This window comes from Marinoscillum sp., assembly GCF_040222955.1.
Taxonomy (GTDB): domain Bacteria; phylum Bacteroidota; class Bacteroidia; order Cytophagales; family Cyclobacteriaceae; genus Marinoscillum.
On sequence record NZ_JAVKCA010000004.1, the window covers coordinates 1 to 57,671 of the forward strand.

The 57,671-nt window shown below is 44.0% G+C and carries 57 protein-coding genes (1 of these 57 running past the window's edge); 24 read left to right on the top strand and 33 right to left on the bottom strand.

Going from position 1 to position 57,671, the window contains the following annotated elements; genetic code table 11:
* On the bottom strand, positions 1–690 hold a 690-nt coding region (locus RIH33_RS00850; RefSeq protein WP_406658688.1), incomplete at its 3' end, for a hypothetical protein.
* A 117-nt stretch (positions 691–807) separates the two neighbouring features.
* Between RIH33_RS00850 and RIH33_RS00855 the strand changes: the two genes are divergently transcribed.
* From RIH33_RS00855 to RIH33_RS00920, 14 genes are all read left to right on the top strand, one after another.
* The gene (locus tag RIH33_RS00855) at positions 808–1,659 is read left to right on the top strand and encodes an ABC transporter permease (RefSeq protein ID WP_406649865.1); all 852 of its coding nucleotides are present in this window, start codon (positions 808–810) and stop codon (positions 1,657–1,659) included.
* A gap of 116 nt (positions 1,660–1,775) precedes the next feature.
* Positions 1,776–3,014 (top strand): polysaccharide ABC transporter ATP-binding protein, encoded by a 1,239-nt coding sequence (locus RIH33_RS00860; RefSeq protein WP_406649867.1) that lies wholly within the window; start codon positions 1,776–1,778, stop codon positions 3,012–3,014.
* A complete protein-coding gene (locus tag RIH33_RS00865; RefSeq protein ID WP_406649868.1) occupies positions 3,007–3,942 on the top strand; it encodes a sulfotransferase domain-containing protein in 936 nt (311 codons plus the stop codon). Before RIH33_RS00860 ends, RIH33_RS00865 begins: the two co-directional genes overlap by 8 nt.
* Positions 3,943–3,954: 12 nt before the next feature.
* Positions 3,955–4,785 (top strand): methyltransferase domain-containing protein, encoded by an 831-nt coding sequence (locus RIH33_RS00870; protein WP_406649870.1) that lies wholly within the window; start codon positions 3,955–3,957, stop codon positions 4,783–4,785.
* Positions 4,766–6,532, top strand: coding sequence for an HAD-IIIC family phosphatase (locus RIH33_RS00875; protein ID WP_406649871.1), 1,767 nt, complete (start codon positions 4,766–4,768; stop codon positions 6,530–6,532). The genes RIH33_RS00870 and RIH33_RS00875 overlap by 20 nt, the downstream gene beginning before the upstream one ends.
* A complete protein-coding gene (locus tag RIH33_RS00880) occupies positions 6,529–7,398 on the top strand; it encodes a TylF/MycF/NovP-related O-methyltransferase (RefSeq protein ID WP_406649873.1) in 870 nt (289 codons plus the stop codon). Before RIH33_RS00875 ends, RIH33_RS00880 begins: the two co-directional genes overlap by 4 nt.
* A gap of 26 nt (positions 7,399–7,424) precedes the next feature.
* Positions 7,425–7,625 carry a hypothetical protein gene (locus tag RIH33_RS00885; protein WP_406649874.1) on the top strand — a complete coding sequence of 67 codons (201 nt, stop codon included), beginning with the start codon at positions 7,425–7,427 and terminating at the stop codon, positions 7,623–7,625.
* 444 nt (positions 7,626–8,069) lie between these two features.
* Positions 8,070–8,927, top strand: a complete 858-nt coding sequence (locus RIH33_RS00890) for a hypothetical protein (protein ID WP_406649876.1) — start codon at positions 8,070–8,072, stop codon at positions 8,925–8,927.
* Positions 8,928–9,142: 215 nt separating this feature from the next.
* Positions 9,143–10,519: a hypothetical protein gene (locus RIH33_RS00895; protein WP_406649878.1), complete on the top strand. Its 1,377-nt coding sequence runs from the start codon at positions 9,143–9,145 to the stop codon at positions 10,517–10,519.
* Positions 10,516–11,760 (top strand): glycosyltransferase, encoded by a 1,245-nt coding sequence (locus RIH33_RS00900; protein ID WP_406649880.1) that lies wholly within the window; start codon positions 10,516–10,518, stop codon positions 11,758–11,760. The genes RIH33_RS00895 and RIH33_RS00900 overlap by 4 nt, the downstream gene beginning before the upstream one ends.
* A gap of 61 nt (positions 11,761–11,821) precedes the next feature.
* Positions 11,822–12,553, top strand: coding sequence for a glycosyltransferase family 2 protein (locus RIH33_RS00905; protein ID WP_406649881.1), 732 nt, complete (start codon positions 11,822–11,824; stop codon positions 12,551–12,553).
* The gene (locus RIH33_RS00910; protein WP_406649883.1) at positions 12,550–13,539 is read left to right on the top strand and encodes a glycosyltransferase; all 990 of its coding nucleotides are present in this window, start codon (positions 12,550–12,552) and stop codon (positions 13,537–13,539) included. The genes RIH33_RS00905 and RIH33_RS00910 overlap by 4 nt, the downstream gene beginning before the upstream one ends.
* Positions 13,536–14,441 (top strand): hypothetical protein, encoded by a 906-nt coding sequence (locus tag RIH33_RS00915; RefSeq protein ID WP_406649884.1) that lies wholly within the window; start codon positions 13,536–13,538, stop codon positions 14,439–14,441. The genes RIH33_RS00910 and RIH33_RS00915 overlap by 4 nt, the downstream gene beginning before the upstream one ends.
* Before the next feature lie 73 nt (positions 14,442–14,514).
* On the top strand, positions 14,515–15,441 hold the full coding sequence (locus RIH33_RS00920) for an FkbM family methyltransferase (RefSeq protein ID WP_406649885.1): 927 nt from the start codon (positions 14,515–14,517) through the stop codon (positions 15,439–15,441).
* Here the strand turns inward: RIH33_RS00920 and RIH33_RS00925 are convergent.
* The 12 genes from RIH33_RS00925 to galE form a co-directional block, all read right to left on the bottom strand.
* Entirely contained in the window at positions 15,418–16,620 is a 1,203-nt protein-coding gene (locus RIH33_RS00925) for a glycosyltransferase (protein WP_406649887.1), read from the bottom strand. The two genes, RIH33_RS00920 and RIH33_RS00925, sit on opposite strands and share 24 nt — an antisense overlap.
* A complete protein-coding gene (locus tag RIH33_RS00930; protein ID WP_406649889.1) occupies positions 16,617–17,429 on the bottom strand; it encodes a glycosyltransferase family 2 protein in 813 nt (270 codons plus the stop codon). Before RIH33_RS00930 ends, RIH33_RS00925 begins: the two co-directional genes overlap by 4 nt.
* On the bottom strand, positions 17,426–18,379 hold the full coding sequence (locus RIH33_RS00935) for a hypothetical protein (protein WP_406649891.1): 954 nt from the start codon (positions 18,377–18,379) through the stop codon (positions 17,426–17,428). Before RIH33_RS00935 ends, RIH33_RS00930 begins: the two co-directional genes overlap by 4 nt.
* A 130-nt stretch (positions 18,380–18,509) precedes the next feature.
* The gene (locus RIH33_RS00940) at positions 18,510–19,658 is read right to left on the bottom strand and encodes a glycosyltransferase family 61 protein (RefSeq protein ID WP_406649892.1); all 1,149 of its coding nucleotides are present in this window, start codon (positions 19,656–19,658) and stop codon (positions 18,510–18,512) included.
* Positions 19,648–19,923, bottom strand: a complete 276-nt coding sequence (locus RIH33_RS00945) for a hypothetical protein (RefSeq protein ID WP_406649894.1) — start codon at positions 19,921–19,923, stop codon at positions 19,648–19,650. The genes RIH33_RS00940 and RIH33_RS00945 overlap by 11 nt, the downstream gene beginning before the upstream one ends.
* A gap of 27 nt (positions 19,924–19,950) precedes the next feature.
* The gene (locus RIH33_RS00950; protein WP_406649895.1) at positions 19,951–20,778 is read right to left on the bottom strand and encodes a hypothetical protein; all 828 of its coding nucleotides are present in this window, start codon (positions 20,776–20,778) and stop codon (positions 19,951–19,953) included.
* A gap of 13 nt (positions 20,779–20,791) precedes the next feature.
* Positions 20,792–21,901, bottom strand: coding sequence for a glycosyltransferase (locus RIH33_RS00955; protein ID WP_406649897.1), 1,110 nt, complete (start codon positions 21,899–21,901; stop codon positions 20,792–20,794).
* A complete protein-coding gene (locus tag RIH33_RS00960; RefSeq protein ID WP_406649898.1) occupies positions 21,898–22,851 on the bottom strand; it encodes a glycosyltransferase family 2 protein in 954 nt (317 codons plus the stop codon). Before RIH33_RS00960 ends, RIH33_RS00955 begins: the two co-directional genes overlap by 4 nt.
* On the bottom strand, positions 22,848–23,612 hold the full coding sequence (locus RIH33_RS00965) for a sulfotransferase (protein WP_406649900.1): 765 nt from the start codon (positions 23,610–23,612) through the stop codon (positions 22,848–22,850). The genes RIH33_RS00960 and RIH33_RS00965 overlap by 4 nt, the downstream gene beginning before the upstream one ends.
* Positions 23,605–24,561, bottom strand: a complete 957-nt coding sequence (locus RIH33_RS00970) for a glycosyltransferase family 2 protein (protein ID WP_406649902.1) — start codon at positions 24,559–24,561, stop codon at positions 23,605–23,607. Before RIH33_RS00970 ends, RIH33_RS00965 begins: the two co-directional genes overlap by 8 nt.
* A gap of 7 nt (positions 24,562–24,568) precedes the next feature.
* On the bottom strand, positions 24,569–25,885 hold the full coding sequence (locus RIH33_RS00975) for a hypothetical protein (protein ID WP_406649903.1): 1,317 nt from the start codon (positions 25,883–25,885) through the stop codon (positions 24,569–24,571).
* A 72-nt stretch (positions 25,886–25,957) separates the two neighbouring features.
* Positions 25,958–26,995, bottom strand: coding sequence for a UDP-glucose 4-epimerase GalE (gene galE / locus RIH33_RS00980; RefSeq protein ID WP_406649905.1), 1,038 nt, complete (start codon positions 26,993–26,995; stop codon positions 25,958–25,960).
* Positions 26,996–27,207: 212 nt separating this feature from the next.
* Here galE and RIH33_RS00985 point away from each other — a divergent pair, with 212 nt between their 5' ends.
* Complete coding sequence (locus tag RIH33_RS00985; protein WP_406658485.1) at positions 27,208–28,194, top strand: glycosyltransferase; 987 nt, start codon at positions 27,208–27,210, stop codon at positions 28,192–28,194.
* Here RIH33_RS00985 and RIH33_RS00990 read toward each other — a convergent pair.
* Both RIH33_RS00990 and RIH33_RS00995 read right to left on the bottom strand, forming a co-directional pair.
* On the bottom strand, positions 28,172–29,134 hold the full coding sequence (locus RIH33_RS00990; RefSeq protein ID WP_406649908.1) for an SDR family NAD(P)-dependent oxidoreductase: 963 nt from the start codon (positions 29,132–29,134) through the stop codon (positions 28,172–28,174). The genes RIH33_RS00985 and RIH33_RS00990 overlap by 23 nt on opposite strands.
* 3 nt (positions 29,135–29,137) lie before the next feature.
* The gene (locus RIH33_RS00995; RefSeq protein ID WP_406649910.1) at positions 29,138–30,310 is read right to left on the bottom strand and encodes a tetratricopeptide repeat protein; all 1,173 of its coding nucleotides are present in this window, start codon (positions 30,308–30,310) and stop codon (positions 29,138–29,140) included.
* 86 nt (positions 30,311–30,396) lie between these two features.
* On the opposite strand from RIH33_RS00995, the gene RIH33_RS01000 reads away from it, so the two are divergent.
* Together RIH33_RS01000 and RIH33_RS01005 are read left to right on the top strand one after the other, a co-directional pair.
* Complete coding sequence (locus tag RIH33_RS01000; RefSeq protein ID WP_406649912.1) at positions 30,397–31,044, top strand: hypothetical protein; 648 nt, start codon at positions 30,397–30,399, stop codon at positions 31,042–31,044.
* Between the two features lie 181 nt (positions 31,045–31,225).
* Positions 31,226–34,192: a DUF2723 domain-containing protein gene (locus RIH33_RS01005; RefSeq protein WP_406649913.1), complete on the top strand. Its 2,967-nt coding sequence runs from the start codon at positions 31,226–31,228 to the stop codon at positions 34,190–34,192.
* Between the two features lie 324 nt (positions 34,193–34,516).
* Here RIH33_RS01005 and RIH33_RS01010 read toward each other — a convergent pair whose 3' ends face one another.
* The 10 genes from RIH33_RS01010 to RIH33_RS01055 all read right to left on the bottom strand — a co-directional run bounded on the left by RIH33_RS01010 (position 34,517) and on the right by RIH33_RS01055 (position 43,067).
* Positions 34,517–34,891 (bottom strand): T9SS type A sorting domain-containing protein, encoded by a 375-nt coding sequence (locus RIH33_RS01010; RefSeq protein WP_406649915.1) that lies wholly within the window; start codon positions 34,889–34,891, stop codon positions 34,517–34,519.
* A 121-nt stretch (positions 34,892–35,012) separates the two neighbouring features.
* Positions 35,013–36,509 carry an NAD(P)H-hydrate dehydratase gene (locus RIH33_RS01015; protein WP_406649917.1) on the bottom strand — a complete coding sequence of 499 codons (1,497 nt, stop codon included), beginning with the start codon at positions 36,507–36,509 and terminating at the stop codon, positions 35,013–35,015.
* Between the two features lie 28 nt (positions 36,510–36,537).
* Positions 36,538–37,719, bottom strand: coding sequence for a hypothetical protein (locus RIH33_RS01020; protein ID WP_406649918.1), 1,182 nt, complete (start codon positions 37,717–37,719; stop codon positions 36,538–36,540).
* Positions 37,703–38,269 carry an RNA polymerase sigma factor gene (locus RIH33_RS01025; RefSeq protein ID WP_406649920.1) on the bottom strand — a complete coding sequence of 189 codons (567 nt, stop codon included), beginning with the start codon at positions 38,267–38,269 and terminating at the stop codon, positions 37,703–37,705. Before RIH33_RS01025 ends, RIH33_RS01020 begins: the two co-directional genes overlap by 17 nt.
* A gap of 42 nt (positions 38,270–38,311) precedes the next feature.
* Positions 38,312–39,574, bottom strand: coding sequence for a hypothetical protein (locus RIH33_RS01030; protein WP_406649922.1), 1,263 nt, complete (start codon positions 39,572–39,574; stop codon positions 38,312–38,314).
* 67 nt (positions 39,575–39,641) lie between these two features.
* Positions 39,642–40,859, bottom strand: a complete 1,218-nt coding sequence (locus tag RIH33_RS01035; RefSeq protein ID WP_406649998.1) for an NADH-quinone oxidoreductase subunit D — start codon at positions 40,857–40,859, stop codon at positions 39,642–39,644.
* Between the two features lie 40 nt (positions 40,860–40,899).
* Positions 40,900–41,403 (bottom strand): NADH-quinone oxidoreductase subunit C, encoded by a 504-nt coding sequence (locus RIH33_RS01040; RefSeq protein ID WP_406649923.1) that lies wholly within the window; start codon positions 41,401–41,403, stop codon positions 40,900–40,902.
* Complete coding sequence (gene nuoB, locus RIH33_RS01045) at positions 41,400–41,933, bottom strand: NADH-quinone oxidoreductase subunit NuoB (protein WP_406649925.1); 534 nt, start codon at positions 41,931–41,933, stop codon at positions 41,400–41,402. Before nuoB ends, RIH33_RS01040 begins: the two co-directional genes overlap by 4 nt.
* Positions 41,920–42,417, bottom strand: coding sequence for an NADH-quinone oxidoreductase subunit A (locus RIH33_RS01050; RefSeq protein ID WP_406649926.1), 498 nt, complete (start codon positions 42,415–42,417; stop codon positions 41,920–41,922). The genes nuoB and RIH33_RS01050 overlap by 14 nt, the downstream gene beginning before the upstream one ends.
* 20 nt (positions 42,418–42,437) lie before the next feature.
* Positions 42,438–43,067, bottom strand: coding sequence for an LON peptidase substrate-binding domain-containing protein (locus RIH33_RS01055; RefSeq protein WP_406649927.1), 630 nt, complete (start codon positions 43,065–43,067; stop codon positions 42,438–42,440).
* Between the two features lie 87 nt (positions 43,068–43,154).
* Between RIH33_RS01055 and RIH33_RS01060 the strand changes: the two genes are divergently transcribed.
* Positions 43,155–43,649 carry a hypothetical protein gene (locus tag RIH33_RS01060; RefSeq protein WP_406649928.1) on the top strand — a complete coding sequence of 165 codons (495 nt, stop codon included), beginning with the start codon at positions 43,155–43,157 and terminating at the stop codon, positions 43,647–43,649.
* Positions 43,650–43,682: 33 nt separating this feature from the next.
* On the opposite strand, the gene RIH33_RS01065 is transcribed toward RIH33_RS01060, so the two are convergent.
* On the bottom strand, positions 43,683–44,264 hold the full coding sequence (locus RIH33_RS01065) for a gluconate 2-dehydrogenase subunit 3 family protein (protein ID WP_406649930.1): 582 nt from the start codon (positions 44,262–44,264) through the stop codon (positions 43,683–43,685).
* 2 nt (positions 44,265–44,266) lie between these two features.
* Entirely contained in the window at positions 44,267–45,967 is a 1,701-nt protein-coding gene (locus RIH33_RS01070; RefSeq protein WP_406649931.1) for a GMC oxidoreductase, read from the bottom strand.
* Between the two features lie 137 nt (positions 45,968–46,104).
* Here RIH33_RS01070 and RIH33_RS01075 point away from each other — a divergent pair, with 137 nt between their 5' ends.
* Positions 46,105–46,971 carry a hydroxypyruvate isomerase family protein gene (locus RIH33_RS01075; protein WP_406649932.1) on the top strand — a complete coding sequence of 289 codons (867 nt, stop codon included), beginning with the start codon at positions 46,105–46,107 and terminating at the stop codon, positions 46,969–46,971.
* On the opposite strand, the gene RIH33_RS01080 is transcribed toward RIH33_RS01075, so the two are convergent.
* From RIH33_RS01080 to RIH33_RS01095, 4 genes are all read right to left on the bottom strand, one after another.
* Positions 46,968–47,822, bottom strand: coding sequence for a sulfurtransferase (locus RIH33_RS01080; RefSeq protein WP_406649934.1), 855 nt, complete (start codon positions 47,820–47,822; stop codon positions 46,968–46,970). The two genes, RIH33_RS01075 and RIH33_RS01080, sit on opposite strands and share 4 nt — an antisense overlap.
* 15 nt (positions 47,823–47,837) lie before the next feature.
* Entirely contained in the window at positions 47,838–50,066 is a 2,229-nt protein-coding gene (locus tag RIH33_RS01085; protein WP_406649935.1) for an NADP-dependent isocitrate dehydrogenase, read from the bottom strand.
* 63 nt (positions 50,067–50,129) lie between these two features.
* Positions 50,130–50,948 (bottom strand): 3-methyl-2-oxobutanoate hydroxymethyltransferase, encoded by an 819-nt coding sequence (gene panB / locus RIH33_RS01090; protein WP_159583949.1) that lies wholly within the window; start codon positions 50,946–50,948, stop codon positions 50,130–50,132.
* Positions 50,949–51,041: 93 nt separating this feature from the next.
* A complete protein-coding gene (locus tag RIH33_RS01095) occupies positions 51,042–51,596 on the bottom strand; it encodes a thioredoxin family protein (protein ID WP_406649936.1) in 555 nt (184 codons plus the stop codon).
* A gap of 236 nt (positions 51,597–51,832) precedes the next feature.
* Between RIH33_RS01095 and RIH33_RS01100 the strand changes: the two genes are divergently transcribed.
* Positions 51,833–52,816, top strand: a complete 984-nt coding sequence (locus tag RIH33_RS01100) for a tetratricopeptide repeat protein (protein WP_406649938.1) — start codon at positions 51,833–51,835, stop codon at positions 52,814–52,816.
* Here the strand turns inward: RIH33_RS01100 and RIH33_RS01105 are convergent.
* Both RIH33_RS01105 and aspS read right to left on the bottom strand, forming a co-directional pair.
* Positions 52,813–53,715, bottom strand: coding sequence for a glycerophosphodiester phosphodiesterase (locus RIH33_RS01105; RefSeq protein WP_406649939.1), 903 nt, complete (start codon positions 53,713–53,715; stop codon positions 52,813–52,815). The two genes, RIH33_RS01100 and RIH33_RS01105, sit on opposite strands and share 4 nt — an antisense overlap.
* A gap of 57 nt (positions 53,716–53,772) precedes the next feature.
* A complete protein-coding gene (aspS, locus tag RIH33_RS01110; RefSeq protein WP_406649941.1) occupies positions 53,773–55,536 on the bottom strand; it encodes an aspartate--tRNA ligase in 1,764 nt (587 codons plus the stop codon).
* Between the two features lie 92 nt (positions 55,537–55,628).
* On the opposite strand from aspS, the gene RIH33_RS01115 reads away from it, so the two are divergent.
* The 4 genes from RIH33_RS01115 to RIH33_RS01130 all read left to right on the top strand — a co-directional run.
* A complete protein-coding gene (locus RIH33_RS01115; protein ID WP_406649943.1) occupies positions 55,629–56,198 on the top strand; it encodes a hypothetical protein in 570 nt (189 codons plus the stop codon).
* Positions 56,195–56,656, top strand: a complete 462-nt coding sequence (locus RIH33_RS01120) for a nucleoside deaminase (RefSeq protein WP_406649945.1) — start codon at positions 56,195–56,197, stop codon at positions 56,654–56,656. Before RIH33_RS01115 ends, RIH33_RS01120 begins: the two co-directional genes overlap by 4 nt.
* Before the next feature lie 59 nt (positions 56,657–56,715).
* Positions 56,716–57,321, top strand: coding sequence for a superoxide dismutase (locus RIH33_RS01125; RefSeq protein ID WP_406649946.1), 606 nt, complete (start codon positions 56,716–56,718; stop codon positions 57,319–57,321).
* A gap of 123 nt (positions 57,322–57,444) precedes the next feature.
* Positions 57,445–57,671, top strand: the start of a protein-coding gene (locus RIH33_RS01130; protein WP_406649948.1) for a DinB family protein. 229 nt of this gene lie beyond the right edge of the window; only the first 227 of its 456 coding nucleotides appear in the window; its start codon is at positions 57,445–57,447; its stop codon lies beyond the right edge, outside the window.

A 57,671-nucleotide genomic window follows, 5' to 3' on the forward strand; every position in this document is an offset into this window, starting at 1 on the left:
TATCACTCCACTCTCCAGATAGGTGATCGAGCCTAAAGCGCTCGATATGCTGCTGCCAAAATTTAGCATCGCAACCGTACGACTCCCAAAATTGGTAACCCCTACTATGACATCACCATCATCTTCCCGGATAGCTATGCCACGTGGACGATTCAACTTGCCGCCAAAGTTCCCCAGGTTCTCGGCTGTGGGAGTTCCGGTCAAACTACTGCCAAAACTCAAACGAATCAGGTTGTTAGACCCCTGATCGTTCACCACCAACCCATACCACTGATTACCCTCTCTGTATAATTCAATCTGATCTACCAACTCAAACAAGCCTCCCGGATTACCCAGGTTCACAACCGAGGGAGTATTCGAAAGTGAACTACCAAAACTCAAGCGCAGAAGATTTTTGTTGTTCCTCACCGTGACAAACCCATACCAGTCACTACCAGACTGTACAAAGGCAGCCCCTCGGGGAGAACCACCACCGGTACTTATTGAATTCTCAGATACATAGCTTTTCGACAAATCCATCGCACAAAAATCCCAAAGGTTCTCCGTCCCTCCGGCACTCAGGTTTTGTAAAATAAGGTTCTGCTGAGCGCAAACGGTATCCTCCACAGCTATTATGGCCGTGGGGCATTGGGAAGACGCTTTTAAAAGAAATGCTATCAAGAAATAAAAAAGAAATACCTTTTTATTCATATACAAAGATCAAATATTTTCATTCCTTTTTTTTATTTCTTTCTTTATAAATGATCTTACTTCGTTCATACTTTGTATTTTGAAGATCAAAGCCCCTAAATTCAGGATTAACACCAAATGAATCAGAATAGTCATTTTAACATAGTCATAAAGCCAAAAAATAATAATTTCGGCCTGCGCATTTCTGAGGTTTGGTCATACAGAGATTTACTCAGAATGTTTATACGTCGTGATTTCATCACGTACTACAAACAGACAATTTTGGGGCCACTTTGGTTCTTCATACAACCAATCTTTACAACGATCATTTTCATGTTCGTATTTGGCAATTTGGCCGGCATCCCTACAGATGGAATACCAAAGCCGTTATTTTACATGGCGGGTATCACCCTGTGGAACTACTTCTCAGATTGTCTTAACAAAACCTCCACCGTTTTTAAGGCCAATCAGCAGATTTTTAGTAAGGTCTATTTCCCAAGATTAATTACTCCATTGTCTATAGTTATCTCCAGTTTAATAAAGCTTGGGATTCAAATGATTCTGCTCTTTTTCCTTTGGGGATACTTCAAATACACAATGCCGCAATCTGTATCCCCAAATCTCACTATTTTCCTGGCTCCAATTTTGATTATTATGTTAGCTGCCCTTGGCTTGGGGTTGGGAATGATCATTTCCTCGTTGACCACTAAATATCGAGATCTTGTTTTTTTACTTCAATTTGGCATACAGCTACTAATGTACGCCACTCCAGTCATCTATCCACTCTCGGAGACACCCCCCAAGTACCGGTGGCTCATTGAGCTGAACCCTGTAACTCCCATTATTGAGACTTTTCGACATGGACTTCTTGGGCAAGGTAATCTCAGTTGGTTGTCACTATTCTATAGTCTAGGAATTATCATAATTTCACTTCTCTTTGGGGCTTATATATTTAATAAAACCGAGAAGACCTTTGTTGATACCGTTTAAAAGGTAGAATTTAAAGAAGTTATTGATTAAAGAACACCGAATTGAATCCAGACGAGCGTATAGGGCCCAGTACCAATGAAGTCATCATCATCGAAAAGATCGCCAAACAATATCGGTTGGGTCAGATTGGTACCGGAACTCTCAGTCATGACATAAATCGTTGGTGGCACCAAATAAGAGGAAAAGCAGATCCTTATGCCAAAATAGGAGAAGAGAATGATCGCACGAAAAAAGGTATAAGTGCTTATGTATGGGCTCTCTCTGATATATCATTTCAAGTGAAACAAGGTGAAGTGGTAGGGATCATTGGAAAGAATGGAGCTGGAAAATCAACCCTCCTTAAAATCCTTTCAAGGGTCACGTCTCCTTCGAGCGGTATCATCAAAGCCAAAGGAAGGATAGCATCTCTACTGGAGGTGGGCACCGGGTTTCATCCAGAAATGACAGGTAAAGAAAACATCTACATGAATGGAACCATCATGGGAATGACCCGTCGTGAGATTGACTCGAAATTGGAAGAAATCGTAAGTTTCGCAGGGGTGGAGCGATATTTGGATACTCCTGTTAAACGCTACTCTTCCGGAATGAAGGTCCGGTTAGGTTTCGCTGTTGCGGCCCATTTAGATCCTGAGATCCTGGTAATTGATGAAGTTTTAGCCGTTGGTGATGCTGAATTTCAAAAAAAAGCCATTGGAAAAATCCAGGATATTAGTACAGAGATGGGAAGAACCATCCTTTTTGTTAGTCATAACATGGCCTCAGTACGAAACCTCTGTGACCGGGTAATTTTATTAGAGAATGGAAAGGTAGCCTATGACGGAGAGGTAGAAGGGGGTATCGACTTGTATTTGCACTCTTCTAATATTCAGGAGACTTTTGAGAAAACATGGTCAATGACAAACACCGGTGAAAATGAGGTGTTTGTAAAAAAAATATTCATTCACGATTACAACGGTATATTCATTGAAAATACCAGCGAAATAAAAATTGGTTTTCATTTATCCATCTTGAGGCAATGCTACAAGCTTTTTCTGGGTATCAAGATAGAAGACTCACAGGGTAACATACTCATCATGTCGTCTTCGGATGAATGTGAAATGAACGTTATTGAAGAATTAGGCATAGGCCAAAATCATGAGATCATTGTTAAAGTACCGGGGAAAATAATCAAGCCTGGAAAATACTATATCGGATTTGTTCTGAGGGAATCTGTCAGCAATACCATTTACCACAAAGAAGAACGTGTCATTTCGTTCAATGCCGACGACACAATAACTTATAAAGGCGTTAACAAAAGATACAGGTCTAAGGCAATGATCTCCCCAGAGGTTAAATTCGAGATTCATCATGGATAAAAAGGCTAAACCCACGATTGTTTTTCACATCGGGTATCCGAAAACCGGAACCACCTGGTTACAAACACATTTCTTACCATCCCTACCTGATACCAATTTTATAGGGATGGATATCACCAATAGTAAGAGAAAAAAGCCCGGTATAATTGAAAAAACTTTTAGCAAAAAAGGAGTAGTATGGCCTCCATACTACAAATACTTGCACCAAATTAGTTTGTTCGAAGATTCCGACTATTCACCTTCAAAATTTGTCAGAAAATTGAAAGAAGATGTTGATACTGAAAGAATAAACATCGTGACAAGTGAAGGCCTTATCAGGCCCTACTCATTCGAAAAAACGGCTTTTAGAATTTCAAAACTGGCAGAAACCTTCAGGATCAAAATACTAATATCTATCAGAAATCAGCAGGACATTGTTCTCTCACGATACTTTCACGACCATCATATATTTCAGCAAAAAAAATTTCCTAAGTATACTTTAAAGCAAGCGCTCTTCGAAAACCCATTTTCCTGCTATCATCCCACATGTAGCCATGGGTTTTACGAATGTCTCTGTGATAAGAAACAAATGAAGTCAATCACATTGGATCAATACGACTATTTTAGGCTAGCGAATATCTACGAGTCTTTGCTTGGTGAAGGGAGTGTCAGTTTTTTTGTCTACGAACACTTTGTGTCAGCACGATTCGATGAACTCTGCAACCTAAGCAATTCACTCACATCAAGCAGAAACGAGGATTTCGTACAATCGATTATTGGTGAAGAACCTAAAGGAGCCAGAGACCAGGAGTCAAAGAAAATGCTCATTGATTTCAATGGAGAAGAGCTCAACGAAATGCAAGCCTATATCTTATCGAGGTTCTCCTACTCCAACAAACTTCTTTCAGAAAAGTATAACCTTTCACTAAATGACAAAGGATATTTCTAACCCAAATCGAATATGAAAGATTCTTTCATAAACCAGGTACTGGAAGTTCACAGGTTAATCAAGTATGAGTATAACCGTGTATGCAAACGGTTTGGAAGCGAGACATTAATACATCAAACCACAGAAGGATTTCTCTCTGCCTATGCCCACTATTTTAAACTCAGCCCTCACCAAGTGGGCAATCAGTACCTCGAGTTCCTATCAGATTATTCAAAAGACCTCATTACTTTCAATCAAACAGGAAAATACCCACATGAAATTGCCGGAATAAAAAATATACCAAGGACAAAGTATGATCTGGCATTGATACTTTCTATTCTTTGCTCTCCGATCAGGTACCAGATTATCAATTTATTGATCTCTCAAACCTCCAGTCTCACAAGGTCTGTTGCGGTGATAGGCATTGGGTCCGGGATAGACCTGGAAATGCTTCTCTTATCGCTGAAATCTTCAAATATCATTGCTTACGATATTTCCTTAAGTGATTTTACGAAATTCCATTTTGAAAAGAAGGTGGAATTACGGGAGGCCGCATTTGAGAATGAGTCCTCCCTTAACTTTGGGGCCGTTGTGGCTATTGAGCTCCTTGAGCATCTGCATAATCCCTACAAGCTCATCAAGGAAGTTGCTGATTCCTTGAGCCCTGGTGGTCATTTTATATTCACCACGGCCACCAATATGCCTCAATTTGATCATTTATATAACTTTACAAATGATGACGTCCTGGACAACTATCTGAAGGAGGTCGGACTCCGAATAACCTTCAAAGAAGAGCTATTTCATCATTACATGAAAGAGCAGGCACCCTCAAAAAACACCTTTTATGTTACCACAAAATTCTGAAGAATTTCATCAACTGTCCTATCAAAAGATATTGGAAGTCACCAATGAGCTCAAGAATAGGGTATATGATCAGGAAGTGAACATAAAAATTCTTGCCAACACTACAGTCAATCAGTGCAAAGAGATATTTGAATATCAATTTCTAAGCGCCGGGATAAAACCTAACATACACCTCGGCAATTATGACAACATCGTTCAGGAAAGCGTCGGTATTTCACAAACCGACATTGTCATGATTTTTTGGGATGTCATGAACATGGTAGAAGGGCTCCAGTATAAAATAGAGTTGTACAATAGCGCTCAAATCGATGAGTTACTTCGTAAAACCCGCTCAGAAATGGATCTGGTTTTTGAGTCGCTCAAAAACAATCGGATGGTAGTTTTCAACCAATTCAATGTGTCTCCATTCACCTATAATTCGATTAAGAAAACCAAGCTTGAGGCATTCTGCCAATCCCTAAATGAATCTCTGGTTACCGGTGTTCCTTCTAATTTCATCCTGGTCAATATCGACAAAATCTATCTTCAGCATTCGGTGGAACGCTGCATTGATTACAGGTTTTTCAACAGCACAAAGGCCTTTTATAATGTCACATTTTTCAAAGAATATGCCTCTCTGGTGATGCCGGCGATTCTTTCAACTTTGGGAAGGACCAAAAAGGTGCTGGTGTTAGATTGTGACAACACCTTATGGAAAGGAGTCATTGGCGAGGACGGCATAGAGGGTATTAACCTTTCAGCCTCCAGTCCTACAGGGAAAGTATTTCAGGAAATACAATCACTCGCCAAGGCTGCCAAAGAAGAAGGCGTGCTTTTAGCCATTTGTAGCAAAAACAACGCTGCCGAAGTTATGGAAGTCTTCCATCATCCGGAAATGATCCTTACCCAAGAAGACATTATAATCAGTAAAATTAATTGGAAAGATAAGGCCAGCAACATCAGAAGCATTGCCGAAGAATTGAACGTCGGGTTAGACAGTATCGTATTCGTTGACGATGCTGATTATGAAATCAATTTAATCCAAACCAACTTGACCTCTGTACAGACCTTTCGTGTTCCGGATAAGATTTACAAATACCCGTTTAAGTTCCGAGAACTTCTAACCGCCTTCTATAGTGCATCCAAAACATCCGAAGACCTCCAACGCTCCAAACTTTATGAAGTGGAAAAACAAAGGTATTCTGAGAAAAATAAGCACCAGAATCTCGAGGATTACATACGCTCCTTAAACCTGCACGTAGAGCTGAGACTAAATGATCAGGAGAATTCCGAGCGGCTGACACAACTCACACAAAAAACCAATCAGTTTAATCTAACCACGAAAAGATATACCCTCAATGAGATGAACCAAATGATGAGGGATTCACAATTTGAGGTTTTTTCCATGTCAGCTAAGGACAGGTTTGGTAACTACGGCATTATCGGATTAGCAATTATAAAAAGGCACAGCACTCATTCTGTAGAAATTGACTCCTTCTTATTAAGCTGCAGAGTCATTGGACGGGACCTTGAGAGGGTTTTGTTCAGTTCGATAGTGAGCTATTTCCCTGATCATGAAATAAAAGCCACTTACGTCAAAACACCCAAAAACAGTCAGGTAATTAGCTTCTTTGAAAATCAGGGAATGACATTAAGTGCTAACGAATCCAATGAACTTAAACGATACGTTCTATCTCCTGATTTCCATCCTCGTATTATAGATTACATTGAATGTACCCACCATTTCCAAAAACAAAATTCAAAATGAGCATTGAAGATATAGTTGATCAAGCCTGGAAAAAGAGTTTCATCCCCATACTCAGAAAGAAAAGTCTGGATCAACTGGTTGAAGCAGACAATGTTCTTTTTTCAAAAAAACACAATGATTTCCTCAAAAGAAATTGGGCCTCCATAACTCCGTATACTCTAATTGATCCATTCAGAATCGGTGTCCTTTTGGATCTGCTGGATCAAACACTGGATCTGGATGGGGACATAGTGGAATGCGGTGCATACAAAGGAGGAACGGGGTTACTTTTGGCGATGTTGCTTCGGGACCTTTCAATTCACAAAAAAATCCACCTATTTGATAGCTTCGAAGGTCTACCGGCTCCCCATCTCACTAAGGATATGGGATACAAAGTGGGAGAATTCAGAAGTGATTATGAACAACTCAAATCCCTAATAGATGCCTTTGGTCTTAATGGTTATATCACCATTCACAAAGGCTGGTTTAAGGACACAATTCCACAGTATACCTCCAGGGAAAATAAAATTTGCTTCCTCCATATAGACTGTGACCTTTACCAAAGCACCATCGATTCATTTGGTAACCTGATAGGCTATTTAGATCCCAAATCCATTGTGGTCTTTGATGATTTTAATGATGGAAGTGGCGGTGAAAGGCAGGCGGTTTTGGACATACTACGCGACAATAAAAAAGTCTTTCACCTGGGTCCTGCCCCACAGACGTACTATTTTTCTTCTCCAAGCCACCAAAATACCTCCCATAGAATTTCCGATGGAAATCTCACATTCGATTATTCTGCCATTGTCGAAAATAAGGGGTACCTTAATTGGTTATCGAAAGTCGGAAAAATTAACTTCGAGCAAATTTTAAAATCCTTTAAGTAAGTATGGATCAAAAAATCAAGCAAGTAATGGCTGTAGCTTTAGAAACGGACATTGCATTAATATCAGAAAACTCTACATCTGAGAATGTGGCCAACTGGGATTCACTGCGACACATGAACCTCATTGTAGCCCTTGAAGAAGAGTTCTCCATTGAATTTGAAGAGGAAGAGTTTATTGACTTAATGTCATTCTCAAAAATAAAGGAAAGGATCAATAGTAAATTGTGAATGTCGTTTGGTAAAAAAATAATCGTTATAGGGGATAGTCACGTCCGAGCATTCTCTTATAGCAAGCATTTCATCCCCTTATTTATTGGCCCGGCAGTCTTCAATAACTTTTTGACTGACAAAAGTGCCACCCATATAAATTTTAAGGTAACTGAACTCCTATCCAGATTAAATCAAAAAAAAGCTACGGTTCTATTTCTTTTTTCCGGGGATGTTGAACACATCATTCGAAACAGTAAAGGGCAAAACCCAGAAGAAATTGACACCCTTGAAAGTGCTTCACGCAGATATGTATCGTTCATTTCTGATATCGCAGGCAAATTTCAAAATATTCAATTCCTGGTCAGTGCAGTATTACCTGGTTCCAGCAAGCTTTATAAGACCTATCAGGATCTCTACAACAACCACATAAGCGCCTTCTGCAAAGAAAAACGTATCCTTTTTATGGATATCAACCCTTCGATCACAGACAATTCCGGGTTACTCCGGTATCCTTATAAGGCTGATTTTGCACACATAAACTACAGAGTTCCTCCTCTTTACCTGAAAGAAGCCACGTCGCAAAAAATTCTACTCGAGGAAATAGGCTCTTATGTGAGTGATTATCAATGGAGGGATGTCATCAATATTGAAACCGGAAATGGTCCTTATAAAATATGGGGAGCCATTTCGAGAGATGAACTGATCATTCCGGAATATGAAAAGCTTCCACTACAGGATTTCCAAAACAGGTCTAAACCCTTCTCAGACCTTGTTTCACTCCTTGTAAACTTTAGTTTATCACAGCTGTATACTTCCAGCTTTACCATAGCAAACTGCGCAGAGGGCTTTTTGGCTTTCGTAGCTAATTCCAGCGCTCCTGAATCAAATATTAATGGGTTTGACCTTGATTCTGAACGAGTAATTAATGCCAACTGTCTCAAAGAACTTATTGGTACTACCAATCTTGTTTTTGAAAATGGCTACCACAATATCCACTTCAATGAAGCAGTAATAGATTTCGAACAGTGGCGATTTAAGGAGGAAATAAGGACAAAGATGCTCGAAACTTACTTGGAGCAATCATCATATCTCTTCTTGCTTAGCCAAAACATTAAGTCAGACCAAAGACTGCTGGAGAAAGTTGGCTATCAAAATGTAGAAGTATTCCCCACCGCTCAGCTGACCATTATTTTAGCTTCAAACAAAGACATATCCCTGCCAATAAAAACACATAAGAGAAAATTGAAAAGAGCAGACAAAAACAATGGGCTCCTGAAAAGGATACTCCTTAAAATAGAAAAGGTCATAAAAGGTCAATAAAATCCGGAACAGCTCCACTGAATTTCTTACGCGCTCATTTTTACTTCCCGAGACTTAGTTCAGTTAACTTTATGTTACGAGTTATCTACCTTGTGATAGTCAACCAGAAATAATTCATGAAATTCGATCATGCCAAAATGTCCGAAATATTGTTAACCGTTGAGAAAAACTTCGACGTTAATCGCATAAATTATAAAGGTTGTCATCTCTGGCCAATGATACGGATACTAATGTATTTCCAGATGCTGAATTACAAGGATCCCGTACCCGTAACCAACAAGTCCACCACTAAAGCAAAAAGGAAATTAAAAAACTTCCTGAGAAGGCCTTTCAGGCTTTTGACTTTCTTTAAAGATTACGTTGTCTATGTTTTTTATCAGTTGGTGCACGTACTCACTAAGAAAGAAGAAAAAACATGCATTTTCATCACCCGTGAAGAGGATAGAAAATCTCTTTTCTCAGAAGAGCGTTTAAACCCATTTTATTTTAGCACACAAAAGCTATTCCCAAACACCAACATACATGAGTATTGCGCAGAGGACCTACTTGCAATAAAGCACCGCTTAATAAGCCCGTTCAGGATACGATCCATCACAAGAGATGCGCTGAATCAAAAAAAAGCCATCTCTGAAGTTTGTCAATATACCAATTCATTATTCCCTGATTTCACCTTCGGAGCTATCGCGTATGTTTGGTTTCTTTTTGAAATACTGATCTATCGGGAAATTTACCGGGTGATGTTCAAACGGAACAAAGTAAATACCGTATTTACCACCGTCTACTATAGCAGCTCCAGTATGGCAGCCGCATGGGCATGCAATGAAATGGGGATCGATGTAGTGGAAATACAGCACGGGCAACAGGGCAAAATCAGCCCCTTAAACAACGACTGGACGAAATTGCCTAAGGCTGGATATCTACTCATGCCCAAGTTCTTTTGGGTTTGGGGTAACCTCACGTTGAACAGAAAACGGGTTTTCAGAAACCATGAATTTCATCAGATTTTTGTTGGTGGAAACCCTAACTTGTCCATTTCCACCCGAAGTAATGTAAAATCAGGCACTCATAAACCTATTCATGTGCTCTTTGCTATGCAGCCCATACAGCATCCCCTCCCCCAATTTCTGCTGGATCTGATTAGCGAGCTCCATGAATCCGAAGTGATTTGGCATATCAGACTGCATCCTCGAATGATTGACAGGTTAACGGAAGTAGAAGAGTTATTTGCTAATAGCCCCAATGTAGAGATAAGAATTTCCACCCAAACTCCTCTCTATTTGTTGCTTCCACAAATCAACAAGGTTCTCACCCTTTGGTCCACAGTTGTTTACGAAGCCTGTTTCTTTCATATTCCGGCCTGTATCCTTTCGGCAAATGGAAAGAATTTAATGAAAGATCATATTGACTCAGGTCTTCTCCACTATGCCGGGAACCGGGAATCCCTGCGGTCATTCATTCTTTCCCAAAGTAGTAAAAGCTTCCCTGATCTCAAGGACTTTATAGAAACTGATCATGCTCAGATCAAGCAGAATATAGAAAAAGCATTACCTCAGCTCGAATACAAGGAACCCCTAGACCAATTTGGGCAATGAGAATAGTTCATTTCAACACGAATGGTTTTGGCGGAGCATTTGAAGGTTCCTACAGACTGCATCTTGCCTTGCTCAATGGAGGGCTAGATTCTAACTATGTTGTTTTAAACCAAAAAAAAAATGGACCCCGGTTAAAAAAGGTTTTTTTGTTTGATGGGCACAGGAGGAAGTCAACAATCATCCAAAAGCTGATTTACAGATTTGGTTGGCCTCAATCTGCCGAACAAAAGAACTGGCAATTTAAGAAAGCGACCAGGGGTGCCAGTTATGAAGTGTTCTCTTCGCCATTGAGTATGATAGATATTCTTTCAGATTCACGGGTAAAGGATTCGGATTTAATTCACCTTCATTGGGTTGCAGGGTTCATAGACTATCCTTCCTTCTTTAGAAAAAATAAGAAGCCCGTCGTTTGGACGTTAAGAGATTTAAATCCTTTTTCAGGCTGTTTTCATTATGAAACAGACCTTGACAACAACCCACATCTCTCCAAAATAAGTAGGGAGTGTGAAGAGATAAAGCGCAAAAGTGTTGCACAAGCTCAATGCAGGGTATACATAGCGGGTATCTCCCAATGGATTACAGAGAAATCCAGATCCTCCCCAATATTTCAAAAAATGGAACATCTTACTATTAACAATGGATTGGACCATGAGACTTATGGCAAATACACCAAAGAACAAGCTCGAAAATTGCTCTCTGTCCCAGAAAATCACCTGGTATTTTCCTTTGTCGGTGATCATCAGGAAATTCATAGGAAGGGGCTTTCCTTGTTAATTCAAGTTCTCGAAAAACTCCACAAGAAAAACAATATCTTTTTAATGACTGCAGGATCATCTACAAATGAACTCCTGTCCCGCTTCAAAGGGAATTACTCTGATTTTGGGTTCCTGGATCAAAGTCAGTTAGATGCATTCTATACTGCCTCCGACGCGTTCATCTTTCCCTCACTTGAAGAAGCCTTCGGTAACGTAATTATTGAGTCTATGGCATGCGGAACACCCGTGATCTCCTTTTCAACAGGAGGAGCGCTTGATGTAATTACACATGGTATAAATGGGTTAATTGCAAGAAAGAAATCTGTTGATGATTTAACACTTTTGATCCAAGAATATATTGATGGAAAATATAAGTTTGACCCAATGAAAATAAAAAACGTAATCGCAAGGGACTATAGCCTGAATGTGCTGCAAGAAAAATACATTCAACTCTACAATAAAGCACTTGATCAACATCGAGGATGAATCCAACCAAATCTACTTCTAAGGTTCATCTACTTCATTAATAACCAAACCCCAATAGCATTTGAAAATCAGCATCATCACACCATCCTATAACTCCGGAAAATACCTCGAGCGTGCTATTGAGTCTGTTTTGGCTCAGGATTATTCCGACTGGGAACATATCGTGGTGGATGGTGGATCCAATGATCACACCGTTGATATTCTAAAGAAGTACGCTCATATTCGATGGATTTCTGAACCCGATCAGGGCCAATCAGACGCTATGAACAAGGGATTTGATTTAAGCACAGGAGACGTCATTGTATACCTCAACGCGGACGACGAGTTCAGCGAAGGAACTTTCTCCAAGGTAATAAACTGTCTGAATCAAGAACATAAAGACATGGTATTTGGAGATCTGAAAATTTTGCATGAAGTAAATCATACCGAAGAAATAAGAACTCCGGCAACCGCATACTCCGAAATTATCAAATTCTGGGATTTTCGTTTTCCAGCGAACCCTGTAAGCTATTTCTACAGAAGAAAAGTTCAGGAGCAATATCGATTCCCTATACAAAATCACTGTACCATGGACCTGGAATTTCTCTTCTACGCATCAAAATTCCATTCCATCTCCTACTTGCCACATACATTCGGCACATTCTACCTTGATGGGGAAAACAAAACTTCTAAAATGGACACCCATAGGGAAAAAGAAAAAGCCTATTTGAATCACTGTCGCAAATACAATAGGTTTCTTTACCTGAAATATTTCCTAAGCAAGTTGAAACGAACCCTTATTAGCAGATCTTGAGAAAAACAGATTCCCACAAATCCCCTTCAGGAGTTTCAGTCATAGTTTGCTGCTATAACAGCACGGAGATACTGCCTCAAACGCTTGAACATCTCCTGACCCAGGAAACAACTGAATCTACCAACTGGGAAATCATCATCGTGGACAACAATTCCACGGACTCGTTACTGACCTTTCTCGAGCCCTATCTCTCCAGAGAAGAAAGAATCAAATACGTAACTGAAGAACAAAGAGGGCTGTCTCATGCACGCATGAAAGGTGTGGCTAGTGCGCAATACGCCTACCTGATTTTCTGCGATGATGACAACCACCTCTGCCCCAATTATATCCAGACCGTATTTGACATTTTTGAAGACAATGAGCGCATCGGCCTGATCGGCGGTAAAAGCGAAATGCTTACAGACCCTCCTCATGACATACCAGATTGGTTTGAAGCAGAAAAACACATGTATGCTATCGGAAATCAGGGGCAAAAATCAGGTGACATATCAACCAGAGGATTTGTTTGGGGGTCTGGGATGGGGCTAAGGAAGGAGGTAATCAACTGGATCCGCTTACAGAGAATTAAAAGTCTCCTGACAGACAGGTCAGGAGATACCTTAAGTTCGGGAGGGGACAGCGAAATCTGCTATTGGTATCTTTTTGCGGGCTACGGCATCTGGTACGATGAGCGTTTAACCTTTTATCATCACATAACACCCGAAAGACTTAACAAATCCTACCTCGTAAGACTTAAGCAGGGAATGGAAGAACGAAATCCAATCCTCATGTCTTATCACGCAGTTCATCAATTCAATGAAAAATTTAGTTTTCTTGAAAAAGTGTGGACTTTTGCTAAAGTGCCTTATTATCTACTCAAACGGAAAAGGACTGCATTCATGAAAACCTACATACAAATCGCCATGGCGAATAGGATTGAGTTATTCCCTATTCAAAGAAAGGTTTTGAATGTTTACAAGCTTATTCATCATCAATTTCGCCCTTGACACCCCTAATCTACCATCTTACATTCCGTGGTTTCTATTCAGAGATTAATAACCTTATTCTTGGCTATTTATTTGCTTTGGATCAGGGACATCCTTTTAAGCTTTATTCAAAAGACTGGATCTCCGCATATGACAGGGGTTGGCAAGACTATTTTGTCCCTTTCTGCGAGGAAACGGATGATGAGCATCTGGCCCATCCGACGATACTTCCTCATGACCCTTTTACTCACTGGCGGTTAAACCTGGTTTATCATCGCCTGAAGATTCTAAAGAAAAAAATATTGCGTCAACCATTTTTCGCGCAGGATCTGTACTATGACTTCAGGGAAACAAGCTTCCTTTCCAAAAATTTCAATTTACCGCAATACGACTTGACAGGCGACATATTCAGCGTTTCGCGTGGGCTGATGAAGCAAATACTAACATTTAATCCTGCGACAAAACAATACTTGGATGAGGGCCTCAAGCTGGCAAAACTCCCGAAGCAATATATTGCCATGCATATCCGCCGGGGGGACAAGGTGTCCGGAAAAAAATGGGAGGCGAATAGGATAGACATTAGGGACTACTTCGAAATGGCCATCAAAGCACGACCAGCTTTAAAAGACGTTTTTATTGCCACTGATGACTTTGCTGTGATTCGGGAATCCCGCCTGTTATATCCGGAATTCACCATCCACACGCTCTGCTCAGAAGAAAAGGCAGGTCACGACGAGGCTACCTTTGCCCAAATGACTCCCATGCTGCGAAAAAAAGAAACGCTGGCTTTTCTGCTGGAATCCGAAATAATGAAAATGGCAGATATCTTCATTGGTACGTATTCCAGCAATGTAGGAAAAGCAATGGCCCTCCTCAGAGACCAAAACACCTATAGTGTTGACTTGCAATGGTCTCCGGGATAAGTACATTTTTTCAACAACAATGACAAAATAATATAACTTAACAGCTCTGATTTAAAACCGCACCCAACAGAAAGTGATCAAAAAATTAAGAAAAATCATTGCCGTCAGGCTGGCTCAGAATGATTGGGCCAAGTATGCCGCCATCTTGCAATACTCACATCCACATGAAATTCGAAGCACAGCCGAGGGTTTAGCATTGAATTACTTCGGGATAGAAATCGTCAAAGGCGAACATCTGTCGATACTCCAAAACTATGCGTTGGCCAAAGCACTGAAGGACAGGCTCAATGCAGTTTTTAAAGTTGACAACCACCAACTCACTATTTTAATTAACAGCCTGGAACTCCCGATACAAACTCCGGAAGACCTGTACATTCTCAATGAAATATGGGTCAATGGTTGCTACAACTATCATTTACCTCCGGAGCAGAAGCACATTGTGATCGACATTGGCATGAACGTGGGATTTGCTTCTTTATTTTTCAGTCGCACAAAGCATCCCCTTCACATCTTTTCATTTGAACCGTTCGCACCCACATATCATCAGGCCATGATCAATATTAAAAGGAATGGAGCTTCCGGGGATATTACGACTCACAACTTCGGGCTGGGAAATGCGGGTACTTTTGATATAGAGTATTCCGAAACACACAGGGGAAGAATGGGCATTTGGGGAACAAAACTTGTCGGAGAACAAATCCATTCAGCAAAAAAAGAGCGCATAGAAGTTCGAAGTTTTACAGACTCTATTGATCATATCGTCAGCAAATACCCCACTACCCCGGTGGTTCTTAAAGTGGACTGTGAAGGAGCCGAATATGATATTTTCGAAGGGATTTCGAATGAGTTTCTTGATCAGGTAATAATCGTGATGATGGAGTGGCATGTGAAAGGCCCAAAGCCATTTATTCATCAATTAGCTCAAAGGGGCTTTATGATTCTTTCAGAATATGAGAATAACCCCAAAGCCGGAATGCTATATGCTTTCAAGCAGAGATGACTTCTGTATCTCTTTAAAGACTCCTCTATAGATACCCACTAATGGATCAAAACTCCGGTACTTGGCCGCCACCGACCGGATATGTCCTTTTCGATCTCCTGCACTGAGCATCTTAATTTTTAAAATGGCCTCATCCAGATCACCCAAATCCTCTCTGAAGACGGCTCCCGCATTTTCTGAGACAATGATTTCACTATCCTCCCCAACTCCTTCGGGAGACAATATGGGTAGTCCATTGGCCCAATACTCGCCATCTTTGATAGGGGAGCAGTAAAGCCTCACAGGCGCCGGCCGAACCATTGAGAACGCAAAATCAGCGGCACTCAAATATGCCGGTACCTCCTGATGAGGCACTTTGTCAACAAAGACCTTCTCAATTGGAAAATTCTCCTTTTTCAAAGCATGTAAAACGATGGATTTCTCAACAGGACTCAGCACGATTAACCTAAATTCCTCTCCCAGCAGATCGTAGGCCCTTTTGAAAATAAAAAAAGCTGTTTGGTCATAGTAGATATCACCAAACTTCCCCACATATATACCCACCAGTTTATTCTCAAACCCCAATTTGCTCCTGATGGCCTTCCTTAGCCCCATATCAAATTCAAATTGACCCACATTCACAGCACATGGGAAAGTCTCGATTGAGGCTGACCGATCCAGTTTCAATTTATCCTTATAGTGCCGGCTCACGGTGATAATCCCAGTTGCTTTTTGCACAATTCTTTGCTCCCACCTGCTCTGAAAAAAATACTTGAGTCCCCACCTGCTCCAAACCTTTGCATCCAGCATGTATTCAGCATGAGGTTCAAATGACTCCACAATAAAAGGAATGCCGGTCCTTCTGTTAATAATAGCACCTAGGGCACCCGCAGGGGAAGAACGACACACCATAAGGTCAATAGAGTACCTGCTGATCCAGGCTTTAAGTGTTCGCGGGAAAAACCAAAAATCATTCACCTTTTCCAGAAAGTTTACCGGTAGCCGTTTGGACCTAAGGACCATATGAACCACTTGTGGGCCAAGCTCCGGCGATCCCATACGTTCAGCGCCCCGCTCTATGGTTACAAAGTAGATCTTAGAGACCTCATGCATTTGTGAAAGAATCCTTATGTGCGGCAAAACTGACGACTGAGTCAGCCCATCATTCAATCCCCAATAGCTGATGTACAGTACCTTCATGACCGAACAAATTCTAATAATAATTTCATGGCTTTCCATGGTCTTGCGGCACCCACAAATGACTTCAGCATAATCATGTAGATTTTACGCCTAAAAGCGCTAACCTGGCTACTTTCTATACCTGAGTCAGTCAAGTAGCTCAAAATGGTTTTGTATCCAGACCACAGCCCGTCTATGTCAGACATGGCTGAATTATTATCACTGCGATATCGATAAGTCACTTCTTTAATCGGGAAATACAACCCGTTTTGACTGATTGTCATATAAAAAAGCAAGTCTTCCCCGTGGGTAAGGTTCTCTCTAAATGAATAAATTGTATCGGGCATCCTCCTGATCATCCAAGTTGGACCAAAAAAACAACTTGAATCCAGCGACAGCAAGGCATTAATCGGATTTCCAATAAATGTATGCTCTTTTTGTCGAATTACTGTCTTCAATTCCCTGTCCATGACCTCCACACTCCCATCCACAAAGCAAACATCCGGCTGGCTGTCAAGGATGGTGCATCTCGCCGCCAGACTCTCCGGTGTTAACACGTCATCAGCATCCAGGAAACAAAAGTAATTCCCGCGCATATGCTCCAGGCCAACGTTCCGTGCTACACTTACCCCCCTGTTCTCCTGTTTGAAATAATGTATCCTCGGATCGTCAAACGACCTGATAACCCCTTCAGAATCATCTGTGCTTCCATCGTTCACCACCAAAAGCTCCCAATCCGAATGCGATTGAGACAGGATTGACTGGATGGCTTCTGCCACATAATCCTGGGCGTTATACACTGGCATGATCACGGTTACAGAAGGGTTCATATTCCGTTGATTTTTTCCTGAATAAGATCCAATTGGCGATCATAGGTGTGATTAGCAGCAAAATCAGTCCTCTTCGTTATCATACTCTTCGCATTCCACTGATCCAGATTTTCAACAACATTTCTAAAGAGGTCAGGCCAATCTGAATTGTTCCTACTCATAGCCACACAGTCAGCCATATCGGCATATTCTTCAGTATATGAAGTGATGACAGGTGTACCCGAACTCATATATTCCATCATCTTATGGGGATTCGCCTGATCCTTATGATGTGACTGCTGATATGCCACAAAAAGTACATCTGCCACCTTTAGGTGGCCCTGAATCTGAGCACTGCCAATCGACGGTAAGAAATAGGCATTCTCAAGGGATAAAACCTGCTGTTTGAAAGTATGCAACGGATTGACGCTCAAGTCGACAATGCTTTGGTTAGATCCGATAAAGATAAAATCAATATCTATGGTTCTTGCCGCCTGCCAGATAACTTCCCAATCAATATAGGCCATTGACAGATTGCCCAGATACAAGGCCTTTACTTTATTCTTCCCTGGCAACTTGATTGATTTACTGTTATCTACTCTGGAAGTACTTAATCCATGATGGATAAAATGCGAGTTCGGATTGAATTTTTTCTGACGTTCTATAATGTAGCGTGTAGTCCCAAAGCAGATATCGGCTGTTCTGCAGGCCATCTCGAATTCAAAATCCTGATTCAAATCCACAATATGAGAGATCTTCAAGACCTCATCCGGTAGGGCATCAAAATTGAAGAAAACAGAGTTATCAAACGACCACACGACCTCAAGTGGTCCCGTGAGCTGCTGAATCTTATCGAAAACTCTCTTGATGAGCCATTTCTGTACAAAAACTGGCAAAAGCCTAAGTCCCTTCGCAAAACCCGAATAATTGATCACCCTAAGGTTGAGGTACTCTGTATCCGTTATTGACACAGGACTGCCCGTCGGAGGATTCAGAAAGTAGACCTGATTACCTCTTTGCGCTAAATGAACTGCATAATGATGTTTGGAAACAAAAATATGATCCCAGGGCTCGGGCGAAATAATAAGAACCGACCTTTTCCTAAACATCTCCAAGCAATTCATTGAGTAAATCCAAATCAACCACTATATCATGGCTGGTATTCTGTGTTCTGCAATAACACAGGGTATACTCATGATTAAAGTAATTGGATATTTGAAAATAATGATAGGTCAGGTATGTGTTCCGAACATCCGGAAATAGCTCAATCACCTTAATTCCCTTTGAAAAAACTAAATTCACCAAGCCTGCACCATGAATCGAAATCAACAAATCTGTTCTTTTGAATAAATCTATCTGATCCGCAACAGAAAGATCTTCAAGAAACACCCGCTTAACATTTCTCTTTTCCAGAAAATCTAATAACTCTACCTCATTGACCACCACCCTCGATTCTCTTCTAGAAATATAAATCCGTTCATGCTTATGGACTTTCTTAGAACTTTCAATTCTTTCGGCCAACCAATTCAAGCCATTTTTGGAATATAGGTGCAATGCATTGAATTCATCCACCTTGATCCTGTGAAAATTTACAGAAGACAATACAAGCTTTTTTGCTCTGATCTTCTTGTAGTTCCAAAGAAGCACTTTGTCTTTAGGAACCCCCAAAAGATCAAGAAATTGGAGCTGAAATTCGGTCGGCATCCTATCAATAACAATCGTTGGAAATTGCTTGTTGATAAACTCATATTCAAAATAGGAACGGAGCATAGGAAGCACTTCTGACACCCAGTGAAAATATGATTTACTTAAAACGTTCACCAATGAAAACACCACATCAAGGGTTGCTTCTGTCGGCAATCTCTTGAAACTCTGGATGAATTTCGAATCACCAGTTTTATCTAAATACCTCTTTGACCCAAGTGTACTCTCTAATAACACATTACCCCTTGAATCAATCGCAACGGCACAAAAACCAACCAAAAAGGCATTTTCGTGCTCAGTGTAAAAAGCCCCTTCGATGATATGCTCTTTGGAGAAAACATCAAGCCAATCAGGATTAGGCCCTGATACTACAGAATACCGTTTAGAATCAAGCTGGACTTTTTCTTCGACCGAAATAGCTACTAATCCATCATTGAATTTTTTAGAATGGACAATACCGTCACCAGTTTCCAACCTTCTTCTCCAACTTCTTCGAGATAAAATCCCAAAGAGTACTAATATCCAATGTGTCAACTTACCTATCAATACGCTGATTTGTTAACATTCTTCCAGAATATACCACAATCAGACGTGAAGTTAATTCTGATCTGGCAAACCCCTTAGGCGCGGATATTTCGGTGGCATATAGTTCCAGCTCACGGCTACACAGGTTTTCAAAAGTAATCTGCTCGGGCTTTTCGGTGCGCTCTACTGGATTCAAATTCATGAGTTGCTGGCGATCCTGAAATAAGGAATCGGCCTCCAAAATTCGCCTCCACGGCCAGAAATATAAGTTCTTCAGAAGCTTCACTTTGTCTTTTTAGAATCATTCATATCTTCAAAACTTTCTAAAATGCTTCTTCCTGTTAAACAGAAATTTATCCAAAACTTTCAAAAAATCCTGCCAAAGACCCGATTGCCTTTTCTGTTGATGATAATAGTAAAAGTCCCACCGCGTAAGATATCCCCGTTTTTTTGTGTTAATCGGTATACCTGCCTTTCTCAGAATTTTGACACCTTCCTTTTGCCACTTCCCCTGAAGGATGGCCGTGGAGTAGTAATCCAACGGATACCTGTGATGATTTTTATTGGGATCAGATGCATTGACCCCCACTGAAAAGAAGGGCCGATCGATCAGATCGGATCTGCTCACAGAATTTTTCTCAAACTCCCAACCGTTTTCCCTGGGATCGAGAATTGACAATAAAATAGCTCTGTCCCAGACGGCCGCCTGCAAAGATGTGCGATACTGACTCCCCTTTTCGATGACACCCACATTCGGAGCTCCTTCAATCAGTCGATCCGGTGGAGGAAAAGGGATCAACCTTAAATAGGCAGCCTTATTCTTTTCATAAAAAGAAAGCAGCTCCTCAATAGCTGAAGTCTTGATGGGCCCCTTTAGGATATAATCCTCCTGAAGGTATATGATATTAGGGCTCGTCAGACGTCCGGCTACTTCTATCAACATCTCCGACCAGCCCATCGATCTCCCAACCCTAATAGCGCCAATTTTTGAATGTTCAAATTCCTCCATCTCACTACATAAGTAAATAGGGAAGGGGCAATCGGGCCAAAATCGCTCAAAGGATGCCACCATGGGTGGCCATACATCTCTGTAGCCATCGCAGGACATGATCACAATCGGGTAGTCAGCGTAGTTAATCATTTATACGTAAATTCTAATGGTTGCGGTAGCTTTCGGAATATACCGCACTCAGACGTGAAGATAATTCTGATCTGGCAAATCGTCTGTGTGCGTTTTGGGATATTAAACTTCTACTCCAGCTACGTTCCGCAAACCGGGACAAGGCCATCCGCCAGGAATCTTCTGTCTGATCACTCACCAGCACGCCATTTTCCTCATCTATAAACTCCACAATCCCTCCAACAGCAGAAGCAATCACGGGACAACCGCTGGCAACAGCCTCTGCGCAAACTACACTGAAGGTTTCATAGTGCGAAGACTGAATGAACCCCTGACATTTATTCATTTGGAAAGCAATCTCCTCCTTGCTCATCGCACCCAAAAACTCAACCCTCCGCTCTAAACCTAAAGTCATTACGAGCAGCTTCATATCATCCAGCTGAGGGCCATATCCTCCAATGCGGAGATACATATCAGGAAAATCTGGAACCACCCTAAGGACGGCAAATGGATCTTTCGGATCTTTCCATTGACTGACCATGAAATAGACACCCTGATCCTTCGAAACATTCGTGTATTGAAAGATTTTCTGATCAATAACATTGGGAATCACCCTGGTGGTCAATGACTCATTGCCAGAAAATTTCCTGATGTCTTCAGACAAAGCCTCAGATACGGTCAGCAAGGTCATAGGATTAAAAAATATGCGTTCAATGCTTCGCCTTTTTTTCTTATCTGGAATATGGAAATTATAATGATAAGCACTCCAATGCTCCGAGACTATCACTGGTATGCCCACAAACTTCCTTAGCCAGTGCCAATACGTAAGCAATGGATAGGCTATGTGAAAATGTATATGCGAAAATGTCTTCAGGGATAACTTAAAAAATAGCAAATAAGCCAGTAGCAGGGCTGTAAGGATTTCAATCGCAAACCACCTTTCGGTTGGGAAATGTAAAATAAGGCTCTGCTCCCTGGCAGAGGACTGCTGAACCTCCAGCTTTGGCTTAGACCCATACACCACCTCCACATGCCAAACTTCACAATCAACCTCTGGAAGAAGTTCGATTTGATCCCTAATCCAAATCGCCCGTTTCTCCTGGGCCATGGACGGATACCAGTTGGCGATATGTAGGATTTTCATAGCGTAAAAATTGTTTTCCTGATACAATATTGGACTAACCTCAGGTTCTTAAAAGACTTTCTGGCACCAAATGCCTTGAGGGCTGATGAAATAGCCTTCTTCTTTAGTCCGTGATACATGAGTGCCTCTGCACGTTCTCTGTAAAACCTGGACGGATCAAGGAGGTAAGGTTTTTTCAATTCTTCTATAAAATCAAAAATCGGCTTGTAATTACCCTCTGACATTGAATCTGAACCTCTCTGGAGACGCTCTTTATAAAGGAATTGAGCTATTTTCTCACCAAAAAGCTGCTCCGGATGATCGAAATCCTTTGTCATGGCGGTAGTCACCGATCGGTATTGATAGAGCGCCGGAGAATGATTAATATTTCCAAATTCAAAGTGATGACTGGCACGGAGCAGCCAATCATAGTCTTCACTTATGTTTTTCAGATCCAAAAAAGCCTCTCTGTACCCTCCCACTTTGGCATAAACCTCATTTCTAAACATAATTGACGGTTTTTGAAAGATGTTTCTATACGGAATCAACTCTTTGAGTTGGTCCCTGCCTTCTGAAACTGAATAGGTGCCCAAACACAAATCATTTTCATCAATCAAGTCATAGTTAGTGCCTACAATTGATACCGAAGGATATTGCTCCAGAAAGGCTACCTGTGTTTCCAGACGCTTCTCATTGGAGACGTCATCTGCATCCTGAAAAGCAATCAAATTCCCTTTTGCCTCCCCAAACAGTCGATTCATAGTCTTCAGGTAACCCAAATTGGAAGGGTTAACCAACACTCGAATCCTGGGATCAGAAAAGCTCCTGATGACCTTCAAAGAAGAATCAGTGGATGCATCATCCAGCACGATCACTTCAAAATCCTGGTAGGACTGGTCAAGAATACTCCCAATAGACTGACGAATAAAGCGCTCGGCATTGAAGCACGGTATGAGGACGGAGACCATCATTTTCGACTCAGACCCTTTAGTCTTTCATACATAGCCATTACCTCTCCCGGGACTTTCTTATCATACCCAGATCTGTTAAATCGGCTTTCTGCAAATTCATGATCCACTTTGGCCTGAATAAAATCTTCGATTTTACGGAGGCACCCCTCCTCAAATAGCTGATCGTATTCTACAAAAAGCCAATCGTTGATATCCGCCTGATTAAAAGATCGCAAAATGTGAGAATACATCAGGAGCCAAACATTGTAAAGGCCTGAATCAGAAACCCTGAAGCCTTTTAGGTGTGGCGCATAGCTTAATTCCTTTTTGATACTCGCGTGTGTCTGTCCCGGATGTCGAAAAACACAAATCACCCGATGAGCCGACAGATGATTCTTCCAGTAGCTGTAAGTGTAGCTCATTCTTGGATCTTTAATACAGTAAGGCTCAGTCCTGATCACTTGCTGAATTCGGCTGGTAAGCGCCTCATTATCCGGGAATGTGGTTTCCATTGGCAATTGAGCAAGCCATCTCTGAGGAGAAACGGGCACAGGTGAGGGGAAAAAACGGTGAATCAAACGATCCTCCCGCTCTGGCAGGACACGCGCCAATATTTCCTCATTGATCTCATTCACATCCCGTGATTCAAAATTACCTTTTGGGTTCCGTTCATTCTTGCCAATGAGATTATCCCCTAAATAATAGCCGTTTTTACTGGTCAGAATTCCGGTCATCATACTGGTTCCGCTTCTTCCACTGCCGAGTACAATTAGATTATGCATAAACCTGCTGTATCATATTCTTCAAGATTTTATAGGTATTCATTTTCAGCGGATGCCTGAAAAGACATATCAGAAAAACTTTGAACGCCTGAGCCCACATGTTTAGAGATAAAAACCTACCTATTGCCCGATCATACTTCAAAGTAGGATCATTCAAATAAAACTCCAATAATGAAGCTCTTACTTCCTCAAATTCCTCCGTATCTCCTGACATTAAACTGTCAATACCTTTCTGTTTCCGTTGATCTGCCAAAAAATTAATCAGCTCATAGTTGATAAACCTTTGGTCATTTATCAAACCTATCCTATTGGTGAGGGACTCAGTGTGTACCCTGTAATTGTATAGCAAGTCCGGCAGGTTTACAGCCTCATACTTTTCAATGACTCTCATGGAAAAATCAATGTCCTCAGCGTGTGTAAAGTAGCGGTACAGGCCTCCTATTTCATTCAAAATGGACTTTCTAAACATCATCGTTGGGCCATGAAACTGGCTCCTTAATCTTATTTCCAGTTTAATGGTATCAAAATCTGTGGGCATAACATGGTTGCTAATAAAGGTACCCTTCGCATCATAAGAACGAAACCCACAACCACACATGCCTAATCTGGGGTTGCTGGTGAGCAATGAAACTTGTTTTTCAAACCTGTTCACATCGGACCAATCATCCCCATCATGCACGGTGACATAGACTCCTTCCGCATATTTGAGTAGAAAATCACAGATAGCCACCTTACCTCTGTTCACATCCGAGTGTAATCTGCGAATTCTACTATCCTCGTAAGCATCTATAATTTGTCGAGTTGAATCCACTGACCCATCGTCCGCTACCAGTACCTCAAAATCTTTAAAAGTTTGATTCAAAATACTCTCCAAGGCCTCGGACACATAGGCCTCAGCATTATAAACAGGTAATAGAACCGACAGTACAGGATGTTTAGGTGCGTCCATAAACAATCTAAGCTACTTGCTTTTGTCTGGAGTGTCTACGCTTTCGCAACCTCCCAATCAACACCAAAAATGACGTATAAAATGGCAGAAGTGGAATTTTATACCTGGCCAAGGTGCCGAAATTGGAGGTGGAGACCCCTACTGCGAAGGCAAAAACGAAGCTAAAAACAAAACAAAAAACGATCACAGGATCCTGAAAAATATCCCTGATTTTCACTCCTTTCACGAACATATAGATGGTCATAAGTAGCAAGGCAGCACTCTCCAACGCTGATATCAACATCAAAGGATTGGACACTTCCCATAAATAAGGCCTGAATAAACTCACATTGATAGCTGCCGGAGCCACCCTGAACATGCTTCCCCAGGACCCATCCAACATCCCTATATCATACCCGGAACCCGCATCCTTTCCCCAGCCATACCTGATGTCGTAGGATGTTATTGCGGCTGTCTCTGCTATATTGTCAATGGCATACTTACTGTTGTCCTCTCCTATTTGAAGAATAACATAATAGCCAATCCCAGCAATGACCACCGCCATAACCGGCGCTACCAAAAGCTTGAAAACAAAGTGAAATTTGCGTACTACATTCAGATAGTAAGAGATCCCTATTGCTGCCACAAATGCCATAAGGATGTAAACTTTGATAGAATAGATCAGAAGACAGGCTAAGAGCAGAATGGTTATGTTTGAAAAAGAAAAACCCTTCCTGAGGATTTTCAAATAGGCAAAGGCTGCCCACCCGAGGGCACCAAATGTAAGCGTGTCCTTTAGGATGCCAGAGCCCCAGAAAAAGATAGATGGGATGAACAAAACGCAAATTGCCAGCCACTTATACTGTGCAGGATATCTCTCGGTCATCGCCATATAAAAGGCCCACGATCCGGAAAAGCTGAATGCTGCAAATAGTATGGCCACAGCGGAGTAGGTATTGAAAGTAAATAATCCCAACCAACCTGCAATCCTCACAACAAAATAGGAATGGTCGTCGCGAAAATACCATATGTGACTGGAGTACTCATAGATATCTCCTTCGTGCACATTTTCCGCAAAAATCATTTTGAAAGCGATCATGGGATCATCTAAAAAGGCTTCCCATATCCATCTACTCCCATGTGTGAAATAGTTAAATGTGTCCCCGCCACCATAGTAAAATTGGTAAATTGAGCCCAGGGCTATCGCGCCAAAAAAACGCACCAGAAGTCCGGGGATGAAATAGGGTCTGAGCTGCCTGTTAGTCACAAATGGCCTGATCTGATAAGCCAGCAACAGCAGGACGAAAAAATAAACAGGTGTGATTAAAAGGTCTCTTAATACCATACAGAAGATGACCCCAATAGGGATGAAAATCTACTTTGCTCAAACATGATTCAAAAATATGAAGAATTTATATCAGACAATTTCATTCCCAATCACATCTTCATTGGTTCTTGACAGATAGGTATTGGTCCATTTGATCTGAGAGTCCAGGATTTCCTCCAATCCCAACCTGGGTACCCATTGTAATTTCGTCATTGCATGTGTGTTATCCGAAAAAATACACGGAATATCCCCGATACGTCTGTTTCTATATTCAAATCTCACACCCGCTAAGCGACGCTTGAGGGCCTCAGCCACTTCTAAAACCGTCATTCCATTACCCGAACCAACATTAATTACCTCCACCTGATCGGTATCCGTGGTGGAGAGTGCCTGAATGTGAGCCTCTGCCAGATCCTGGATGTGAATAAAATCTCGGACACACGTACCATCTCGCGTATCATAGTCTTCTCCATAAATCTCAATAAGCTCACCTTTCATGGCTTTCCAGACAATCTTGGGTATAAATCCGCTCTCCTCAGACGGGGTCTCGCCCAGTTCTCCTGTGTGGTCACTGCCTGCCGGGTTAAAGTATCTCAATATGATGCAATTAATATCCAAACCTGCGGAAAAGTCTCTGACAATTTCCTCACCAATTTTCTTGGTGTTGGAATAGGATGACGCCTGCCTATCTGCAACTGGTGATTGCTCATCAACCGGAAATTCTGCCTCCGCTCCGTATACAGAACAGCTGGACGAGAAAACCAATTTTGGAACTTTGAATTCATGGCAATACTTAAGCACATTCGTCAACGAAATGATATTGTTTTCATAATACTTAAGCGGATACTTCAAGGATTGAGGAATTGATTTCAGCGCGGCAAGGTGAATCAATCCGTAGAATTCATGTTCCTCAAAAACCACCCTCAAAGCTTCAGAAGCTAATAAATTGATGTTATAATTTTTGTAGCGTTTACCAGTCAAATTCTGCACTTGATCCGGTATAGTGGATGATGAGTTGCAAAAATTATCAATCGAAACAGGCTCAAACTTATCTCCTCGCAACATTTCCAAAGCAATTTGCGACCCGATATACCCACAGCCTCCCGTTATAAGCACCTTCTTTTTCACTACTTTCCTTATAGTTTCAATCCCAATGATAGTAATAAAACGAGAGGTTCTGAGTAGATCCTACAAAAGCCTTCCGCTAATCTTCATATAAAATCAAATTAAAAGGTGTTTTTTTGCCTCGTATGGGCCAATTGAATGTATTAATACTCGCACCCTACCCTCAAAAAGCCGCCCCTTCGCAGCGCTTTCGGTTTGAGCATTTTTTCAAATTTATGGAAGAAATGAAGTTGACTTATGACTTTAGCTCTTTTCTTTCTGAAAAGGCCTGGGCCATGGCTTATCAGCGGGGTAACTTCATCCATAAGGCATTTTATGTATTCAGGGGATACTTATCCAGACTAATAACCCTCTTCACATTAAACAGGTATGATTTCATTTTTATCCATCGGGAGCTCACACCCTTCGGTCCGCCAGTATTCGAATGGCTCATTGCCCGGGTATTTAGAAAAAAAGTGATCTACGACTTTGATGACGCCATCTGGATGGCCGACCAGCGTCAGGAAAACTTCCTTTGGAAAACCCTGAAATGGCGATCAAAAGTAGCCTCAATCTGCAAATGGAGCTGGAAAGTATCGGTTGGAAATCAATACCTCGGCAGGTTTGCCAGCCAATATTGCAATAACGTGGTACTCATGCCCACCATCGTGGATACTTCGGTTCACACTCCTCCATCTCATCAAGAGCGTCCAATGCCAGTCATTGGGTGGACCGGTTCACACTCAACCCTCTTTTATCTGGAAACAATTCTTCCTGCCCTGACCTTGCTACAGGAGCGGTTCGAATTTGAGTTTTTGGTAATTGCCAACAAAAATCCCAATCTACCCCTCAAACACTTTCGCTTTGTCCCCTGGAAAGAAGAAACGGAGATTGAAGACCTGAGTCTGATAGATATAGGTGTGATGCCTCTGGAAGACACCGAATGGTCAAAAGGGAAATGTGGATTTAAACTGATCCAGTACCTCTCACTGGGTGTACCGGCGGTCGCCAGCCCTGTGGGTGTAAATAACGAAATTATTCAGGAAGATTTGAATGGATACTTTGCCAGTAGCACGGAAGAGTGGGTATCCAGACTTTCAATTTTGCTTCGAGACCATCAAAAAAGAACGGCTTTAGGAAACAAGGGCCGATTATTGATTGAGGAGAAGTATTCTGTGAATAGTCAGAAGCTAACCTTCTTCAACCTATTCCGCGGGGCTTAAGCTCCTCCAAAGCCACGAAGGGCTCTGAAGTCTCCGAATCGTAAGCATCCAGCCGTACAGGAAGGGCTCCAAATGTGTCCAACGCATTGTCTGTATCCAGGACCTCCCCTGTAATCAGATAAAAATCCTCTGTCTGACTCATTCGTCCCAGTTCATTTTTAGTTGCCAGTTTTTCATGGATCTTCTCAAACCCCCGCTCACCGCCAAACCTCACTTGAATCAAAGGTGCACAGGCGCTTACCAAATCCACTACTTTAACTGACCGAAGCTTAGGAATCATAATAGTACCTCCAAAATCCCTGGCCATCTGGGCATGGATCAAATTGCGGGCATTATCCAATGAATCCACAAAACGGGTCAGCTCTTCGCTATATAAAGTGATGGTCTCACCGGAATCTAACTTTGATAGCTTATCCACTATGGAACCGGGAGAGCCTATCAGGTTGCCAAATCGAATGACCGAAGCTCGAAGCTCCGAACCATTGGACTTCAGCACCAACCGCTCTCCTGCTTGCTTGGAGTTGCCATAGACAGAAACAGGCTCCACTGCCTTGTCGGTAGAAATGAAGATGAGTTGTCCCACTCCCGTGCGTCGGGCCGCATGAATCACATTTTCGGTGCCCAAAACATTGGTCTTGTAGCATTCCGTTGGATTATCCTCACAGGTCCCCACCTGCTTCATAGCTGCGGCGTGTATCACCACATCCACCCCTTTGCAGGCTTCGGCCAATCTGTCCTCATCGCGCACATCCCCGATCACAAAATCCACCCTATTTACAAGGTTTCCTAATTGAAGTTTGAGATTAAAGTGCTTCAACTCATCTCTGGAAAAGGCCACAATGTGCGTCCCTTCATGCCTGAGCAACTCCCTAACCAGAAATGAGCCCAAATATCCTGCGCCTCCGGTGATCAATATTTTTTTATCTGAATGGTCTTCCATTGTCTAGAGTTGCTTAAGCTTCATTTTAGCCTCCTTATTGGCGGAATGACTCCTACTGGTAAGCTTTCTCACCTGCTTATAATACGCTTTAGCGGCCTCACTATCTCCTTCTTTTTCTGCTATCCTACCCAAATGTAACACCGCATAAATGTAGTAGCCCATGTCAGTAGCATCAGCCGCCTCTCCATACTCCATGGCTAGTTTAAAGTATTTCTTGGCATCCTCAAAATTGCGGTGAATTTCATTCATATGGCCCAGGAAAAAGGAAGCATACCTACCCGAATTGTATTCATACCCAGCCTGAGCACTGTCTATCCTGTTCAAAATGGATTTGCACTCTTTGGTGGCTTCTCCGTAGTTGCCCGATTGATAAAGGAGCCGTGTGTAAAATCTGTGAAAATAAGCATTGCCCGGAAAGGTTTTATGAAGGTACCCGGCCAACTGCATCGATCCCTGAATGTCATTTTCTTCATAATACGAGATCCGCATCAAATAATATTGTGCCTCAGTGCGGGTATAAAACGCATTGCGGGCCACGATTTTTAGCTGCTCGATTCCCTTTTCTTTATCACCATCCGGAAAAATAGCCATAACAGGCTTCAGGAAAGGATAATTTTCCGGCACCCACTCCCTGTAATAGTTAAACAGCGCATCCCCAAACAACAACTCCGGGCTCAGGTCGCCATTGCCCTTGCATTCCTCCAGATACTTCAGGGCATTCTTCCCGGCGTAGGCCGCCTTACCCCATTCTCTTCTTTCTGAATACAATCTCCCCTGAAAAGCATAGGTGGCTGCCAGCATAAAAGCCCCCTCTACCTTATTCAGGTCTTTGTACAGCCGCTCCGCCAGCATCATGGACGTGTCCATATAGGCATGAAAGGTCTTATCGTACTCCTCATTGTTGAAATTGGGAAGGATACGCCACCAGTAGTTTAGGCCCATGAGAAAATATGGCAGCGGATGCCAGCCATATTCCTTTCTCAGGTAATTAAAGTGGGACATGGATCGCTCAAAGCGAAAATTGTACATATCGTTGATTGCCTCAGTGGATTCCATCTGAATGAACGGATTGGCTAGTATGCTATAGTTGCTATCTATGGGTATTTTGGCAGTGAACTGCGCACGGGCACTATTCATCCAGGTGACACAACAGACAAAAATCAGGAGTTTCTTCATGTGGTAATCCTTTAGCAAGGAGCTAGTAGGCAACTATTGTTCCAAACGGAGCAAGGCTTATGAATTTTCATACGAAATTAGCGCCAATGAACGGGTTAAATAAGTATCGCCAACGATTTTTAGACGACTGGTATAACATAGACGGAAAAGCCTTCTTCTTCGTTTTATGTCTGCTCTACTTTGCCGCCTTTCTCATCAAAAGGATGTTCATCATTGATGGCATTGCGGCTTTTGAAATCCTGCAAGACCGTGGTGAAATGTGGATCATGGATGTCTTCTTCGGACTACAGTACCTTTCTGTACCGATCTTTATTGCCTGGAAATTTACCCTCACATCCTTCCTGCTATGGGTGGGTTGCTTTCTCTTTGGCTACAGGGTCACTTATGCCCAGCTCTGGAAAATGGTGATGATCATGGAGTTGGTTTTTATTGTCCCTGAGTTATTAAAAGTAGTCTGGTTCTCTGTGTTTGAAACCGATCCTACCTACCATGACTTTGTGGCTTACTATCCAATGAGCCTTATTAATTTCTTCAACTACGAACACCTGAATCCGCGCTGGATCTACCCCCTTAAGGCATTAAATCTCTTCGAAATGCTCTACTGGACAATGCTCATAGCTGGTATTTATTGGTTGAGCAATAAAAAATTGAAAATTTCGATTTTCATTACACTTAGCTCATATGTGCTCTTTTTCTTCCTTTGGATAATCTATTACCTGATTGTCTACAAGTGAATCCCGCGCCCTGATCGTCCGGACCCAACACCCCTACTTTTTAACAAAATTTATAGGTAAAGAAGGAATCAAAAATTCCATTTGGGAGTAAATAAGCTTTATAATCGCCTATATAAAGAATCGAATCCTCAGACATTATACCGCATTATTACTAATTTCGCCAAGTTGACTCAAAAGAATCATGATGGGATATCAAAAGACTAACGTAATAGCCGGATGGGCTACTTTTATCATTTCAATGGTGGTCTACACCTTGACAGTAGAGCCCACCGCCAGTTTCTGGGACTGTGGTGAGTTCATTGCCTGTTCTTACAAGCTGGAAGTGCCTCACCCTCCGGGAGCTCCATTTTTCCTTTTGGTAGGCAGGTTATTTTCCCTTCTGGCACTGGGTGATGTCACTCAGGTAGCCTTTTGGATCAATATGCTCAGCGTGATGAGTAGTGCATTCTCCATCTTGTTCCTTTTTTGGTCCATCACTCACCTGGTGAAGAGGGTACTGAAAATCAAAAAAGGTGAAGAGACCACGGAACAAACCATCCTGATTATGAGCGCCGGCCTTGTAGGTGCTTTGTCTTGCACATTCTCTGACTCATTCTGGTTCAGTGCTGTAGAAGCCGAAGTATACGGTATGTCTGCATTTTTTACGGCCTTTGTGTTTTGGGCTATCCTCAAGTGGGAAAATATCGAGAACGATTCAGATGGCAACAAGTGGCTGATCCTGATCGCCTATATGATGGGCCTATCTATTGGCGTTCACTTGCTCAACCTCGTGACTATCCCTGCGATGGGATTGATCATTTACTTTAAGAACAACGAAAAGATTACCAAAAAGGGCATCATTCTTACCCTGGCTGCCGCTGGAGCAGCCATTCTGATTGTGATGCTGGGTGTGATCCCCGGCCTGCCTTCGGTAGCAGGCACACTGGAAATATTCTTTGTCAATGGTCTGGGCCTTCCATTTGGTTCCGGAGTTATCTTCTTTGGTACCGCATTTCTTGGTGGATTGGTTTACGGGATTTACTACTCCATCAAAAAACAGAAGCTTACACTTAATACCATTCTTCTTTGTTTCACCTTCATCATTATCGGTTACTCATCGTACACCATCGTACTCATACGCAGTACATATAACCCTCCGATAGATGAAAACAATCCAGAAGATGTGCTGTCTTTCGTATCCTATCTGAAAAGAGAGCAGTACGGCAGCAGACCGCTCTTCAAAGGACAGTACTATACTGCCGATATCGTGGATCAAAAGCAGGGAGATCCCACATACATGCGTGGTGAGGATAAGTACGAAATAAAAGACTACAAACTGGAGTATGTCTATAATCCCAAGCACACCACCATCCTGCCCAGGATGTACAGCAACACTGAAGCGCACAAGCAGCGCTATCGGGAGATCACCGGACTACAGCCCGACGAAAAACCAAGCTTCACCGATAACATCTACTTCATGCTCAACTATCAGGTGGGCACCATGTACATGAGGTATTTCCTGTGGAACTTCTCGGGGCGAAGCTCAGATATCCAGGATGCGAGTTGGGTAGGCCTCAACGGTGCTTTTGACACAGACCTCCCTGAGTTGCTCCAGGAAAACAAGGCTAGAAACATTTACTATTCTCTACCACTTTTGCTTGGCTTGTTGGGAATCTTTATTCAGTACAAAAAGGATAAAAAATATTTTTCGGTCACGCTGCTGCTCTTTTTCCTGACGGGAATAGCTTTGGTGCTTTACCTCAACTCCCCCCCGTCTGAGCCACGTGAGCGTGATTACATTTATTCGGGCTCCTATTATGTATTTGCTATTTGGATAGGTTTCGGAGTACTGGCCATTTACGACTTGCTTGGGGCCATTGTGAAAAACAAAAAACTTTTGGCTGTGCTGTCGTTACTATTAGGCCTTACCATACCTGGAGTGATGGCTAAAGAAAACTGGGATGACCATGACAGATCCAACAGGTATTTCTCAGTAGATGCAGCCAAAAACTACCTGGACTCCTGCGCACCCAATGCCATTTTGTTCACTGGTGGGGATAACGATACTTTCCCCCTCTGGTATGCTCAGGAAGTGGAGGGCTACAGAACTGACGTGCGAGTGATCGTACTGAGCTATTTTAATACCGACTGGTATGTGAGTCAGATGATGCGCCCGGCCTACGAGTCAACGCCACTGCCCTTTAGTCTTTCTCTGAAAAACTATCAGCAGGGCGGGCTCAATGACTACCTCCCTGTGATGGAAAATAAGAGCATCAAAGGAGCCATTAATGCCAATAGATTCCTGGACCTGATCAAGCAGGAGCACAAAGGTCTGCAGGTACCGCTGAGTACCGGGTCTTACTATAACTCTGTGCCTTCCAGACAGATGTTTCTAAACATCGACACTGCGAAGATCAAAGCACTGGGTGTAGTGCCAAAGAATCTGGAAAACAGAATTGTGGATAAAATGACCTGGAGTATCCAGGGAAGAGGACTGGAAAAGAACGATCTGGGTGTGATCGACCTCATGGTCAACTCCAACTGGGAGCGGCCGATCTATTTCAATACCACCTCTATGAATTCGCTGAATATGAACCTGAAACCTTATGTGGTTCAGGAGGGTATTGCCTATCGACTTTTGCCTGTGAAAAACCCCAATGCTCAGGAATATCAGGTGAACAACGACCTGATGTACGAAAACCTGATGGAGAAATATCACTGGAGGCAGCTCGATAATCCGGATGTGTACTACTCAGAAGATTATCGCAATTTCTGCCTGAATCACAGATCGGCTTTTAATACCCTTGCTATCTCACTAATGGAGGCTAATGATTATGACCGAGCGAAGGAAGTTCTGGTGAAATGTCTGGAGGTGATGCCCGATGAGTCGATTCCATTTGATTACTTCAATGTACAGCAGGTGGGTTTACTTCTGGAGGTAGGAGAAAATGACCTGGCCAACTATGTAGCAGAGGTCACCTCAAAAGACGCGGTAGAGATGCTGGACTACTATATCGAAAGAGGCATTTACAACCGTGCAGAGATCCAACAGAAACTCTATTCCCTGAATAACATCACCCGTGCCTATCGGGCAAATCGGATGAATGATGAGGCGGCGAAGTACGAGGAGATGTTCAACAAATACTATAAGTCATTTCAGAATAACTAAACTGAAAGGCAAAGGCAAGAACTGAAAAGGCCCCGCGAGTTTCACTCGCGGGGCCTTTTTTTCGCAATCCCGGTTAGCACTTCATTTTGACACACACTGACTAAGCTGACATCAACAACTTCCGGTAGTGAGTGCTACACCTACAGACCATACAATAGCTTATTAAAAGACTAAAAACGGCATGAATTGTTGCCCTAGAATCCGGCTACCCGGGCAGTCACCTATGCCCAGAAGTAGAACAAATGGATTGGGATCGAAACATTTAGACACAAAAAACCACCAACTCATTCAGCTTTGGTGGCATCTGTATGTTATTTAGAGATTCTAATTTTTCAAAAATCGATAAGCCTTTTTAAATCTTGAGACTTCATCTTTTACCACAAGGAAATAATATCCTGTAGCAAAATCTTTCACCGGAACCCGAAATCTACCATTCCCAATTTCCTCAGGGGTAATCTTAATTTCGTTGCCTATGATACTGTGCATCTCAAACTCTGTGTTCGTAAGGGTAGAATTAGAGATCTCCACTATCACATACTCCACGGCCGGGTTAGGGTAAATCTCAATCTTATTACTAATATCAAGAGGCTGGTTGTAGAAGTTAGTTTCGGCACTCACCACATTACCAGCACCACTCTGCGACCAGGCGGACAAACAGAGGAGACAGGCAAACGACGCTATGATGAGTTTATTGTGCATTATTACATACAAAGTACGCAAAAAAAATACCAAAGTTCCCGCATTGCCTCAAAATTTTTACATGAATTCTTCGTTAAGTCCGGTTTTTAACATCTTTTATCATGTCTTAAAAAAAACCACCCTAAAAATGTAATTTTTTGAATGCCGCAGGCAGATGTTCTATCAAATCTGATGCCATTAATGAAACCTCCCCCACCTTTATGGCAGCCTCATCTCCCGCCTGGCCATGCAGGTAAACTCCTGAGCGCAGCGCTTCAAATGGCGCCAGCCCCTGCGCGAGCAAAGCTGCCACAATTCCCGTTAGCACATCACCGCTTCCGGCTGTCGCCATTCCGGGGTTACCTGTTGGATTAAAGTATATGGATCCGCGTGAGTTGCAGACTGCAGAATAGGCTCCCTTCAGCACCACGTTCAATTGATAAGTAGTGGCCAGCCAGCGGAGTTTTTCCAATTTTTCAAAGTCGCTTCTCCAGGCACCAACCAGTCTGGCAAACTCACCCGGATGTGGAGTAAGGATACTTTCTGGTGGTAAGGCACTTAACAGCTCCGGATTCTGAGCCAGGATATTAAGGGCATCCGCATCCAGTACCATAGGCTCCTTGGCATGGAGAATCAAATCAGCCAATGCCTTTTGGGTAAGAGAATTGGTGCCTATTCCGGGGCCCATCGCCAGCACATCCACATTGTCAGCCGGCACCACCTCCGTGATCACTTCGGTATGCTCATCTTCTATCACCATGGCTTCGGGTACGTTGACCTGAAGAATATTTAAACCGCAGCATGGAGTGTGTACATAAAGCAATCCACATCCGCTACGGAGGGCTGCTCTGGCGCTTAAAGTAGCCGCACCCATTTTTCCTTTGCTCCCAGCTATCAGAAGTAACCTGCCGGCACTTCCCTTGTGATCAAAAGTGGATCGTAATGGCAAGACCACATCATTTGGCTGAGTAAAAAATACATTGGTGTCACTCCCCTGTATAAAAGCGTCATCAAGTCCGATGTCCACGACATGCCACGTACCCACATACTTTCGCATTTCCGGAAGGAAAAAGATCAACTTGGGTGTCTGAAAAGAAATGGTACACGCGGCCTGTATGACCGCCCCATCCGTGAGCGGCTGGTCAGGGTAAAGACCGGAAGAGATATCAATCGCATACACAGCAGCTCCTGATTGATTAATTCGTTCGATCACACTGGCATACAAGCCTTTCACTGGCCGGGAAAGGCCGCTACCAAACAGCCCGTCTATGACCACAGCATTCTCGGGAATATTGGGAATTTGATCTTCACTCGCTATCTGACTAATCTCTGAGAGCACAGAAAGTCTTTCAAAATTCACCTTAAAATCCTCAGTGGCTTTATCCAGGTGACCTACAAAAAAGACACTGACATCATGTGCCTGCTGAATCAGCACCCTTGCTATGACCAAACCATCTCCTCCGTTGTTGCCGGTACCACAAAAAACCATCACCCGGCCGCCTCCCGGCACCAGCGTAGAGAATTTTCTCACAAATGCTCTGGAGGCACGCTCCATAAGATTAATGGAGGTGATCGGCTCATGATCAATGGTATATTGGTCGGCATCACGTATTTGCTGAGCTGAAAGGATGGGTATCATAGTAGACTAAGCTACACAAGAAAAGCCCTTACTTCAAGCCATACGATACAGAAACCCCAACACAAAAAGGCTTCACTGCTATAATCTCCCTGTCTTTGAATTTTGTCATGGAATATTTAAGGGCAGGAGTCACGTAGACTAATCCACGGTTACCCTCGAAAAGGAGTTTTCTCAACCCAAACTCCAGTAAATATTGATTGGGGGTTACCAGGGTGTGCTTCTCGCCACCATAGTCAAAGGTTGGCAATGAGCTGATGATTCTTTGATATTCCACAGAGGTAAACAAGGAATTGTAACGCGATGGAAAAGACCAAATGTTTTGGATTCGCATCCCCAAAGTAGACACTCGCTTTTGAATTTGCACTGCCTGGATTTCATAAACAGGAGTAACAAAATCCGATTCTACCACCACTGTTTGGGGTGTTGTACTCCTGACATTAAAGGAGAAATCCTGATTATAATAGTTAAACCCCATGCCCAGCCTGGTGGCAAAACGCACGGACCATTCCCGCTGCAGTCCCGCATGGAGTGAAAAGCCAATCCTGGAAGCTGAAAGCCCGAACGGGGCATCATAATCGCTTACATAAATGTCGTCATCAATATTTGGCTTGATTCTATTATACAAAAAGAAAGCTCCCCCTTCAAAGTATGGCGTGAACAGGCTTCTCTCCTTTTTGAAAATAACTTCATCTTCTTTGGGCAGGCTCATCCATCTGGGGCTAACTGGCTCTTCCCCAGCCTCCGCAGCTAGTTTTTCCAAAGCCAGGGTCTGAAAGATTTCCTGATCATGCTCATAATAACTCCCTTCATTCTTCCTCTCCGTTGGTGTCAGTGGTGTCTTTGAGGCATCATGCACTGTAGGAACAGAGAAAGGAGCAGTCTCTGGCACCATTCCCTCCTCCTCAGTCTCCTTCCAGAGGTGAGCGGTTTCCGGCTCAGACAATGAAGGTGTATTAAAGTCATCACCCGCCTGACTACTCAATCTGCTCTCATTCCCAAATGCCAATTCCGTCCGCTCTTTCACGGGGATATGCCCCACCATAAACAACGAAATCAGCATAAGAGCGGCTCCAAGGGCATGGAAAAACCGAACAAGCCATAGTTCACCGGAGCCAGGCGTATTGAGAATGGCATCGCGGAAACGAATCGGTGGATCAACGCGGTAGTCTCCTAGTCTATCCCTTATTTTATCTTCAAATGACTTGTTCATAGCGTGTAATTCCTAGTTCATTCAAATATCTTTTTAACACATGGCGAGCATGAGTGAGTTGGGATCTGCTGGTGCTTTCCGAAATTCCCAGTTCCTGAGCAATCTCTTTGTGGCTATAGCCATCGATCACACTCATATTGAAAATCACCCGGTAACCTTCTGCCAGGTTACTCACGGCTTCCAAAATGACCTCTGTGGAGAGTTTATCAATCAGATCGCTATAAAACTGGTCACTCAACTCATTTCCAGCTGACGAAATATCATGGTCATACCTGATCGCTCTGAGATGATCCAGGGCTGTGTTCACCGTAATTCTCTTGATCCACCCGGTTACTGCTTCTATGTTCTTCACCTTACCCAGGTTGTTGAATATTTTAACAAAAGCTTCCTGAAACACATCTGAAGCAGCTTCGTGGCTTTTCATATATCGGACACAAATGCCCATCACCAACGGGCTGAACTCATCGTAAAACCGCCCCTGGGCACGACGGTCTCCTTTCAATATTTCCTGGATCAGATGACTCACTTTATAACGTACGTAACCCGACATGAAACCATGTCGGGTCGTTTTCTATCTTAGCTATTGTCTCAATCAAAATTCTAACATCAGGGAAACATGTGCCGTATCACACACTCCTCCGGCACATATCTGGTAAAGAAGGGCCGTTTCCGTACTATCCGACCCGAAATCCTCTACATAGTATTCGATCATGTGCTCGGCATTAACAGAACTCACCCCTATCTCCGGCTCGATCAATATCGCTATGGCATATTCCGACGAACACGTAATGTCATTTTCAGCTACATCCAGGATATACGGATGGTCTCGTGTACCCAGCGAATCCTTTTTGATCGGAAGCTGATATTCGTCATAAATGGCTTCAAGGCATTGATCATCGGTTCTTCCTTCTATGATTATGGTGATTTGATTATCAAAAGTCTGATCCCCAAATGAGATACTATAGTCGATCACGTCAATAGAATCAGTTCCGGGATAATATCTGATGAGGCCATTATGAAGTACTTCTGCACTTCCTGACAATACGCTTTTCAGGTGAACTGTCCAGGTGAAGACATCACAGGCCGGACTGGGCGCATAGGGTAATACATCCAGGTAACTAAGAGAATCAGGCATCTCATAAGTCAGTGGATAGACCATGGAATCACAACCCGAAGAAGCTATGGTCACCTCAATATTCACCTGGCCAAGGGAATAAAATTCCGCTCCTTCATTATCTATCAGTGTCAACTCATACATAAACTGCTCCTGCCCCACAAAATCAACATCGGGAGTGTATCGATAGGTAAATAATTCAACCTGACTGAGCGTGCCATGTGTTGGCTCCGCCAGGAAGTCAATTACGGCCCCGGAAGTGCTCTCCACACAATATCCATCGTTAGCTATGGGGTAGATGATCAATGAAGAATTTTTGGATACGGAGTAATAGTCACTCAATGCTCCGTTGAAGCAAGGCAGGCTATCCGCCGAAGTAGCCATGGTGATCAGCAAACTATCGGTATCAATAGGCTGCCCTGATCTATTAATGAGCTGAATGGATACCACATCCTGCCCCTGGGTGAAGTCACTGTTTGGGATGTATTGTAAAATAGCCTGGTCCGAAATGGTGGCACTCCCTTTGATAGGAGCCGCACCAATGCTAAACCTGACAGCCTCGGATGAACGGATGGTCTTTTTCAGGTCTATAAAAACAGGGGTATTGGGCAGTGCAGAAATACCTTCCACCAGTACGAGCTCCTCCTCTCCTTTGGGGGCCACATCCTCCTGAAAGGCATCGCATGAAGCCAGCAAAATGCTCGCAATCAGTATTTGAAATGTTTGATTTTTCCAGGTCATAGCAACATCGATTTGATACTAAGACTGAAGGTGACTCAAAAACGCTGCAAGCGTTGAAAAAAATTATCTACCTATCTACCTCGCCCATGACAAAATCCAGAGAGCCCACGATAGCAATAAGATCTGCGAGCATATAGCCCCGACTGATCTCGGGAAGTACAGACAGGTTTGTGAAGCAACAGGAGCGTGCCTTGCAACGCAAGGCCTGGTCACTTCTTCCATCAGTACGGAAAAAGAAACCCAGCTCACCCTTTGGGTTTTCCGCACGAATGTAAAAATCCTGTGCTTTGGGCCGGATCTTTTTGGGGACCATCTCCCGTGGATCAAACTCCCGGGTACGCTTGTGATCTGATGTCAACTGGACCAGACACTGATCAATGATCTTCACCGATTCCTCGCATTCGCGAAAGCGTACCCAGTTTCTGTCCCAGCAATCACCCACTTCCCCCACACGTCCTTCTCCTATGGGTATTTCAAAGTCCAACTCCGGATACACACTGTAACCATCCACCCGTCTGAGATCAAACTTAAGACCCGAGCCGCGTAACATTGGCCCTGTTACCCCATAGTTGATCGCCAGGTCAAGTGGGAGTGTACCCACATTGGCCGTACGATCGATGAATATTTTATTGGAAATTAAGAGCTTTTCGAGATCCAGAAGTTTGGGTTTCAGGTACTTTGAAAAACTGATGCATCGCTCCTCAAAGCCCACCGGCAAGTCATAGAACAACCCACCAATCCAAACGTAATTATATAGCATACGGGCACCCGAAGCCCATTCCAGTAGTCTGAGGATATGCTCACGATCGCGCATCATCCAGAGAAAGGGGGTGAAAGCTCCAATATCCATCCCGTAGGTACCAATGGCTACAAAATGTGACGCCAGCCTGTTGAGTTCAGCCACCAACACCCGGATGTATTCCACGCGCTTAGGTATTTTCTCAGAAATACCGAGCATGCGCTCCACACCCATGGCATAGGCATGTTCTGAGTTCATAGCTGCCACATAGTCCAGCCGATCCACATAGGGAATCACCTGGTTGAAGGGAACCGACTCAGCATGCTTCTCAAAACACCTGTGCAGGTATCCCGGGTGAGGCACCACGTCTTTCACCATTTCACCATCGGTAATCACCTCCAGCCGGAGTACACCGTGCGTAGAGGGATGCTGAGGCCCCAGGTTGATCAGCATTTCCTCCTTCTTCAGACTTTCAGCAGTATAAACTGAAGGTTCTGAGTTTTTCAGATGATCCGGGTCGTATGTGTATTGAATGTTCAAATGAATATCGGAATGAGGTTAATCGAAAGTTTTGCTATTACAGGATCTAATTTGGCGCTTCTTTTCTATCGTACTTCACCGTCATGCCATGATACTTTTCCTGCTCCGTATAATCCTTCCTCAGGGGATGACCTTCCCAATCCTTGGGCAAAAGAATTCTCCTCAAATCCGGGTGATTATTGAAATGAATGCCTAATAAGTCATAAGCCTCCCGTTCGTGCCAGTTGGCCGTTTTCCAAATATCTGAAACTGTATCAACCTGTGGGTTCGCTCTCTCCACAGATACCTTGAGCATCAGATGAAGATCATACGGGATGCTATACAGGTTGTAAATCACTTCCATGGTACCCGTTTCCGGTCCATTATCAAGGCCAGTAAGGCACGAAAGCGAATCGAAATAAGTCTTCTCACCAGCATGTAGCCAGGCACAAACTTCATGAATGGCCTCCGGAGCAACGAGCAAGGCCTGCGGTGTGGCATTCAAGTCTTCACCAAGGATAGCCTCAGGAAATTGGTTGGAAACAAGTTGTTTAAGTTCTTGAAAGGTCATGATGCGGCAGCTTTGCTCCTTTTCTCCATTAGTTTTTTCAAAGCCTCCGGCTTCATCAGCGACTCACCTCTGATCTTCTCCTGCAGCTTCATGAATCCACCAATGAGTGCCTCTGGCCTGGGCGGACATCCTGGTACGTATACATCCACAGGGATAATTTTATCTACGCCCTTCACCACATGATACCCATGCTCCCAATAGGGGCCCCCGCAATTAGAGCAGCTACCCATGGAAATGACATACCGTGGCTCAGCCATCTGCTCATATAGCCTCCTGACCCGGTCGGCCATTTTAAAAGTAACTGTACCAGCTACTACCATCACATCTGACTGACGGGGAGAAGCCCGTGGCAACACACCGAAACGGTCCATATCATAACCCGAAGCATAGGCTCCCATCATTTCTATGGCACAGCAGGCCAGACCAAATCCCATCGGCCAAATACTGGAAAGCCTCGCCCAATTAAGCAGGTCATCTGCCTTGGTCACGATAATCCCTCCCTGTCCAAACTGCTGATCAAGTAGTCCCATCCTGCTTCCTTACTTTATATTCTTTTTGATTGATGTGCGCGTATGCTTTTAGGGGTATTTTCGATTTGAACGCTCGGGATTCAGCCTTTGGCTTCACCCAATCGAGCATCCCATTGGCCCACACATAAATGAGTCCCAAAAATAAAATCCCTATAAAGATGAACGTTTCCGTGAGCGAAAACACGCCCCAAAGCCCACCGGTTTCAGCATTCATCTCTGGGTCTGCAAAAACAGTGGCCCAGGGAAATAAAAAAACCAACTCTGTTTCGAAAAGCAGAAAAATAAGGGCAACCACGTAAAAGCGTATATTAAAAATACTCCAGGCTGACCTCACGGGATCCTCTCCCGACTCGTAAGTCGTTTCCTTCTCCGCATTAGGGCGGACAGGGCGCAATGCTTTTCCCACCAGCAGGGTGGTGATAATAAATCCCACACCCCCGATGATAAACAATAACGCAACTCCAAACCCTGAAATCTCTAACATCCCTGAAAATTACACAATGATTAGAATTTTAAAGGGTCGAAATGCTTGAAGTGTCCGTTCATCCTGATTTTTTCTTTGGCCTTTTCCGCTCTTTCCAATGCAGGTATCAGGTGCTCCAGGTGATTAATCACATAAGATTGTCGCTCACTTTCGGATTTCATCTTCAGCAATTGATACTCCTCTTCCGGCTTCATCCCTATTTTATGAATGACATCATACATTACCGCAGACTCACCCAGGCTTATTTCTTCTTCCATATGCAGCCACGCAAAAAGTTCCTTGCACAACTCCGTGATTTTAAGGGCTTTCGCGGAATCGGCATCATCAATGCCTTCGACCAACTCCACAGGACCACCTGCATATTGCTTGGTGTCCCATGGGTTTTGGAAATCCAATACTTTAAAAACCCTGAGTCCTGCCGTCTTAATGTCCATTCTGCCGTCTTCATATAATCTGGATACCTCCACGATCTTCACCTCCGTGCCATACTCTATCCTGGTTTCGACATATGAGGGAATCCCAAACGTGGTTTTGGTCAACAGGCAGTCATTGATCAACTGCTTATACCGGGGTTCAAAAATATGAAGGCTGAGCTCCTCACCCGGAAATACCACCAGGTTCAACGGAAACAGAGGAATATCTTTCACCATATCTACACAACGCCCGAGTAATCGGAGAGTTTTGAATAAATTTTAAAAAATTGTTGACCTTAGCCAAACATCCCAGATTTGAACCCGATGAACAAAATACGCATCAATCAAGGCCGCATTTTACCATGGCAATTCAGGGTGGTCGGCACGCTCATCGTGCTTGGCTCGATGGCCTTCGCTCTACTTCGGCTTTCTGAATTCCCGGCAATAATCATCTGTATTGCTATTTCATTCCTGATCCCCGCCATGTGGTCAGCCTATTACATTCTGGAAATTGATCCGGAACAGAAAACCATCTCAGAAATCAGCTGGATACTTAGTTACAAAAATGGGAAAACCAAACCCTTTCGGGAAGTTGAAAAAATCTTTGTCAATGAAACCAAAAAAGCCCAACAAATGACCTCCTGGGCAGGTCAGGTGAGAACCTCCAAATTTCAGGAGTATATGGCCTTTCTCAAACTAACAGACGGAGACAAATACTTTCTGATCAGCGATCAGGACCCGGACAAGCTCCTCAAACGGTTAGCGCCCATTTCGGAAAAGCTGGGCTGTGACATCTTTAAGAACTATGAAAAAACATAGACGCATCAATGCGCCTATGTCAATGATCATTTCTTAAGTGGCCCATACCTTGCCATTGCCCGTCTCGCTCAAAGGAGAGCAGCCATGGTACTCCACTGGGATAGCCTGATACTGCAAGGCCTCAGTAGTTCCATATTCTGTGGTATAATAACCCACGATGGTCAACTCCTTGATGGACCAGAAGAAAGGGCGACCCTTTCCTCTTTCCAGATTTTTAATCCCGGCATTCTGTGTTTTAAGGAATTCAGTTTGTTTTTCTGGAGCCAGCGCTATGAAAGAATCCCCCATCTGTGACTTACAGTCACTTTCAAACTGATCAAGTCCTTTGACAAACCACTCTCGTGCTCCCTGGTCATAAACCACGCTCACCATTTCCTCAATGAAGCCCGGCACGCCCAGGGACTTGGCACCTGGTGTATCAGTCTCCGGCAAAATACCCTCCGAGATCTGCATCACTAACCTCGCCTGATCTTCTGAGAAAAATGTGGGTGTCCAGGTAAGTTCTGGTTTAGGCGTGCAGCCATTCAAAATTCCTGCTACTGTAGGCACGCTTAAAACACCTCCCATTATCCAGGCGGTACGTCTCAGCGCTTCTCTTCTTTTAATATTTTCCATGATCAGAGGTTTCCTTTCTTCAATTCATTTACTGCAAAATCTGCTGCCCTGGCCGTGAGGGCCATGTAAGTGAGCGATGGATTCTGACATGCAGAAGACGTCATACAAGCACCGTCCGTCACAAACACGTTCTTCACCTCATGCACCTGATTCCACTTATTCAGCACTGAGGTCTTTGGGTCCCTCCCCATGCGGGCAGTTCCCATTTCGTGTATACCCAAGCCTGGCCCGCCTATGTTATCATACGTGCTCACATTTTTCAGACCTGCTTTTTCCAGCATTTCTGCGGCTGAAGATTGCATGTCTTTTCGCATGGCTAGCTCATTGTCTTTAAACTCACAGTCGAAAATGAAAGTGGCCATTCCGTGTTTATCCAGCTTATCCGGATTCAGGGTCACTTTATTCTCATGGTATGGAAGCATTTCACCAAAGCCCATCAGTCCCATTCTCCATTTTCCAGGTGTCTGAATGTCATCTTTCAGCTCTTCTCCAATACCCAGCTCGGCAATGGAAGACCTCCATGACTCGCGGCTGGCGCCACCCTGATAGCCATACCCCCTGATAAAATCAGGATGCTTTTCATTGACGTTTCTAAATCGGGGAACGTAGATTCCGTTTGGCCTTCTGCCAGAATAATACATATCCTCAAAGCCATCAAATTCACCTTCTGCACCAGCTTTGAAGTGGTGATCCATCAGGTTGTGACCGAGCTCGCCCGATTGATTACCCATTCCCTCGGGAAAGTATTCGCTGGTGGAGTTCATCAGTATGTAGGTAGATCCCAGCGCCGAGGCATTGAGAAAAACGATCTTAGCATAGTACTCCTGCACCTCTCCGGTTTCCGCATCTTTCACTCGCACACCAGAGGCTTTTCGTGTTTCGGGATCATAAAGCACTTCCATTACGATAGATTGGGGACGTAAAGTCATGTTACCAGTGGCCATAGCGGCCGGCAAAGTACTGGACTGGCTACTGAAATATCCTCCGAAAGGACAACCTCTCATGCACAGGTTTCTATAGTGACAGTGCGCCCGACCATTGTGATTTTGGGTGATATTGGCCACCCGGCCGATCGTCAGCAGGCGGTCTTCAAAGTTTTTTGAAATACTATCTCTTACATGCTCCTCCAGACAGTTGAACTCCATGGGAGGTAGAAACTTACCATCGGGCAACTGAGGAATGCCTTCATTGCGACCACTCACCCCTATATGTGACTCCACATAATCATACCATGGTGCCACATCTTTGTATCTGATGGGCCAGTCTACGGCTATTCCTTCTTTCCCGTTCGCCTCAAAATCCATTTCACTCAACCTGTAGGACTGTCTGCCCCACAGCAGAGATCTCCCTCCAACGTGGTATCCACGGATCCAGTCAAATCGCTTGACCTCAGTGTAGGGGTGTTCTGTGTCTTTCACCCACCAGTGCTTGGTAGACTCCTTGATGGTGTACCCAGTTCTTAGCTGAACATCATAATCTTTCCTCTCCTCTGCAGGAACCTGATCGTCATGGGGTAGTTCCCATGGATTCAGGTTCATGGTGGGGTAATCCTTGATGTGTTTCACATCCCGTCCCCGTTCCAGTACCAGGGTTTTCAGGCCCTTTTCGGTTAATTCTTTAGCGGCCCAGCCTCCACTGATGCCTGTGCCTACCACTATTGCATCGTAGGTGTTTTCCGCTTTTGCTTTATTATTAAAATTCATTGATCTTAATTTGTGAACAATCGAAACTAAACAATCTGAGGCCAAATCTTAAATGGCTTTTTGATGTATTTTTAATGAAAACGTTTTCTTTTAACAAAACGGTCAAAATAAAGACATAACATACCCTCTTTGAACACATGAAAATATCCAGAAAAAAAGCACTCAAAAACATGGCCGGCCTATCAGCCCTTGGATTTATCGGATTCCCTGAGTTTGGTCATTCACAAAGCATTAATGAAATGAAAGGAAAAATCAATCACTCGGTATGTCGCTGGCCATACGGCAAAAAAACGCTGGAAGAACTCTGTGAAACTGCGAAAGAAATAGGAATCTCATCCATAGAATTGCTCAACCCTGATGAATGGCCGATCATCCAAAAATACGGACTTACCTGCGCCATGGCCAATTGTGTCCCCCTGAGCCTTACAGATGGCTTCAATGACCCCAGGCTACATGACCAGCTGAAAAAAGATTATTTCGACCTGATCCCCAAAGTGGCCGACGCTGGATTAAAGAATATTATTTGTTTTTCCGGCAACAGAAATGGCAAAGCGGATGACCTGGGGATAGAAAACTGCGCCGTAGGTCTGGAGCCCGTGGTAAAGAAAGCCCAGGAGTACGGCATTACCATCTGCATGGAACTCCTCAACTCCAAAGTCAATCACCCCGACTATCAATGTGACCATACTGAGTGGGGAGCCGGACTTTGTGAAAAACTGGGGCTTGAAAACTTTAAACTACTCTACGATATCTATCACATGCAGATTATGGAAGGAGACATCATCGCCACGATACAGAAGTATCATCCATACATCGCGCATTATCACACCGGAGGGGTACCCGGCCGAAATGAAATTGATGAAACACAGGAACTTAATTACAAAGCCATCATGGAAGCCATTGTTGCCACAGGTTTTACAGGATATGTGGCTCAGGAGTTTATCCCTAAAAATGAAGATGTGTTTGCCTCCCTGGCACAGGGTGTACGCATTTGTGATGTCTAATCTGTAGCCACGGGCAGGTCCGAATGCTGACCCCATTCACTCCAGGAGCCATCATAGACTGAGAGATTTTGATAACCGGAGAGATGTGCGCCCAGCGCAAGAATGCAGGCGGTAAGCCCGGATCCGCAAGAGAGGGTAACCTGCTGACTTTTAATTTCCAGGTTTTCAAAAAGCACCTTAAGTTCTGGCAGCGGAAGGAGCTTTCGCTCTCTGATCAGCTCTGTAAAGGGGAGATTGAGGGAGTTCGGAATATGTCCGCCTCTCAATCCCCTGCGAGGCTCAGGAGCGGTCCCGTGAAAGCGGCCAGCGGATCGTGCATCGATCAGACATTCTGCCTCATTTCCGATAGCTGCCAATACCTCACCAGCAGTCCTGAAAAACCCTGACTGAGGGTTAGCCATGAAATCACCTTTCATGACATCAGCATTTCGCATGGGTTCTGTAGGAAGACCAGTGGCCTTCCATTCTGGCAATCCACCGTTCAATACGGCCACATGTTTGTGACCCATGGCCCGAAACATCCACCATGCCCTGGGAGCAGCGTACACTCCCAAATAGTCGTAAATAACAATGATGCTGTCCTGATTAATTCCAAGTTTCTGTGCTTCACGGGTAAATACCTCCGCTGAGCACATCATGTGGGGAAGATCTGAAGACGTATCAGAAAACCGACCATTGATGTCAAAAAACCTGGCTCCGGGAATCTGTATTCCGACAAGGTCAGGATCCACCTCACCCTGAACAGGCGGGATGCTGGCATCCAATACAATCACCTCTGGATGGTGAATTCGTTCAGCCAGCCAATTGACTGAAACCAGTGCGGTGGGCAAGTCGAGCGAATTCCTATCCATGGATTTTAATTTTTATTATTTCAACCGGTCAAGAATGGCATTGAACGTAGCACTTGGCCTCATGGCTTGAGCAGTGAGTTCTTCACTAGGCTTGTAATAGCCATCAATATTTACCGGTGCTCCCTGAGCGGCAAGCAATTCTGCATTGATCGCGGATTCCTTCTCTTTCAATTCTTTGGCCACTCCGGAGAAGAGGTCCCTGAGGGCTGCATCATTGTCCTGCGCTGCCAGTGCTTCTGCCCAATACATCGCCAGGTAAAAATGACTGCCTCTGTTGTCCAGTTCATTCACACTTCTGGATGGTGATTTATTCTCCTCCAAAAACTTACCAGTAGCCGCATCCAAGGCGTCAGCCAACACTTGAGCACGAGGATTGCTATCGGCAATACTCAGGTGCTCCAAAGACGCTGCCAAAGCCAAAAACTCTCCGAGCGAATCCCATCTGAGATGACCTTCCTCTACAAACTGCTGCACGTGCTTGGGTGCTGATCCCCCTGCGCCAGTCTCGAACAATCCACCACCATTCATCAATGGCACTATGGAGAGCATTTTGGCGCTGGTACCCACCTCCAATATCGGGAAGAGGTCCGTCAGGTAATCACGCAGCACATTGCCAGTGACAGAAATAGTATCCAGCCCTTTTCTGATTCGCTCCACCGTAAACCTGGTAGCCTCTACCGGAGACATGATGTGAATTTCCAGGCCGGTAGTGTCATGATCTTTTAGGTACTGATTCACTTTTTGAATCAATTGCGCATCATGCGCCCGATTTTCGTCCAGCCAAAATACCGCCGGAGTTTTAGAAGCACGGGCACGGGTAACGGCAAGCTTCACCCAATCCTGCACAGGTGCATCCTTCACCTGGCACATCCTCCAAATGTCTCCGGCTTCCACCTGGTGAGATATCAGCACATTGCCCGCAGCATCTACCACACGTACCTCACCCGCTCCCGGGATTTCAAAAGTTTTATCGTGAGAACCATATTCTTCGGCCTTTTGGGCCATCAGTCCCACATTGGGTACACTCCCCATAGTAGTGGGATCATAGGCTCCATTGGCCTTACAATCCTCAATCACCGCTGCATAAACGCCCGCATATGATCTGTCGGGAATGATGAATTTGGTGTCTTTGAGCTTTCCATCCGGGCCCCACATGCGACCGGAAGTTCTGATGGCAGCTGGCATAGAAGCATCAATAATTACGTCGCTAGGTACATGCAGGTTAGTAATTCCTTTATCTGAATTGACCATGGCCAACTCAGGTCGGGCCGCATAGCAGGCAGCAATATCTGCTTCTACTTCAGCCTTCTCAGCAGCTGGCAAGGCCTCAATTTTGGCAAGCAGATCAGCCATACCATTGTTGGCATCTACTCCCAGGTTTTTGAAGGTAGCCTCATGTTTGTCGAAAACAGGCTTGAAAAATACTGATACCGCATGTCCGAAAATAATAGGATCAGACACCTTCATCATGGTGGCCTTCAGGTGCACCGAAAGAAGGACATCTTCTTTTTTGGCAGAAGCTATCTCACTCTCAAAGAAAGTTCTCAGTGCTTTCTTGCTCAAAACGGAAGCGTCAATGATCTCTCCTGCTTTCAATGAAGTCTTCTCCTTCAATACAGTCACAGCCCCGTTTGCTCCAACCAGCTCAATCTTCACCTCACCAGGTTCAGTCACACTTACAGATTTTTCACTTCCGTAAAAGTCACCTCCCTGCATGTGAGCAACATTAGATTTGGAATCTGCTCCCCATGCCCCCATTGAATGGGGATTTTTCCTGGCGTACTCCTTCACAGCCCTGGGGGCTCTCCTGTCGGAGTTTCCCTCCCTCAGCACAGGGTTGACCGCACTACCTTTCACCTTATCGTAGCGCGACTTGATGTCTTTCTCCTCATCCGTGGTGGCTTCTGCCGGGTAGTCTGGCAGGTTGTAGCCCTTACTCTGAAGTTCTTTGATCACCGCAACGAGTTGTGGAATGGAGGCGCTAATGTTGGGTAGCTTGATGATGTTGGCCTCTGGAGTTTTGGCCAGATTACCCAACTCCGCCAAGTCATCGTTGATCCGTTGATCGGGAGTAAGTCTTTCAGGAAAACTAGCTATGATCCTTCCTGCCAGAGAAATGTCTCTGGTTTCCAGCTGTATGCCAGCGGGCGCGGCAAATGCCTGAATGATCGGTAGGAAAGAATGAGTTGCCAGAGCCGGAGCTTCGTCAGTGATTGTGTAAATAATTGTGCCTTGTTTTGCCATTTGTTCCTGAGTTTCCTGAGTCATTGTTTAAAGACTCAAATCGTATTTGTACTTAGTTTGTATTCAATAACTTTCCTCCTTATTAGGGAAATCTTTCGACCTTATGTCTTTGATAAAATTGGTGGTAGCCTCACCAATAATTTTATTCAAATCTGCATATTGCCTTAAAAACCGCGGTTTGAAATCCTGGGTGATGCCCAGCATGTCATGCACCACCAGCACCTGCCCATCTACATCCGGACCCGCTCCTATGCCAATAATAGGGATGTGCAGGGACTCAGATACTTCTTTGGCCAGACTGGCAGGTATCTTTTCCAGCACGATACCAAAGCACCCAATGTCTTGTAAAATCTGCGCATCGGACTTCAATTTCTCAGCTTCTACCTCCTCTTTGGCACGGACGCTGTACGTACCAAACTTGTATATAGACTGAGGGGTAAGCCCCAAATGCCCCATAACGGGAATACCTGCGGACAGCACCCTGGAGATGCTTTCCTTAATCTCTATGCCACCTTCCATCTTCACAGCATGCGCACCGGACTCCTTCATAATGCGGATGCTGGATCGGAGTGCCTCAGAAGAGTTTCCCTGATAACTTCCAAAAGGAACGTCCACCACCACCAGCGCACGGTGCACTGCCTTGACCACCGAAGTAGCATGCCAGATCATGTGATCCAGGGTTATAGGCAGGGTTGTTTCATTTCCCGCCATAACATTGGAAGCAGAATCTCCTACCAGAATCACGTCTATGCCGGAAGCATCCAGAATACGAGCCATTGAATAATCGTATGCCGTCAGCATAGCAATCTTCTCTCCGGTCGCTTTCATTTCCTGAAGCCGGTGGGTGGTAATTTTCTTAAATTGTCCTTGCGCTGTGCTCATACTTGTGGGGTCAGGTTGTCTATCGGGGTAATGCCCAATCTTCGGGGAAGGCGCAAATTAATAAAAACCTACTTCATCTGAAACGACTCTTTGTCACTTCCATTTGATATTACATCCCATACTCGGATGTTGCTCATCTGAAATTGAAGCACCAAGCACCAACGCCTCCAAAGCTTCCCTCAAATCCTTACCATTTACCGGCTTTCCGTTTCCTGGAGAGGCCTCATCCATTCTCCCTCTGTATACACACAGATTGTTCTCGTCAAATACAAAAAAATCGGGAGTACACTCGGCTTTGTAAGCTCTGGCCACACTTTGCGACTCATCATATAAATAAGGAAAGGTAAAACCAACTGAAGTAGCCTGCTCCCTCAGTGCCTCCGGACTGTCACCGGGATATTTAATGGCATCATTAGAAGAAATGGCCACAAAATCTATCCCCTGATCCTGATAATAATGGGCAATATTGACTATCTCTTCCTGAATATGAATCACATAAGGGCAATGTGCACAAATGAACATGATCACCGTGCCTTTCGCACCCCGGGCTTCTGATAGTGAGATCACCTTGCCTGAAATCACGTCAGGCAACTTAAAATCAGGAGCTGGTGTGCCCAATGACATCATACTGGATAAGGTGAGTGACATATCTTCTTTACTTTTTGCTCCAAAAAAATGAATTAAATTGAACTCCAAAATTATCATGAAGTTTCACCATGACATACTCACTTGCCCTACTTTTTGTTTTCAGCAGGCCTGATTTCTATGCAACTGAAATAATCCAGCCCTGTGGCTGTAAACCCGGGGTGAAATCACGCAACCGGGATATCCCAATTGGGATTGAGGCACAAAATTCCTACTTTTAGCAGAATCCAACGATTAATATGCACAACCCCATAATTTTATTTCTTCTTGTTCTGATCACATTCTCTGGCTGTATTGAGACTCAATCCAGCAAGGGTCAGGAAGATACACCAAACGCTGCACCACAGGTTCCCACCAATCCTTCAGGCAGAATGGTCTCCCTACTTGGTACCGTGCTACCTCCAAAACAACTTTCCGAAAAGGTTTTAGAGAAAAGAGTGGATCAATTGGAGGATGCCCGGAAAAAATATGAAAGCGATCCCGAAAACCTGGATAATATTATCTGGTATGGAAGACGTATGGCATATCTGGGCCGCTATCAGGAAGCCATTCGCATTTACTCTATTGGGTTGGACCTTAATCCTAACTCCTACCGGCTGCTGAGGCATCGTGGCCATAGGTACATTACCGTGCGAAAATTCGACGCAGCAATCGAAGACCTGCAAAGGGCGGCCTTCTATGCCAGACCTGCCGAAAATAAAATAGAACCCGATGGTCTGCCAAACCGACTCAACAAGCCTCTTTCAAACGATAAGTTTAATATCTGGTATCACCTCGGCATTGCTTACTACCTGAAAGGAAACTATGACAAAGCCATCTCCTCCTTCAAAAAATGCATCACCTACGCGGACAATGATGACCTGATCGTGGCAAACACCGATTGGTTTTATATGACCTACCGGAAAATCGGAAACCTCCAGGCCGCTCAGGAGCTTCTCACGCCCATTTCAAGAAGGATGAATATCGTAGAAAATTATGCCTACCATCAGAGGTTGATGATGTATCAGGGCCACTACCAGCCTGAAGACCTGCTGGACAAGGCTGATCGCGACAATAACAGCATTGATCCCACCATTGGATATGGTGTGGCCAACTGGTACTTGTACAATGGTCAGGTAGATATCGCCAGAGAACTTATCGACAAAATACTACACAACCCTCAGTGGGATGGGTTTGGATACATCGCTGCGGAGGTTGACAAAGTATCACTCGGCAATCTTTAAAGTGCCTCGATTTCTTTTCGGATCTGGATCAGGATTTGAGGATAATCGGTAATAATGCCATCCACACCCATATGAAGCATTTTCACCATGTCCTCGCGATTATTGGGTGAATAAGTGTACACCTGAAATCCCCGGGCATGCATCCTGAAGACCCGCCGGGTGGACAGGGTATGATATTCAGGGTTAAGTGCTTTCATTCGATCATCCTCTTTCGCCCTTCCCAGGTGCATTTTTGTTTCCACATAAAACGCAATCAAAGGTGCAGAATCTTCACCTATCATAAGTTTTTTGGTCTGCACATGATCATCATACTGGTGTGCAGCCTCTATGTACTCCACCTCTTCAGATTGGAGAATGATCCACTCATAGCCATTTTTCTCAGCCCGGATCACGTCCACAAGCTTCTCAGCAAAATCATGATAGTGTGGGTGATCCATGTGCTTAACCTCTATAAGCACCTTACATCTTCCATTGATCAGGTCCAGGGCCTCTTTGAGGGTAGGGACACGCTCTTCTCTAAATTTGGGATCAAACCAGGATCCCGCATCCAGCTGCCTGATCTCCTCAAGGGTGTAATCATGCACAGCCCCGGTACCGTTGGTTGTTCTATCCAGAAACTCATCATGAAACACCACTATTTCCTCATCTTTGGTATTTCTCACATCCAGCTCTATCATATCCACACCCATCTCAATAGCCTCGCGAAATGCCGCCAGGGTATTTTCCGGAGCAATACCCGAAGCTCCCTTATGAGCGATGATGTCAAAGTGCTCCTTCTTCAAAGACTTATCAATCACCGGACTCGTAATGAAATGCAGGTAGATATATGGCTCGAATAGTGCGACAGCCAAAAACAGCACCATGATAGGTGATGAATAAAGGAGAAATTTCTTGGTCATTTCAGTTGTCGAATAGTCGCATTAAGTTATAGAAATAAACGCCCATTACCACGCGGTTCACTCGCTTTTTGCAGGTTTTGTCAAACTTAGGTGTAGCTCCTGAAGCTGCGCCGAGTCAATCAGCGAGGGAGAGTCGATCATTACATCGCGACCCGAGGTGTTCTTAGGAAACGCGATAAAATCCCTGATACTGTCCTGTCCCCCAAAAAGTGCGCACAGCCTGTCAAAACCGAAGGCGATACCACCATGTGGAGGAGCTCCATATTCAAAAGCACTCATCAGGAAGCCAAACTGATCCTGGGCCTCCTCTCTGGTGAAGCCAAGAGCATCAAACATTTGTGACTGGAGTGTTCGGTCGTGAATCCTGATAGACCCACCTCCAAGTTCCACACCATTCACCACCATATCGTAGGCATTGGCTCGCACACTTCCCGGATCAGTAGAAAGCTTATCTAAATCCTCTGGATTCGGTGAGGTAAACGGGTGATGCATCGCATGGTACCGCTGAGAGTCTTCATCCCATTCCAGTAGCGGGAAATCAACCACCCAGGCCGCTGTAAACTTGCTGCGATCTCTGAGTCCAAGCCTTGAGCCCATCTCCAAACGCAATTCGCAGAGCGCCTTTCTGGTTTTATTGGCCTCACCGGCCAGGATGAGCAGCAAATCACCTGGCTTTGCCTCCAGGCGCTCCGCCCATGACTTCAATGCCTCCTGGTCATAAAATTTATCAACGGAGCTTTTGAAAGAGCCATCCTCGTTACATTTTACATAGACCAGACCTTTGGCACCAATCTGAGGCTTCTTTACAAAATCCGTCAGGCCATCCAGTTCCTTACGGGTGTACTCACCACAGCCTGTTGCATTGATCCCCACCACCAATTCTGCACTGTCAAATACCACGAATCCTTTTCCTTGAGTCAGGTCATTGAGCTCTTTGAACTCCATTCCGAATCTCAAGTCCGGTTTGTCAGAGCCATATTTGGCCATGGCATCCGCATAGGAGATGTGAGGTAACTCACCGAGATCCACCCCTTTCACTTCTTTGAAAAGGTATTTTATCAACCCCTCAAAAGTATCCAGTATGTCCTTTCTGGTGACAAACGACATCTCACAGTCTATCTGTGTAAATTCCGGCTGACGATCTGCGCGCAGGTCCTCATCCCGAAAACACTTTACTATTTGAAAATACCGATCGAATCCGGAAACCATCAACAACTGCTTGAAAGTCTGTGGTGACTGAGGCAAAGCATAAAATTGGTTGGGATTCATCCGTGAAGGCACCACAAAATCACGTGCTCCCTCTGGCGTACTTTTGATCAGATAAGGAGTCTCTACCTCGGTAAACAGGTGATCTGACAGGTAAGCCCGGGTTTTCTGTAATAGCTGGTGGCGCATTTCCAGGTTTTTCCGGACAATTCCCCTTCTCAAATCGAGGTAACGGTACTTTGCCCGTAAGTCCTCCCCACCATCTGTTTCATCATCGATAATGAACGGCGGGGTTTTCGATTCATTGAGCACCGTCAGCTCTTTCACCCTTATCTCTATATCCCCTGTTGGAATTTTATCATTTTTAGCCACACGCTCCACTACCTCTCCTGTTGCCGAAATCACAAACTCCCGACCTACGTTTCTGGCCAGTTCCAGGGTCTTCTCATCAGTTTTCCCTTCTTCAAAGATAAGCTGAGTGATGCCATACTTATCCCTAACGTCTACCCAGATCATTCCACCTTTATCCCTGATCTTCTGTACCCATCCGGCCATGGTGACCTGCTGACCAATGTGACTGCTTCTAAGCTCCCCGCACGTATGTGTTCTCAACATGTTTATTTATTATTTTTTTGCGTCGTTTCCAGTTAAAACAGCGGCAAATTTAACAATAGTTTTAGCTTTGAAATAATAAATCTCAACAACCAATGAAACTACCCAAACAGTTCTGGATAATGATTTTGCTTCTTTTGGCCTTTGGCCAATTTGCTACAGCTCAGATTTCAGTGACCCGCCAGAAAGTAACCAAGGATATTTCCATGGAGGTACCCGAATCGTTTATCCCGATGAGCCAGTCCGAGCTCATCAGTAAATATGTATCATCACGCACCCCCATTGCCATGTACACCAGTGAGGATCGAAATATCGATCTGGGAATCAATGAAACCAGCAGTGCCTGGGCAGGTGATGACCTCCCCATTCTACAGGCTTTTTACAAAGCCAATATCGCCAATCTCTTTACTGAGGTAGAATTTTTACAGGAAGAAATCCGTGAAATTGGCGGAAGGACTTTCATCGTATTTGAATTTATTTCTAAAATCACAGATGATGAGAGCACCTTCGGAGGAAACAGCAGTATTTCCAAGTACACCTACATACAGTATACTTTACGAAACAATAAGGTTCTGCTTTTCAACTTTACCTGTCCGCTGCGAGCACGCGCTCAATGGCAGGAAACCGCTCAAAGGATGATGGAGAGTGTGAGGGTAAGGTCATGAGCTCACTCAGCATCCATAGCGACGAACACTACATGCGCCAGGCGCTGAAAGAAGCCGAAGCAGCCTTTGAAGAAAAGGAGATACCAGTGGGTGCAGTAGTCACCTGCCAAAACCGGATCATTGCCCGGGCACACAACCAGGTGCAGAAACTCAATGATGTGACGGCCCATGCAGAAATGCTGGCTATCACCGCTGCACAGAATTTCCTGGGCTCCAAATACCTGGACCAGTGTACCCTGTACGTAACCCTGGAACCCTGTACCATGTGTGCCGGAGCACTCTACTGGTCGCAGATCGCCAGGGTATGCTATGGAGCCAAAGATGAGAAAAGAGGCTACCACCTGGCCAACCCGAATATTTTGCATCCTCAAACCACACTCATCACCGGACTCCTGGCAGAGGAATCTTCCGAAATGATCAAATCCTTTTTTAGAAAGATGCGCGGGAACAATTCATAGGTTGCTATGTTCTATATTTGATTATTCAATAGATTTTTAAACCTAAAACATATACGACAATGGCATTCGAATTACCGGATTTACCTTATGCACATGATGACCTTGAACCACACATTGACAAACAGACAATGGAAATTCATCATGGCAAGCACCATGCAGGATATGTAGCCAAACTGAATGCAGCAATAGAAGGCACAGATATGGCCGGACTCTCGCTGGAAGAACTGCTCACCAAACATAGCAGCAACGGGGCAGTGCGCAACAACGGTGGTGGTCATTGGAATCACTCCCTATTCTGGACCATCATGGGACCTGATGGTGGCGGGAATCCTTCAGGCACCATAATGGACGCCATACATGACTCATTTGGTTCTTTTGAAGCCTTCAAAGAAAAATTTAGCAACGCTGCAGCCACACGATTCGGATCGGGATGGGCATGGCTATGTGTACACCCTGGTGGAAAACTGGAAGTATGCTCCACTGCCAATCAGGACAATCCACTGATGCCGGAGGCCGGATGTGGTGGAAGGCCAATCCTGGGACTAGATGTATGGGAACATGCCTACTACCTGAAATATCAAAACAAAAGACCAGACTACATTGACGCATTTTTCAGTGTGATCAACTGGGCAGAAGTGAACAGGAATTTCGAAGCTGCCAAATAAGTTCCGTATAAGCTTGACATCAAAGAAGAAGCTGCCAGAAAACTCTGGTGGCTTTTTTTATCCAAATAAGGGCGTACGCTTATAAAATTGCTCATTTCAACATGTTTTTCTTAAATTCAACCCATGAATCTAAGGGAAATCATCGATCAGCTAAATGAGGTATATGACGGAGAGCCCTGGTTTGGAAACTCTATCTCCACCTACCTACAGGAAATAGAGCCTGAGGTTCTCAGCAGACATCTGGGAACCGGCCACTCCATCGGTCAGATCATCTCCCATATGATTGCCTGGAGAGAATATGTGATTGGGAAGCTTACAGGAGTGGAGATCAAGATAGAGGTGGGTGGGGA

Coding starts and splice junctions, on each gene's coding strand:
- RIH33_RS00895 (WP_406649878.1), top strand. CDS start 9,143: ATGATACGGATACTAATGTATTTCCAGATGCTGAATTACAAGGATCCC.
- panB (WP_159583949.1), bottom strand. CDS start 50,948: ATGAGCACAGCGCAAGGACAATTTAAGAAAATTACCACCCACCGGCTT.
- RIH33_RS01000 (WP_406649912.1), top strand. CDS start 30,397: ATGAACGGGTTAAATAAGTATCGCCAACGATTTTTAGACGACTGGTAT.
- RIH33_RS01020 (WP_406649918.1), bottom strand. CDS start 37,719: ATGAACAAGTCATTTGAAGATAAAATAAGGGATAGACTAGGAGACTAC.
- RIH33_RS00925 (WP_406649887.1), bottom strand. CDS start 16,620: ATGAAGGTACTGTACATCAGCTATTGGGGATTGAATGATGGGCTGACT.
- RIH33_RS01085 (WP_406649935.1), bottom strand. CDS start 50,066: ATGGCAAAACAAGGCACAATTATTTACACAATCACTGACGAAGCTCCG.
- RIH33_RS00875 (WP_406649871.1), top strand. CDS start 4,766: ATGTTACCACAAAATTCTGAAGAATTTCATCAACTGTCCTATCAAAAG.
- RIH33_RS01105 (WP_406649939.1), bottom strand. CDS start 53,715: ATGACCAAGAAATTTCTCCTTTATTCATCACCTATCATGGTGCTGTTT.
- RIH33_RS00930 (WP_406649889.1), bottom strand. CDS start 17,429: ATGAACCCTTCTGTAACCGTGATCATGCCAGTGTATAACGCCCAGGAT.
- RIH33_RS00870 (WP_406649870.1), top strand. CDS start 3,955: ATGAAAGATTCTTTCATAAACCAGGTACTGGAAGTTCACAGGTTAATC.
- RIH33_RS01030 (WP_406649922.1), bottom strand. CDS start 39,574: ATGACCTGGAAAAATCAAACATTTCAAATACTGATTGCGAGCATTTTG.
- RIH33_RS01080 (WP_406649934.1), bottom strand. CDS start 47,822: ATGGATAGGAATTCGCTCGACTTGCCCACCGCACTGGTTTCAGTCAAT.
- RIH33_RS01025 (WP_406649920.1), bottom strand. CDS start 38,269: ATGTCGGGTTACGTACGTTATAAAGTGAGTCATCTGATCCAGGAAATA.
- RIH33_RS00985 (WP_406658485.1), top strand. CDS start 27,208: ATGGAAGAAATGAAGTTGACTTATGACTTTAGCTCTTTTCTTTCTGAA.
- RIH33_RS01100 (WP_406649938.1), top strand. CDS start 51,833: ATGCACAACCCCATAATTTTATTTCTTCTTGTTCTGATCACATTCTCT.
- RIH33_RS01015 (WP_406649917.1), bottom strand. CDS start 36,509: ATGATACCCATCCTTTCAGCTCAGCAAATACGTGATGCCGACCAATAT.
- RIH33_RS01065 (WP_406649930.1), bottom strand. CDS start 44,264: ATGGAAAATATTAAAAGAAGAGAAGCGCTGAGACGTACCGCCTGGATA.
- RIH33_RS01125 (WP_406649946.1), top strand. CDS start 56,716: ATGGCATTCGAATTACCGGATTTACCTTATGCACATGATGACCTTGAA.
- RIH33_RS00955 (WP_406649897.1), bottom strand. CDS start 21,901: ATGAAAATCCTACATATCGCCAACTGGTATCCGTCCATGGCCCAGGAG.
- RIH33_RS01075 (WP_406649932.1), top strand. CDS start 46,105: ATGAAAATATCCAGAAAAAAAGCACTCAAAAACATGGCCGGCCTATCA.
- RIH33_RS00880 (WP_406649873.1), top strand. CDS start 6,529: ATGAGCATTGAAGATATAGTTGATCAAGCCTGGAAAAAGAGTTTCATC.
- RIH33_RS00960 (WP_406649898.1), bottom strand. CDS start 22,851: ATGATGGTCTCCGTCCTCATACCGTGCTTCAATGCCGAGCGCTTTATT.
- RIH33_RS00990 (WP_406649908.1), bottom strand. CDS start 29,134: ATGGAAGACCATTCAGATAAAAAAATATTGATCACCGGAGGCGCAGGA.
- RIH33_RS00970 (WP_406649902.1), bottom strand. CDS start 24,561: ATGGACGCACCTAAACATCCTGTACTGTCGGTTCTATTACCTGTTTAT.
- RIH33_RS01005 (WP_406649913.1), top strand. CDS start 31,226: ATGATGGGATATCAAAAGACTAACGTAATAGCCGGATGGGCTACTTTT.
- RIH33_RS00865 (WP_406649868.1), top strand. CDS start 3,007: ATGGATAAAAAGGCTAAACCCACGATTGTTTTTCACATCGGGTATCCG.
- RIH33_RS01060 (WP_406649928.1), top strand. CDS start 43,155: ATGAACAAAATACGCATCAATCAAGGCCGCATTTTACCATGGCAATTC.
- RIH33_RS00890 (WP_406649876.1), top strand. CDS start 8,070: ATGGATATCAACCCTTCGATCACAGACAATTCCGGGTTACTCCGGTAT.
- RIH33_RS00965 (WP_406649900.1), bottom strand. CDS start 23,612: ATGCATAATCTAATTGTACTCGGCAGTGGAAGAAGCGGAACCAGTATG.
- RIH33_RS00950 (WP_406649895.1), bottom strand. CDS start 20,778: ATGATTAACTACGCTGACTACCCGATTGTGATCATGTCCTGCGATGGC.
- nuoB (WP_406649925.1), bottom strand. CDS start 41,933: ATGGGACTACTTGATCAGCAGTTTGGACAGGGAGGGATTATCGTGACC.
- RIH33_RS01095 (WP_406649936.1), bottom strand. CDS start 51,596: ATGTCACTCACCTTATCCAGTATGATGTCATTGGGCACACCAGCTCCT.
- RIH33_RS01120 (WP_406649945.1), top strand. CDS start 56,195: ATGAGCTCACTCAGCATCCATAGCGACGAACACTACATGCGCCAGGCG.
- RIH33_RS00900 (WP_406649880.1), top strand. CDS start 10,516: ATGAGAATAGTTCATTTCAACACGAATGGTTTTGGCGGAGCATTTGAA.
- RIH33_RS01055 (WP_406649927.1), bottom strand. CDS start 43,067: ATGGTGAAAGATATTCCTCTGTTTCCGTTGAACCTGGTGGTATTTCCG.
- RIH33_RS01040 (WP_406649923.1), bottom strand. CDS start 41,403: ATGACCTTTCAAGAACTTAAACAACTTGTTTCCAACCAATTTCCTGAG.
- RIH33_RS01050 (WP_406649926.1), bottom strand. CDS start 42,417: ATGTTAGAGATTTCAGGGTTTGGAGTTGCGTTATTGTTTATCATCGGG.
- RIH33_RS01070 (WP_406649931.1), bottom strand. CDS start 45,967: ATGAATTTTAATAATAAAGCAAAAGCGGAAAACACCTACGATGCAATA.
- RIH33_RS01115 (WP_406649943.1), top strand. CDS start 55,629: ATGAAACTACCCAAACAGTTCTGGATAATGATTTTGCTTCTTTTGGCC.
- RIH33_RS00975 (WP_406649903.1), bottom strand. CDS start 25,885: ATGGTATTAAGAGACCTTTTAATCACACCTGTTTATTTTTTCGTCCTG.
- RIH33_RS01010 (WP_406649915.1), bottom strand. CDS start 34,891: ATGCACAATAAACTCATCATAGCGTCGTTTGCCTGTCTCCTCTGTTTG.
- RIH33_RS00885 (WP_406649874.1), top strand. CDS start 7,425: ATGGCTGTAGCTTTAGAAACGGACATTGCATTAATATCAGAAAACTCT.
- RIH33_RS00855 (WP_406649865.1), top strand. CDS start 808: ATGAATCAGAATAGTCATTTTAACATAGTCATAAAGCCAAAAAATAAT.
- RIH33_RS00995 (WP_406649910.1), bottom strand. CDS start 30,310: ATGAAGAAACTCCTGATTTTTGTCTGTTGTGTCACCTGGATGAATAGT.
- aspS (WP_406649941.1), bottom strand. CDS start 55,536: ATGTTGAGAACACATACGTGCGGGGAGCTTAGAAGCAGTCACATTGGT.